The 49,343-nt window shown below is 70.8% G+C and carries 40 protein-coding genes and 1 riboswitch (1 of these 41 running past the window's edge); of the genes, 14 read left to right on the top strand and 26 right to left on the bottom strand.

Features of this window, described 5'->3' with window-relative positions; translation table 11 throughout:
• The first annotated feature begins 119 nt into the window (after positions 1 to 119).
• Entirely contained in the window at positions 120 to 1,526 is a 1,407-nt protein-coding gene (locus AB0F70_RS20860) for a serine hydrolase domain-containing protein (RefSeq protein ID WP_357452637.1), read from the top strand.
• On the opposite strand, the gene AB0F70_RS20855 is transcribed toward AB0F70_RS20860, so the two are convergent.
• The 6 genes from AB0F70_RS20855 to AB0F70_RS20830 form a co-directional block, all read right to left on the bottom strand.
• Positions 1,516 to 2,448, bottom strand: coding sequence for a carbohydrate ABC transporter permease (locus AB0F70_RS20855; protein ID WP_357452634.1), 933 nt, complete (start codon positions 2,446 to 2,448; stop codon positions 1,516 to 1,518). The two genes, AB0F70_RS20860 and AB0F70_RS20855, sit on opposite strands and share 11 nt — an antisense overlap.
• Positions 2,445 to 2,930, bottom strand: a complete 486-nt coding sequence (locus AB0F70_RS20850; protein WP_357452631.1) for a hypothetical protein — start codon at positions 2,928 to 2,930, stop codon at positions 2,445 to 2,447. Before AB0F70_RS20850 ends, AB0F70_RS20855 begins: the two co-directional genes overlap by 4 nt.
• Positions 2,914 to 4,197: a glycoside hydrolase family 28 protein gene (locus tag AB0F70_RS20845; RefSeq protein ID WP_357452628.1), complete on the bottom strand. Its 1,284-nt coding sequence runs from the start codon at positions 4,195 to 4,197 to the stop codon at positions 2,914 to 2,916. The genes AB0F70_RS20850 and AB0F70_RS20845 overlap by 17 nt, the downstream gene beginning before the upstream one ends.
• The gene (locus AB0F70_RS20840) at positions 4,197 to 5,702 is read right to left on the bottom strand and encodes an extracellular solute-binding protein (protein WP_357452625.1); all 1,506 of its coding nucleotides are present in this window, start codon (positions 5,700 to 5,702) and stop codon (positions 4,197 to 4,199) included. Before AB0F70_RS20840 ends, AB0F70_RS20845 begins: the two co-directional genes overlap by 1 nt.
• Before the next feature lie 64 nt (positions 5,703 to 5,766).
• Positions 5,767 to 6,453, bottom strand: coding sequence for a DUF624 domain-containing protein (locus AB0F70_RS20835; protein WP_357452622.1), 687 nt, complete (start codon positions 6,451 to 6,453; stop codon positions 5,767 to 5,769).
• A 43-nt stretch (positions 6,454 to 6,496) separates the two neighbouring features.
• Positions 6,497 to 7,471 carry a sugar ABC transporter permease gene (locus AB0F70_RS20830; RefSeq protein ID WP_357452619.1) on the bottom strand — a complete coding sequence of 325 codons (975 nt, stop codon included), beginning with the start codon at positions 7,469 to 7,471 and terminating at the stop codon, positions 6,497 to 6,499.
• A 263-nt stretch (positions 7,472 to 7,734) separates the two neighbouring features.
• Here AB0F70_RS20830 and AB0F70_RS20825 point away from each other — a divergent pair, with 263 nt between their 5' ends.
• Both AB0F70_RS20825 and AB0F70_RS20820 read left to right on the top strand, forming a co-directional pair.
• Complete coding sequence (locus AB0F70_RS20825; protein ID WP_357452616.1) at positions 7,735 to 9,303, top strand: family 43 glycosylhydrolase; 1,569 nt, start codon at positions 7,735 to 7,737, stop codon at positions 9,301 to 9,303.
• The gene (locus tag AB0F70_RS20820; RefSeq protein ID WP_357452613.1) at positions 9,303 to 11,279 is read left to right on the top strand and encodes a DUF6807 family protein; all 1,977 of its coding nucleotides are present in this window, start codon (positions 9,303 to 9,305) and stop codon (positions 11,277 to 11,279) included. The genes AB0F70_RS20825 and AB0F70_RS20820 overlap by 1 nt, the downstream gene beginning before the upstream one ends.
• 15 nt (positions 11,280 to 11,294) lie before the next feature.
• Here AB0F70_RS20820 and AB0F70_RS20815 read toward each other — a convergent pair whose 3' ends face one another.
• The 3 genes from AB0F70_RS20815 to AB0F70_RS20805 are packed head-to-tail and all read right to left on the bottom strand — an operon-like array spanning position 11,295 to position 13,271.
• A complete protein-coding gene (locus AB0F70_RS20815) occupies positions 11,295 to 11,795 on the bottom strand; it encodes a dihydrofolate reductase (RefSeq protein WP_357452609.1) in 501 nt (166 codons plus the stop codon).
• The gene (locus AB0F70_RS20810) at positions 11,795 to 12,598 is read right to left on the bottom strand and encodes a thymidylate synthase (protein WP_357452606.1); all 804 of its coding nucleotides are present in this window, start codon (positions 12,596 to 12,598) and stop codon (positions 11,795 to 11,797) included. The genes AB0F70_RS20815 and AB0F70_RS20810 overlap by 1 nt, the downstream gene beginning before the upstream one ends.
• Positions 12,599 to 12,647: 49 nt before the next feature.
• On the bottom strand, positions 12,648 to 13,271 hold the full coding sequence (locus AB0F70_RS20805) for a hypothetical protein (protein ID WP_357452603.1): 624 nt from the start codon (positions 13,269 to 13,271) through the stop codon (positions 12,648 to 12,650).
• A gap of 148 nt (positions 13,272 to 13,419) precedes the next feature.
• Here AB0F70_RS20805 and AB0F70_RS20800 point away from each other — a divergent pair, with 148 nt between their 5' ends.
• From AB0F70_RS20800 to AB0F70_RS20785, 4 genes are all read left to right on the top strand, one after another.
• Positions 13,420 to 13,902, top strand: coding sequence for an OsmC family protein (locus tag AB0F70_RS20800; RefSeq protein ID WP_357452599.1), 483 nt, complete (start codon positions 13,420 to 13,422; stop codon positions 13,900 to 13,902).
• Between the two features lies 1 nt (position 13,903).
• A complete protein-coding gene (locus AB0F70_RS20795; protein WP_357452596.1) occupies positions 13,904 to 14,686 on the top strand; it encodes a hypothetical protein in 783 nt (260 codons plus the stop codon).
• 68 nt (positions 14,687 to 14,754) lie between these two features.
• Positions 14,755 to 16,302 carry an ornithine--oxo-acid transaminase gene (rocD, locus tag AB0F70_RS20790; RefSeq protein ID WP_357452593.1) on the top strand — a complete coding sequence of 516 codons (1,548 nt, stop codon included), beginning with the start codon at positions 14,755 to 14,757 and terminating at the stop codon, positions 16,300 to 16,302.
• A gap of 46 nt (positions 16,303 to 16,348) precedes the next feature.
• Positions 16,349 to 17,593 (top strand): aminotransferase class I/II-fold pyridoxal phosphate-dependent enzyme, encoded by a 1,245-nt coding sequence (locus AB0F70_RS20785; protein ID WP_357452647.1) that lies wholly within the window; start codon positions 16,349 to 16,351, stop codon positions 17,591 to 17,593.
• A 66-nt stretch (positions 17,594 to 17,659) separates the two neighbouring features.
• Here the strand turns inward: AB0F70_RS20785 and AB0F70_RS20780 are convergent, their stop codons facing one another.
• The 3 genes from AB0F70_RS20780 to AB0F70_RS20770 form a co-directional block, all read right to left on the bottom strand.
• Entirely contained in the window at positions 17,660 to 18,628 is a 969-nt protein-coding gene (locus tag AB0F70_RS20780; protein WP_357452590.1) for a universal stress protein, read from the bottom strand.
• Positions 18,629 to 18,841: 213 nt separating this feature from the next.
• Positions 18,842 to 19,588, bottom strand: coding sequence for an NlpC/P60 family protein (locus AB0F70_RS20775; RefSeq protein ID WP_357452587.1), 747 nt, complete (start codon positions 19,586 to 19,588; stop codon positions 18,842 to 18,844).
• A gap of 50 nt (positions 19,589 to 19,638) precedes the next feature.
• Positions 19,639 to 19,831: riboswitch (cyclic di-AMP (ydaO/yuaA leader) on the bottom strand.
• Between the two features lie 174 nt (positions 19,832 to 20,005).
• Entirely contained in the window at positions 20,006 to 20,722 is a 717-nt protein-coding gene (locus AB0F70_RS20770) for a metal-dependent transcriptional regulator (protein WP_357452584.1), read from the bottom strand.
• An 83-nt stretch (positions 20,723 to 20,805) separates the two neighbouring features.
• On the opposite strand from AB0F70_RS20770, the gene serC reads away from it, so the two are divergent.
• From serC to AB0F70_RS20745, 5 genes are all read left to right on the top strand, one after another.
• Entirely contained in the window at positions 20,806 to 21,915 is a 1,110-nt protein-coding gene (gene serC, locus AB0F70_RS20765) for a phosphoserine transaminase (RefSeq protein ID WP_357452581.1), read from the top strand.
• Positions 21,916 to 22,033: 118 nt separating this feature from the next.
• On the top strand, positions 22,034 to 22,885 hold the full coding sequence (locus tag AB0F70_RS20760) for an MHYT domain-containing protein (protein ID WP_357452578.1): 852 nt from the start codon (positions 22,034 to 22,036) through the stop codon (positions 22,883 to 22,885).
• Between the two features lie 157 nt (positions 22,886 to 23,042).
• On the top strand, positions 23,043 to 23,486 hold the full coding sequence (locus tag AB0F70_RS20755) for a MarR family transcriptional regulator (protein WP_357452575.1): 444 nt from the start codon (positions 23,043 to 23,045) through the stop codon (positions 23,484 to 23,486).
• Positions 23,483 to 24,787: an MFS transporter gene (locus AB0F70_RS20750; RefSeq protein WP_357452573.1), complete on the top strand. Its 1,305-nt coding sequence runs from the start codon at positions 23,483 to 23,485 to the stop codon at positions 24,785 to 24,787. Before AB0F70_RS20755 ends, AB0F70_RS20750 begins: the two co-directional genes overlap by 4 nt.
• 204 nt (positions 24,788 to 24,991) lie before the next feature.
• Positions 24,992 to 26,011: a hypothetical protein gene (locus tag AB0F70_RS20745; protein WP_357452570.1), complete on the top strand. Its 1,020-nt coding sequence runs from the start codon at positions 24,992 to 24,994 to the stop codon at positions 26,009 to 26,011.
• A gap of 117 nt (positions 26,012 to 26,128) precedes the next feature.
• Here the strand turns inward: AB0F70_RS20745 and AB0F70_RS20740 are convergent, their stop codons facing one another.
• The 8 genes from AB0F70_RS20740 to AB0F70_RS20705 form a co-directional block, all read right to left on the bottom strand.
• Positions 26,129 to 27,592, bottom strand: coding sequence for an NCS2 family permease (locus AB0F70_RS20740; protein WP_357452567.1), 1,464 nt, complete (start codon positions 27,590 to 27,592; stop codon positions 26,129 to 26,131).
• A gap of 32 nt (positions 27,593 to 27,624) precedes the next feature.
• Positions 27,625 to 29,715 (bottom strand): acyltransferase family protein, encoded by a 2,091-nt coding sequence (locus tag AB0F70_RS20735; RefSeq protein WP_357452564.1) that lies wholly within the window; start codon positions 29,713 to 29,715, stop codon positions 27,625 to 27,627.
• A gap of 191 nt (positions 29,716 to 29,906) precedes the next feature.
• Positions 29,907 to 30,440 carry a CAP domain-containing protein gene (locus tag AB0F70_RS20730; protein ID WP_357452561.1) on the bottom strand — a complete coding sequence of 178 codons (534 nt, stop codon included), beginning with the start codon at positions 30,438 to 30,440 and terminating at the stop codon, positions 29,907 to 29,909.
• 87 nt (positions 30,441 to 30,527) lie between these two features.
• Positions 30,528 to 31,355 (bottom strand): CAP domain-containing protein, encoded by an 828-nt coding sequence (locus AB0F70_RS20725; protein WP_357452558.1) that lies wholly within the window; start codon positions 31,353 to 31,355, stop codon positions 30,528 to 30,530.
• Positions 31,356 to 31,429: 74 nt separating this feature from the next.
• Complete coding sequence (locus tag AB0F70_RS20720) at positions 31,430 to 32,209, bottom strand: polysaccharide pyruvyl transferase family protein (RefSeq protein ID WP_357452555.1); 780 nt, start codon at positions 32,207 to 32,209, stop codon at positions 31,430 to 31,432.
• The gene (locus AB0F70_RS20715; protein WP_357452552.1) at positions 32,206 to 33,099 is read right to left on the bottom strand and encodes a glycosyltransferase family A protein; all 894 of its coding nucleotides are present in this window, start codon (positions 33,097 to 33,099) and stop codon (positions 32,206 to 32,208) included. The genes AB0F70_RS20720 and AB0F70_RS20715 overlap by 4 nt, the downstream gene beginning before the upstream one ends.
• Positions 33,099 to 34,151: a polysaccharide pyruvyl transferase family protein gene (locus tag AB0F70_RS20710; RefSeq protein WP_357452550.1), complete on the bottom strand. Its 1,053-nt coding sequence runs from the start codon at positions 34,149 to 34,151 to the stop codon at positions 33,099 to 33,101. The genes AB0F70_RS20715 and AB0F70_RS20710 overlap by 1 nt, the downstream gene beginning before the upstream one ends.
• Before the next feature lie 70 nt (positions 34,152 to 34,221).
• A complete protein-coding gene (locus AB0F70_RS20705; protein WP_357452547.1) occupies positions 34,222 to 36,246 on the bottom strand; it encodes an acyltransferase family protein in 2,025 nt (674 codons plus the stop codon).
• Between the two features lie 180 nt (positions 36,247 to 36,426).
• On the opposite strand from AB0F70_RS20705, the gene AB0F70_RS20700 reads away from it, so the two are divergent.
• The gene (locus tag AB0F70_RS20700; RefSeq protein ID WP_357452544.1) at positions 36,427 to 37,383 is read left to right on the top strand and encodes a sulfotransferase; all 957 of its coding nucleotides are present in this window, start codon (positions 36,427 to 36,429) and stop codon (positions 37,381 to 37,383) included.
• A complete protein-coding gene (locus AB0F70_RS20695; protein ID WP_357452541.1) occupies positions 37,380 to 38,348 on the top strand; it encodes a hypothetical protein in 969 nt (322 codons plus the stop codon). The genes AB0F70_RS20700 and AB0F70_RS20695 overlap by 4 nt, the downstream gene beginning before the upstream one ends.
• 37 nt (positions 38,349 to 38,385) lie before the next feature.
• Here the strand turns inward: AB0F70_RS20695 and AB0F70_RS20690 are convergent, their stop codons facing one another.
• The 6 genes from AB0F70_RS20690 to AB0F70_RS20665 all read right to left on the bottom strand — a co-directional run.
• A complete protein-coding gene (locus AB0F70_RS20690) occupies positions 38,386 to 41,484 on the bottom strand; it encodes a BTAD domain-containing putative transcriptional regulator (protein ID WP_357452538.1) in 3,099 nt (1,032 codons plus the stop codon).
• Positions 41,485 to 41,599: 115 nt separating this feature from the next.
• Positions 41,600 to 43,957, bottom strand: coding sequence for a hypothetical protein (locus tag AB0F70_RS20685; RefSeq protein WP_357452535.1), 2,358 nt, complete (start codon positions 43,955 to 43,957; stop codon positions 41,600 to 41,602).
• Entirely contained in the window at positions 43,954 to 44,601 is a 648-nt protein-coding gene (locus tag AB0F70_RS20680) for an ABC transporter ATP-binding protein (protein ID WP_357452532.1), read from the bottom strand. The genes AB0F70_RS20685 and AB0F70_RS20680 overlap by 4 nt, the downstream gene beginning before the upstream one ends.
• 143 nt (positions 44,602 to 44,744) lie before the next feature.
• Entirely contained in the window at positions 44,745 to 45,086 is a 342-nt protein-coding gene (locus tag AB0F70_RS20675; RefSeq protein WP_357452529.1) for a hypothetical protein, read from the bottom strand.
• Between the two features lie 133 nt (positions 45,087 to 45,219).
• Entirely contained in the window at positions 45,220 to 48,300 is a 3,081-nt protein-coding gene (locus AB0F70_RS20670) for a tetratricopeptide repeat protein (RefSeq protein WP_357452526.1), read from the bottom strand.
• A 173-nt stretch (positions 48,301 to 48,473) separates the two neighbouring features.
• On the bottom strand, positions 48,474 to 49,343 hold the 3' portion of the coding sequence (locus AB0F70_RS20665; protein ID WP_357452523.1) for a hypothetical protein. 276 nt of this gene lie beyond the right edge of the window; only the last 870 of its 1,146 coding nucleotides appear in the window; the start codon falls outside the window, past its right edge; its stop codon occupies positions 48,474 to 48,476.

Below are 49,343 nucleotides of genomic sequence, written 5' to 3'. Positions count from 1 at the left end.
CACGCTCGGGGTCGTCGACTTCTCGATCTTCCCGCACGTCGGCCACCCGATGCTGCCCTACAACACGATGGCCGCCGCCGAGAAGTGGGCGGCCCCGAGATCGCCCAGAGGAGGCACACGTGCCGGACACGTTCACCGACGACCTGATCACCGCGCTCGGCCGCCGGGCGCATGCGCTCGACATCGCCCTGCACACCGTCCAGGTGAGCGTCCGTGGCGAGACCGTCGCGCACGCCGTCAGCGAGCCGACCGGCCTCGAGACGCCCCAGCGGATGTACTCGGTGTCCAAGACGGTCACGGGCCTGGCCGTCGGGCTGCTCGCGGACGAGGGGCTCCTGAGCCTGGATGACCCCATCACGAAGCACTTCCCCGAGATGGGCCCGGTGCATCCGTGGCTCGAGGCCACGACGCTCCGGCACATGCTCGCCATGCGCGGGCCGCACTCGTCCACCACGTACAAGCGGACGGACGACGGCTGGCTGGAGTCCTACTTCCGCGTGCCGCCGACGCACCCGCCGGGCACGGTCTTCACCTACGACACCAGCGCCTCGTACACGCTCGCCGCGCTCGTGGAGCGCCTGTCAGGCACGTCCCTCCCCGGCTACCTGCGGCCACGCCTGTTCGACCCTCTGGGCATCAGCCCTGACCTGCGGTTCCTCACCGGGCCGGAGGGTATCGCCCACGGCGGCTCGGGGCTGATCTGCACCCCGCGCGATCTGCTGCGCCTGGCGCACCTCATGCTCGACGACGGCGTGCACGACGGCGTCCGGCTGCTGCCTACCGACTACCTCCGCGACGCCACGAGCCCGCAGGCGGACACCGCCCTGCAGAACTCCGCCGCCGCGCTGCGTGGCGGCTACGGCTACCAGCTCTGGCTCCCCCGTCCGGGATGGTGGCTCATGTTCGGGCTCGGCGGTCAGCTCGTCTACGGCAACCCCGCCCGGGGGCTCGCGGTGGTGGTCACCGCGGACTTCCAGGCCTGCCCGAGCGGCGACCGGTTCATCGACGACGTGCTCGACCTGCTGATCGATCCGCTGGTCGAGATGCTCGACGCCAGCCATGACCTGAGCAGTGCGGACGGCACCGCCGTCGACCTGCCCTGGCCCGCGCCTCGTCATGTCGCCACGCACACACGGCCCGTCACCCAGCGCTACGCGAACGTCGTCCACGGCCCGGGGCCCGCCGAGCTCGTGCTCTCGCTGGACGACGACGGCGGCCGGCTGACCAGCGTCGCCGGCCCGGCCGGTGCCGGCGGCCCGGCCGGTGCCGGCTGGGACGTCGAGCTGCGGTTCGACCGCCCGGTACGGACCGTCGTCGACGACCAACCCGCCGTCGTCACCGCCGGATGGACCAGCCCCGACACCTTGGACGTGCGCTGCTCGCTGCTCGGCGACAACCTGACGACCTGGCGCACCCGCCTCGCCTGGGCGCCGGACGGCACCCTGGCCGTGCAGTCCCAGGTGTTCGGCGAGACCGCCGACCACGGGTGGAACTTCCACGCCGCCTACCGGGCTGTCAGCCCTTGACCGAGCCGATCAGCGCTCCCTTGACGAAGTACCGCTGGATGAACGGGTAGACCAGGAGCATCGGTAGCGTCGCCACGACGATCACTGCCATCTTCACGGACTGCGCGGGCGGGACGACGTCGACCACCGAGGCGTCGGCGTTCATGCCGCTCGCGACGATGACTATCTGGCGCAGCAGCACCTGGATGGGCCACTTCTCGGAGTCGTTGATGTACAGGATCGCGTTCTGGTAGGTGTTCCAGTAGCCGACGGCGTAGAACAGGCCGATCGTCGCGATCGAGGCGAGCGACAGCGGCAGCACGATGCGCAGGAACACCCCGAGGTCGGAGCAGCCGTCGATGCGGGCCGCCTCCTCGAGGCTGTCCGGGATCGCCTGGAAGAAGCTGCGCATGATCACGAAGTTGAACGCGTTGATGGCCACGGGCAGGATCAGCGCCCACAGCGAGTCGATGAGCCCCAGGTTCTGCACCACTATGAACGTCGGGATCATGCCGCCGCTGAACAGCATCGTGAAGATGACGAGAAAGTTGATCACCCGCCGTCCGCGCAGGTAGGGCTTCGAGAGCGCGTACGCCATGAACGACGTCAGCAGCAGGCTCACGAAGGTCCCCATCGCCGTGACGAACACGGAGACACCGAGCGCCCGGAAGATCGTCGACGTCGACAGGATGTAGCGGTAGGCGTCGAGCGTGAACGTCTCGGGGATGACGACGAAGCTGCGCGTCGCGAGCTCGCCCGGCGTCGCGAACGAGCTGCCGAGGACGTTGAGGAACGGCAGCAGACAGAGCGCGGCGAACCCGCCGAGCACCACGACGTTGACGACGCGGAAGGCCCGCACCGCAGGTGTCGGTCGCCGGAAGCCGGGTGTGCGGTCGGCCAGCCGCTCGAGAGGCACCCGGGGGGCAGCGTCTGTCGGGTTCATCGTGTACTCCCAGGGTCGGGCCGTCGGTCGGGCCGCCGCAGCGCGAACAGCCCCGCGCTGGCGAAGAACAGGAAGGCGACCGGGTAGAGGACGAGCTGGCTGCCCACCAGGCAGACCAGGCCGGCGATCGCGAAGAACCACCCGGTGCTACGGCGCTCCGGCCGGCGCCTGGCCACGAGGATCCCCGTGATCCCGACGAGGAGCACCACCATCAGGGTGCAGCCGAACCAGGCGGCGAGGGTCCGTGCGGCGTCGTAGGGATCGCCCGCGACGCCGCTCGCCGTCAGGTCCAGGCCGATCCGCCGCATCTCGGGGTACAGGGTGGTGGCGAACTCCGCCCGGTCGAGCCGGTTCATCACCACCGTGAACGCGCCGAGGAACACCGTGGACAGGGCCATGCCGGCCACTGCCGACCAGACCTCCACGGTGCGCCGCAGAACAGGCTCCGCCGGAGCCGCGGTCCGGTCAGTCGCCGTCGCCATCGGCCCGCACCTCCTCGCGACGCAGCGTCGGGCTGCCCTCGACGTGGAAGGCGGGGCCGTCGGCGCCGTCGACCCGGACCCGGCTGATGTCCGAGTCCGCGACGTTCCCGAGGTGGAACCCCTGCCGCACCATGAGGTCCACCCCGTCCGCCATCGCGGGCCGGCCCGGGACCGCGTCGGCGGCGAACGAGACCGCTATGTCGTCGAGGGTGAGCTCCGTCAGGGGCTGCTCCGGCAGGCCGTAGATGTGCCCGGCCGCCGCATGCACCCCGCGCGCGGTGATGTGCGCGAGGTGGATGCGGCGAAACACCGGCGTCGAGTCGTCGACCGGGTGCGGGTCCCGGTCGCCGACGCGCGGCTCGTCGCCGTCCGGGCCGCAGAAGTAGTGCGGGTTGACGACGATCGGGCACATGACGTCGGTCATGACGACGTTCGTCACCCGGATGTCCTCGACCGTGCCGCCCCGGCCCCGCCGGGACTTGATCCGGATCCCCCGGTCGGTGCCCTGGAAGACGCAGCCCGTGATGACGACGTTGCGCACGCCCCCGCTCATCTCGCTGCCGATGACTACGCCGCCGTGCCCGTGCACCATCGTGCAGCCCGTGATCGTGATGTTCTCGCACGGCACCCGGTGCGGAGAGCTCTCGGTCCCCGACTTGATGGTGATGCAGTCGTCGCCGACGTCGATGTGGCAGTCGCTGATCCGGACGTTCCGGCAGGACTCCGGGTTGATGCCGTCGGTGTTGGGCGAGTCGGGCGGGTTGGTGATCCGCACGCCCGACACGCTGACGTCCTGGCAGAGCAGCGGGTGCACCGTCCAGGCCGGGGAGTCGCGCAGCGAGACGTCGCGGATGGTCACCCGTTCGCACTCGTGCAGCCCGATGAGAGTCGGACGCGGGTAGGCCAGGGCCTCCCGGTCGTTCCGGAACGTGTCCCACCACCGCTGGCCCTGACCGTCGATCGTGCCGAACCCGGTGATCGCGACGTCGGTCTCGCCGCTGGCGTACAGGCACGGGGAGTGGATCAGGCTGGGCGCCCCCTCCCAGCGCGCCTCGACCGGCGGGTACAGGTCCGGGTCGGGCACGAACTCCAGCCGGGCACCCGCCTCCAGGTGCAGCTCCACATGGCTGCGCAGGCGCAGTGCGCCCGTGCGGTGCACGCCGGACCGGATCACGACGGTGCCGCCACCGGCGTGTGCGGCGGCATCGATCTCGGCCTGCAGCGCGGCGGTCTTTAGGACCACCGACGGGCCGGCGTGCACCGTCATCAGCCGTTCACCTCGTCGTACGCCGCGGTGAACTCCTCGATGATCTGGTCGAGCCCCTGGCCGCGGAGGCTCTCGATCTTCGCCTCGAAGTCGGCCATCTCGATGGCCCCGGTGATGTACTGGTTGTACGAGTCGGTGACCTGCTGCTCGATGGTCGACCAGCGGCTGTCGTACGTCTTGGACGTGAGCGACTGGGCCGGGTTGGTGATGACGTACTCCTCGTTCTCCGCCATGAGCTCGTTGCCCTCGTCCACGTACGGCGTGGTGCTCTTGTACGTGACGACCTTCTCGGACGGGCGCGACGACGCGAAGGGCTGGACCTCCTGCTCCCACGCGGTCTGGTCGGTGACCGTGACGACGCCTTCGCCGTCGACCTCGTAGTGCTCGCCCTCGACGCCGTTGGTCATGAGGCCGAACGCCTCCTCGTCCATCAGCTTGTCGATGAAACCGAGCACCTTCTTCAGCTCCTCCTCCGACTCCACCTCGGACTTGGGGATCCCGAGCCAGCCACCCATGCCACCTCCGGTGTCGGTGAGGATGCGACGCGGCACGTCCTCATAGGTCATGTCGTTGACCAGCGCCCACTCCATCGGCGTCTCGGGGTCCGCGCTCTCGGCGAGGGCAAGGTAGTTCTTCGCCTCGAACAGGCCGGTGACGACGATGCCGCCCTTGCCCTGCGCGATGCCGTCCTGCTGGTTCTGCTTCTGGACGGTGACGAACTCCTGGTTGACGCCGCCGTCCTCGTACACGCCGCGGTACCACTCCATGGCGTCCTTGTAGGCGTCGGTGGTGAAGGTCGGTACGACCTGCCCGTCGTCGGACACCTCGAACTGGCTGCCCGCGCCGAAGTAACCCGACAGGGAGCGGAAGCCGACCTTGAAGCTCTCCTCCCGGTCGTAGAATCCCGTGGTGTCGTCCTTGCCGTTGCCGTCGGGGTCGTCGTGGGCGAAGGCGTGGGCCACCTTCGTGAGGTCCTCGATCGTGTGGGGCACCTCGAGGCCGAGCTTGTCCAGCCAGTCCTGCCGGACGACGACGCCGTAGCGCGCCTTGATCTTCTGGAACGGCACGCCGTAGAGCTCGCCGTCGATCCGGGCGGAGTCGAGCGTCACGGGGTCGATCTGGGACAGGTTCGGGAAGTCCGCGAGGTAGTCCTCGACGTCCCAGAACATGCCGGAGGTGAGCGCCGTCCGCACGGTGGTGCTGTCGGTCTGCGTGAGCGAGACGATGTCGGCCAGCTCACCGGAGGCGAGGGCGGCGTTCATCTTCTCCTCCTTCGAGGCGTCGGGCACCCACTGCACGTCGAACGCGGTGCCCGTGTGCTCCTCGAGCGCCGTCTCGATGACGCCGTCCTTCTCCGGCGTCGTCGGGGTGTGCAGCATCGCCATCCAGGTCACCGGTCCGTCCGCGGCGGCATCGCCGTCGCCGGGTCCGCCGCCGCACGCGGCGAGCGTGAGTGCGAGCACCGTGGCCGACGCGACCGCCGTGCCGTTCCTTCGTGAAGTCATGAGCTGTCCCTTCAGTGATGTGAGGTCGTCACCCGGCCGCGACGTTGCGGGCGGGCGGGTAGAGCTACCGAGCGGCGACGGCTTGCGGTCTCGCCACTTCCGCCACCCCTTCGGTGTCCGTGGCCAGGTTTGTGGCCGGGTCCGTGGCCGGGTCCGTCGTCAGGCCGCGGAACACCGCACGCGTGACGAGGCCGACGGCGTACGCCGGGATGCCCATCCCGAACAGGACGAGCAGCGGGAGCGCGAACTGCCACAGCACCCACCAGGTCGCCCCGACGACCGTCGCGCCGAGGACCGTCCAGTGCAACGAGCCGAAGCCGATCATCAGCGCCCCGCCGAGCTGACGCGGGACGGTGGCCAGGTCCGTCGCCGCCAGGACCGGGTAGACGTAGGACGCGGTGATCGCGAGCACCACCAGCGCGCCGACGTTGAAGACCTGGACGTACCAGCTCTGCGCAAGGAAGACGTTCGTGACGATGACGCCTCCGGCGGCCAGCAGGATCCAGGAGATCACTATCGACCTCCCGGCCCGCTCCCGGGCGTACCGCCAGAAGACGCGGGCAGGCGGCGGCGTCTCGCCGGCACGCAGCCACCGGTCGAGGTACTTCGCCAGCGCGTACGACGCCGGGCCGACGCCGAGCACGCCGAGGCCGAGGAGCGTCGTCGCCATCCAGAGCAGGTTCAGGAACGCGACGCGGTACACGCCGGTCAGGAACGTGTTGATCCGTACGAAGCCTTCGAACGAGAACACCGTGCACCACCCTTCGCTGCTCGGTGCGTGCCGTCGGGGCGCATCAGTAGACGCCCTCTTCGCCGAAGCGCTTGGCGAGCCGGTTGGCCATGATCACGAGCAGCAGGCCCACGAGACCCTTGAAGAGCCCGACGGCGGCCGCGTAGCTGAGCTGCCCGTTCTGGATGCCCGCCGTGTACACGTAGGTGTCGAAGATCTCGCCCACCTCGCGGTTCAGGGAGTTCATCACCAGGAACATGTGCTCGAAGCCGAGCTCCAGGAAGTCGCCGATGGCCAGGATGAACATGACGATGATCGTCGGCCGGATAGCGGGCAGCGTGATGTGCCAGGACTGGCGCAGCCGGCCTGCGCCGTCGAGCTCCGCGGCCTCGTAGAGCTGCGTGTCCACCGCGGTGATCGCGGCGAGGTAGACGATCGTGCCCCAGCCCGCGCCCTTCCAGATCTCCTGCCCGATGTACAGCGGCCGGAGCCAGTCGGGGTCGGTGAGGAACGGGACGGGTTCACCGCCGGCGTCGACGATCAGGTTGTTGATGCTGCCGCCGTCCGTGGACAGCAGCACGTAGAAGATCGAGGCGACGATCACCCACGACAGGAAGTGGGGTAGGTAGATGACCGACTGCACGCTGCGCTTGAAGTACCTGCCCCGCAGCTCGTTGAGCAGCAGCGCCAGGACTATCGGCACCGGGAAGGCGAAGACCAGCAGCATGAGGGAGATCACCAGCGTGTTGCGTAGCAGCATCACGAAGGTGTCCTCGGTGAACAGCCGCACGAAGTGGTCGAGGCCCACCCACGGGCTGCCACCGATGCCGAGGAACGGCATGTAGTCCTGGAACGCGATGACGAGCCCGCCCATCGGGGCGTACTTGAACACCAGGAAGTAGACGATGCCCGGTACCGCCATCAGGTAGAGCGTCCGGTGCCGCAGGAATGCGCCCCGCGGACGGCGACGCTCCCGCGGACGGTCGTTGCTCGGGCTCGCCTGGGGCGGTCTCGGTGCCGCGGTGGTCGCCGCGCTCATCCCCGCGTCCACGCGATCCTCGTCGCTACCACCATTGGTATGCCCCCCTGCTCGCCGTTGAGCCGCGTCCGGCTGTGAATCCATACAGCAACCGGTTTCCGGGACCGTACCCGACGACCCCGGAGGTCCGCAAGGCCCCTTTCCGCCTCAGTTGCCTTCGATCCGGTGCGCGCCTACCGCGGGCGGGAAACCGGTTGCTAGGGTGGGCCCCGCCGCACCGCGAGAAACAGACGAAGATTCGGTTTCTCGCGTTTCACAACGATGTGACGGACGAAAGGCAGGCGATGGTGCTCTACTCGAACCCGGTCCTCGACGCAGACTGGCCCGACCCGGACGCGATCCGGGTCGGCGAAGACTTCTGGATGATCGCGTCGAGCTTCAACCGGGCTCCAGGGCTCCCGGTCCTGCACTCGCGCGACCTCGTGACCTGGGAGCACGTCGCCAACGCGCTGCCGCGCGTCCCTCCCGCCGACCACTACACGCTCCCCCGCCACGGCTCGGGCGTCTGGGCCCCGAGCCTGCGGCACCACGACGGGCGCTTCGTGATCGTGTACCCCGACCCGGACCACGGCATCTACGTACTCACCGCCACCGACCCCCGCGGTCCATGGTCCGAGCCCTGGTGCCTGCTGCCCGGCCGGGGTCTGATCGACCCCTGCCCGCTGTGGGACGACGACGGGCGGGCGTACCTCGTGCACGGCTGGGCCGGCAGCCGCGCCGGGATCAAGAACCGGCTGACGGTGGTCGAGGTCGACCCTGGCCTACGGCAGGCGGTCGGGGTCCCGCGCACCGTCGTCGACGGCGAGGAGCTGCCCGGCTTCCGGACCCTGGAAGGGCCGAAGCTGTACAAGCGGGACGGCTGGTACTGGATCTTCGCCCCGGCCGGCGGCGTGGCGACCGGCTGGCAGACCGTCTTCCGGTCCCGCTCCGTGTGGGGCCCGTACGAGCACCAGGTCGTTCTGGAACAGGACACGACGCCGGTCAACGGTCCGCACCAGGGCGCGTGGGTCGACGCTCCGGACGGGTCCGACTGGTTCCTGCACTTCCAGGACCGCGGCGTCTTCGGCCGCGTGGTGCACCTGCAGCCGATGCGCTGGGTGGACGGGTGGCCGCAGATCGGCGAGCCCCTGGGTGACGGCCGCGGCCGGCCCGTCGCCGCGCATCCCCTGCCGGTGCCCGCACCGGTGCCGACGGCGGGCGAAGGGCAGCGCGAGCCCGTCCGCAGCGACGACTTCACGGCCCCCGGGCCGGCGGTGCGCTGGCACTGGCAGGCGAATCCGCAGCCCGACTGGGCAGTGTCGTCCGGTGACGGCACGCTGCGCCTCCGGGCACAGGTCACGGCTCGCGGCGACCTCCGGGACCATGGCGCGGTCCTGTGCCAGCAGCTCCCCGGCCGGCCGAGCACGTGGACGACACGCGTGACGCTCCAGGGCGACGCGCCGGGCGTCCGGTGCGGGCTGGTGCTGCTCGGCCGCGAGTACGCCTGGTTCGGCCTGGTCCGCACGCCGGTCGGCATCGACGTCGCGCTCCGGCGCAGCGCCGGGGCCGGGGCCGGGGCCGTCGAGGACTCGCTGGCCCAGATCCCGGCGTCCGCGGACTCCGTCGACCTGCGGCTCGCGGTCGACGAAGCGGGCACCGCCTCGTTCTCGTGGTGCACCGCCGGCACGGAGGTCTGGCAGGACCTCCGGCCGACGTGGGCAGCGGTGGCTGGGCACTGGATCGGTGCGGAGGTCGGTCTCTTCGCCGCCGCCCCGCCGGGTACACCCGACGAGGAGCGTGGCGGCGCCCTGTTCGGCCCGGTCCGGGTCACCCTCGCCGGAAAGGACGCCTGATGGCACGGGCCGCGAGGAACGGCGTCACCATCGCGCAGGTGGCCACGGCTGCCGGCGTGTCACGCGCCACCGTCTCGCGCGTCATGAACGGCCGGTCGTCGGTCGCCGCGGACATCGCCGAACGGGTGCGTACTGCGGCCGCCGACCTGCAGTACCACCCCAGCAACCTGGCGCGCGGCCTCTCCCTCGGCCGGACGAACACGGTAGCGCTCGTCGTGCCGGACCTCGGCAACCCGATGTTCCAGCAGATCCTGCGCGGGGCGATCGCCGCGGCCGAGCCGTTCGGCTTCCGGTTCCTGGTCGCCGAGACCGCCGAGCACGCCGAGACCGAGGCCGAGATCGCCCTCGAGGCCCGTCGGCGCTGCGACGCCCTGATCCTCGCAGCGCCGCGCAGCCCGGAGAACGTCCTGCGCGAGCTGCTGCCCCAGGTCGAGCCGGTGGTCCTCATCAACCGGGATGTCCCGGGCCTGGACGTGCCGGCGGTCCGCGTCGACTACGGCGCGGGAGTGCACAGCGTCGTCGACCACCTGGTCTCGCTGGGGCACCTCGACCTCGCCTACGCCGCCGGGCCACGCGCCAGCGCATCGCACGCGTTGCGCGTCCGCGCGCTCGAGGAGGCCCGCGAGCGCCATCACAGCCTCCGGGTCACCACGGTGCCGTGCGGCTCGACCGTCGACGACGGCTACCGGGTCGCCGACGAGGTGCTCCGGTGCGGGGCGACGGGCGTGGTGGCGTTCAACGACCTCGTCGCGTTCGGGCTGCTCGCGCGCCTCAACGAGACGGGGGTCGACGTACCGGGGGACATCTCGATCGCCGGTTTCGACGACATCGAGCTCGCGCACTACGCGACGCCGTCCCTGACGACCGCGGCGGTGCCGCAGGCGGAGCTCGGCCGGCGGGCCTGGGGGCTGCTGCACCAGCTCGTCCTTGACCGCGGCAGTGCGGCGGTGGACAGGCCAGTTCCGCCCAGGAGCAGGCCGGTCATGCCAGGTCTCGTCGTGCGGTCCAGCACGGGGCCGGTGCCTCCTGCGCGGCGGCTCCCGACGACGTCGTCCGACGGGGCGGGCCGGGCGCTGACCGCCGCACCGGGCGGGCGTGCCACATGGTCGGCCACCAGCGACGGCTGGGCCCTCACCGCGGACGACCAGCCGCTGACCCGCTACGCCGACGGCGAGGCGATGCCCGGCGTGCACAGCCCGCGCCCTTATCTGCATCCCCTGCACTCGCTCGAGGGTGTGGCGATGACCCAGACGGCGCCGACCGACCACCGGCACCACTACGGCGTCTCGATGGCGGTGGCGGACGTGAACGGCACCACCTACTGGGGAGGCCGGACGTTCGTCAGGGGCCAGGGTCCGACGCTGCTCTCCAACCACGGCAGACAGCGCACCGTCGCGGCCGAGGTGGTCAACGGCGGAGCGACGCTTGCCGGCGAGGTCAGCTGGACGGACGAGCGCGGCCGGGAACAGCTGGTCGAGCGCCGTCGGCTGACGGGGGTGCTGCTCCCCGAGCTCGGTGCCTGGGCCCTCGGCTGGTCGAGCGGCCTGCGCGCCGCCGACTCGGACGTGGTGATCGCCAGCCCGGCGACGAGCGGCCGCCCGGGCGCCGGCTATGGCGGGCTGTTCTGGCGCCTGCCGTTCGCGGACGAGAGCTTCGTGCTCACGGCGGACGCCGACTCCGAGGCGCGGGCGCACGGCTCCCGTTCGCCGTGGATCGCCGTCGTGCGACGCACTGGTGACGCGTGGACGACGCTCCTTCTCGTGCAGCCCGGTGAGGTGGACCCGTGGTTCGTCCGGGTCACCGACTACGTCGGAGCCGGACCGGCGCTCGCCTGGGACGCGACGCGGCGGATCGAGGCGGGGAAGACTTTCGACGTCGACCTGGTGGCCGCGGTCGCCGACCGGCGGCTCTCCGCTGTCGACGCCGCCGACCTGGCCGAGTTCGCCGTGGCGCGGGTCCACGCGACCGCGAGGTAGAACCCCCGCTGTCAGTCAGATACGGGTGTAGGTCAGGTGCCGGAACCGGAGGCCGGACGCCGACGTCGTCCACTCGGTCGACGCGGTGACCGCCCACTCGGGGCCGATCTCGGGGGCGAACACGTCGCCCTCGACCTCCTTGTTGATCTCGGACACCTCCAGCACGTCGGCGACAGGCAGCACCTCGCTGTAGACCTGTGCGCCGCCCATGATCCAGATCTCGTCCCCGCCAGGCGCGTTCGCCGCGATCTCGAGCGCCTCACCGATGGTCGCGGCCGGCACGGCGTCCGCCACGCTGTCCAGGCCACGCGACGAGACGACGACGTTGGTGCGGCCGGGCAGCGGACGCTTCGGCAGCGACTCCCAGGTGAGCCGCCCCATCACTACCGGATGACCCGCGGTGATGCGCTTGAAGTGGGCGAAGTCCTCCGGCACGCGCCACGGGATGTCCCCGCCGGCGCCGATCACCGGCCGCCCGCCGCCGTCACGTGCCTGGGCCCAGATGAGTCCGATCATCAGACTGCGATCGGTGCCTTGATGGTGGGGTGCGAGACGTAGCCGAGCATCTCGACGTCCTCGAACTCGTAGTCGAAGATCGACTCCCGCGGCGCCAGCCGCAGCGAAGGGTACGGGTAGGGGTCCCGTTCGAGCTGGGTGCGCACCTGCTCCACGTGGTTGTCGTAGATGTGGCAGTCGCCACCGGTCCACACGAACTCGCCGACCTCTAGGCCTGCCTGCGCCGCGACCATCTGCGTGAGCAGCGCGTAGGAGGCGATGTTGAACGGCACACCGAGGAACAGGTCCGCCGACCGCTGGTAGAGCTGGCAGCTGAGCTTGCCGTCCGCGACGTAGAACTGGAACAGGGCGTGGCACGGCGGGAGCGCCATGTCGTCCACCTCTGCGGGGTTCCACGCCGTCACTACGTGCCGCCGCGAGTCCGGGTTGGTGCGGATCTGCTCGACGACCTTCGCGATCTGGTCCACGTGCCCGCCGTCGGGCGTGGGCCAGGAGCGCCACTGGACACCGTAGACGGGGCCGAGCTCGCCCGACTCGTCGGCCCAGTCGTCCCAGATCTTGACCCCGCGCTCCTGCAGCCAGCGCACGTTGGATTCACCGCGGAGGAACCACAGCAGCTCGTACACGACCGACTTCAGATGCACCTTCTTGGTGGTGATCAACGGGAAGCCCTTGGCCAGGTCGTACCGGATCTGCCGCCCGAAGACGCTGCGCGTCCCCGTGCCGGTCCGGTCACCCTTGTGGGTCCCGTTCTCGAGCACGTCGCGCAGCAGGTCCTCGTACGGGGTGTCGATCGCGGTCATGCGGCAAGCCTACGTCGACCGCTCCGGCGGCCCGCGACGCGCATCACCGTCAGTTCTGCTTCGCCCGGAGCTGCTTGAGCTGAGTGCCGCGGCGCCGGTACAGCATGCTCATCGTCACTATCGTCAGCGCGACGAGGCCACCGATGACCGCGCCCCACGCGGTCCCGCCGCGGAACGCCGGTGCGTCGACGTCGAGGATCCGCTCGCCGGCGTGCGCCGCTGCCGACGTGCCGAGGACGATGCCCAGCGTCAGGAGGTTCGGCACCGCGAGCAGGACCGCCAGCGCGAGGAACCCGCTGCGCACCCGCAAGGACCTTCTGGTGAGGACGGCCTGTGCCAGGAGCAGCACCGGCGCCAGCGTGAACACGCCGCCGATCAGGAGGCCCCACCAGGCACCCGCGGTGAACGAGCCGTCCACCGCGTTGCCGATCACCTGGGCCCACCACCGCGGCAGGAACGCGTCGAGGAACAGGTAGATCAGCCATACGGCCACGATCACCGCGACGACGCCGGCGAGCCGCTTCAGGACGTCGCGCCAGTCAGGGCTCCACCGTGCGGCGGCCGACGTCGTCGGCCGTGCCGCTGCGGGGCCGGTCGGCGTCGGGCCCGCCGGCGTCGGGCCGGTCGGCAGCGGGCCGGTCGCCTCGGGGCTGTCGCTCGGGTTCTGCGCCATGAGCACGATCGTCGCAGCGTCGGGTGCACTCTGCGCGGCGAACGGGAACGTCGCGGGCCCCGTTCGCGTTGTGCACTAGTCCGACCGACCGGGACGCGCAGGGCCTCACTCCGTGACCGTGTCGGTGACCAGTGGAAGGATGATCCTCATGACGGAGCAGACCACCACCTCGAGCGCCACGAGCGCCGCCGACGCCGTGACCCCCTCACCCACGGACCCGCTCTGGGTGGAGCGCAACGGCATCCGCACCTACACGGGCTTCTCGGCCCGCGGTGCGCGCGTCGAGATCGGTCCGGCCGAGGCGGGAGCCGTGTTCACGCCGGGTGAGCTGATGAAGGTCGCCCTCGCGGCGTGCGCCGGGATGAGCAGCGACAGGGCGTTCGCGCGCCGGCTCGGTGACGACTACAAGACCACCATCCGGGTCGAGGACCCGAAGGACATGGCAGAGGACCGGTACCCGGTGCTCACGGAGAAGTTCGAGATCGACCTGTCCATGCTCGACGACGAGGACCGCGCGAAGCTCCTCACCATCGCGCAGCGGTCGATCGACAAGGCATGCACGGTGGGCCGCACCCTCAAGGCGGGCGCCCAGATCCCGAACGCGCAGTTCGAGCAGCCGACGGAGGACTGACATGGTCGACGACAAGCAGAAGCTGACGGCACCGGGGTCCGACGACCGGTCCACTCCGGGCGACGCGTTGCTGAAGCCGGACAACGGCGTCGAGGTCACACCAGCGGACTGGGTCCACTACAAGCCGGACAGCCCGCTCGACCACCTGGTCGACAAGGCGGTGACCATCCCGTCCGTGAGTATCCACAAGCATGTGGACAAGGTGCGGGCGCGCAACCCCGACGCCAGCCCGGCTGAGGTCATCAAGCTCCTGGAGAAGGAGTACATGCGGGTGATCCAGACGACGGGCACCGCGGTCGGCGCGGCCGCGGCGATCCCGGCCGTCGGCACCGCGGCGAGCGTGGTCCTGTCCACGAGCGACGTGGCGACGTTCTTCGCCTCGTCGGCCGCGTTCTCCCTCGCGGTGGCGGACGTGCACGGCATCGAGGTCCAGGACATCCCGCGCCGCCGGGCGCTGCTGCTGGCCACGGTGCTCGGTGACCAGGGTGCCCAGGATGTCGAGAACGCCATCGGCGGGTCGGGCGTCGCCTGGGGCAAGGTGCTGCTCACGAGCATGCCGCGCACCACGCTGCACAAGGTGAACAAGGCGCTCACGCACCGGTTCATCCAGAAGCAGATCGCCAAGCAGGGCAGCCTGCTGCTGGGCCGCATCCTGCCGTTCGGCGTGGGCGCGATCGTCGGCTGGGTCGGCGCACGCGCCCTTGGCCACACGGTGATCGCCCAGTCCCGCGTCGCGTTCGGCGCACCTCCGGAGCGCTTCCCCCGGGTCATCGAGCAGAAGTAGCCACGGCTGGGCAGCCCATATACGCATCTGCTCGGCGGGATGACGGGAGCCGCCCTAGGCTGCGGGTCATGGCGGACACGACCCACGGCGCACTCGCCCCGACGTACGACCCACTGCCGATCACTATCGCGCGGGCGCACGGTACGCACGTATGGGACACGGACGGCAACGAGTTCCTCGACTTCCTGTCGGGGTACTCGGCCCTGAACTTCGGGCACCTGCACCAAGGGCTCGTGGCCGCGGCGATGACGCAGCTGCGCCAGGTCACGCTCACGTCCCGTGCGTTCGACCATGACCGGCTGGAGGAGTTCGCCCAGCGGCTCGTCGAGGTGGTGGGGGTACTGACGACCGGCGGCGAGGACAGCCTCGTGGTGCCGATGAACACCGGCGCGGAAGCCGTCGAGACCGCGGTCAAGGCGGTCCGCAAGTGGGGCCATGACGTGCGCGGCGTGCCGGAGGACGAGGCGACGATAATCGTCGCCGCCGGCAACTTCCACGGCCGCACCACCACCCTCGTCGGCCTCTCCGACAACCCGACCGCGCGCGACGGGTTCGGACCCTTCGCCCCGGGTTTCCGACGGGTCCCGTTCGGCGACCTGGACGCCGTGGCCGCCGCCGTCGACGACACCACTGTGGCCGTCCTCATGGAGCCGGTGCAGGGCGAGGCCGGTGTCGTGGTGCCGCCGGACGAGTTCTGGCCCGGCCTGCGGGAGCTCACCGCCCAGCAGGACATCGCCCTGGTGGCCGACGAGGTCCAGTCGGGTCTCGGCCGCACCGGCACCACCCTGGCGTGTGAGCTCTGGGACGTGCAGCCCGACCTGGTCTGCCTGGGCAAGGCGCTGGGCGGCGGGATCATCCCGGTCTCGGCGGTGGTCGGCAAGCCGGAGATCCTCGGCGTCCTGACCCCTGGCACGCACGGTTCGACGTTCGGCGGCAACCCGCTCGCGTGCGCCGTCGGCATCGCGGCGCTCGACCTGCTCTCGACGGGGCAGTACCAGGCCCGCGCGGCGGCGTCGGGCAGGGTGCTCACGGAACGGCTCGAGGCACTCGTCGAACGAGGCCTCCTGGCAGAGGCCCGCACCATCGGGCTGTGGGCGGGCATCGACCTGGACCCCGCGCTCGGTACCGGGCACGAGCTCTGTGAGGCGCTGCTGGAGCGCGGCGTCCTCGCCAAGGACGCGCGTACCGAGACGGTCCGCCTGTCCCCGCCGCTGTCGATAGTCCAGCCAGAGCTGGAGATGGCGCTGGACATCCTCGAGGAGTCCCTGGTCGCGCTCCGCGGCGAGCACTCTGCGGCCGCCGCCAACGAGATGGCGAACGCGGCAGCCGAAGAGGCTGCCGAAGAGGCTGCCGACACGGCGACAGACACAGCACCGGACGCGACAACAGACACTGCAGCGGACACCGCAACAGATGCTGCAGCGGACGAGGCAGCGGACGACACCTCCGACGAGAAGCCGGCCGAGAACACTGCGGGCGAGAACACTGCGGCGGAGACCAAGGCGCCGGCGGACGCGGCCGACGATGCGGACGACGACCCGGCCGACGTCGTCGAAGACGAGGACGCAGCGGAAGGCAAGGACGAACGCTCCGCACTGTCACCGACCGCCGGCTGAGCGTAGGCTCCGGGAGGTGACCACTACGACGTCGTCCCCCACCGTCATGCTCCCGGCGCTCCCCGAGCTCCAGCAGGCCTACGCCGAACTTCAGGCCAAGGGCCTGAAGCTGGATCTCACGCGTGGCAAGCCGTCGGCCGAGCAGCTCGACCTCGCCGAGCCGATGCTGGCCCTGCCCGGCGTCGGCGTGCACGCCGACGACACGGGCACCGATGCCCGCAACTACGGCGGGCTCGACGGCGGGCTCCCGATCCGGCGCATCTTCGCCGAGCTGCTGGACGTGCCGGTCGAGCAGCTCCTCGCCGGCGGTAACGCCTCGCTCACGACCATGCACGACGTCGTCGCGTACGCCGAGCTGTTCGGGTTCCCCGAATCCCCGAAGCCGTGGGCGCGCGAGGAGAAGGTGCGCTGGATCTGCTCGGTGCCGGGCTACGACCGGCACTTCACGATCTGCGAGGCGCTCGGCATCGAGATGATCCCGGTGCCGATGACGCCGGACGGGCCCGACGCCGCGGCCGTGGCCGCGCTCGTCGCCGAGGACCCCACCATCAAGGGCATGTGGGTGGTCCCCACCTACTCGAACCCGGACGGCGCGGTCATCACCGACGACGTCGCCCGCGCGCTGGTCTCGATGCCCGCCGCCGCGCCGGACTTCCGCATCCTGTGGGACAACGCGTACGCGGTGCACCACCTGACCGACGACGAGGTGACCAGCCCGAACGCCATCGCGCTGGCCGCGGAGGCCGGGAACCCGGACCGCGTGATCATGTTCGCCTCGACGTCCAAGGTCACGTTCGCCGGTGCGGGCGTCTCCTTCCTCGCCAGCTCGGCGGCCAACATCGCCTGGTACAAGAAGCACCTGTCGGCGGCCTCCATCGGCCCGGACAAGATCAACCACCTGCGGCACGCGCTGTTCTTCGGCTCGGCCGACGGTGTGCGCGAGCACATGCGCAAGCACCGCGAGATCCTGGCGCCCAAGTTCGAGGCAGTGGCGCAGATCCTGAACGAGCGTCTGGGCGGGTACGGCATCGCGTCGTGGACGGAGCCCAAGGGCGGCTACTTCGTGTCGCTCGACGTTGGTCCAGGTACCGCGTCCCGCGTGGTGCAGCTCGCCAAGGAGGCGGGGATCGCGCTGACGCCGGCGGGCGCCACCCACCCGTACGGCAAGGACCCGGAGAACAAGAACGTGCGCCTCGCGCCGTCGATGCCCCCGCTGGACGAGGTCAGCACGGCGATGGACGGCGTGGCGACCTGCGTCCTCCTGGCCGCCGCCGAGGCCGCGACGAAGTAGGACCCGCTCCAGCGTTGGTCGAGCTTGCCGAGACCTGTCTCGACAAGCTCGGCCAACGGTCGGGCGTCAGTCCGTGCAGTGCTTGTTGACCACGAGCACCGGGCACGCCGCGTGGTGCAGCACCGCCTGGCTCGTGGAGCCCAGCAGCAGCCCCCGGAACCCGCCTCGGCCGCGCGACCCCAGGACCACCAGGTCCGAGGCCGTCGAGAACTCCGTCAGCAGCTCCGCGCCGGTGCCGTCCAGCACGATCCGCCGGATCCGCAGGCCGGGATTCTGCGCCTCGTGCTTGTCGACAAGGACGTCCATGCCGGCTCCGATGTCGGCGAGCACCTGCTCACGGTCGATGTTGGACGGCAGCCACGCGAGCATCCCGCTGTTCCCCACGGGCACGCCGGTGACGGCGGTCAGCTCCGCACCCCACGCGTTCGCCTGCAGGATCGCGTGCTGCAGCGCCCGCTCGGCCTGCGGCGATCCGTCCACGCCGACGACTATGCGGCGCACCTCCCGGATCTCGGCCGCCCCTGGCGCCGTCGTGCTCGTCTCGGCGTCCGCCGCCGGCCCGGAGCCCTGCACGTTCCAGGAGACACCCCTGTTCGCCTCGGCGCGCAGCGGGACCACGACGACGGGGCACCGCGCGTGCGCCGGCAGCGCGGACGACACGGTTCCTAGCAGCCGCTCCGTGAACCCGCCCCGGCCGCGCGTACCGACGACTGCCAGCCCGTAGTCGCCGGACAGCTCCACGAGCACGCCTGCCGCGTCGCCGGTCGCGACCTCGGTAGTGGCGCGCACCCCGGCGTCCGCCACGCGCGCCTCCGCCTCGGCGAGAACCGACTTGGCGCCCTCCTGGATGGTCGTGTCGTCGAGGGCGGCGTACCCGCCGTCGAGCGACGCGGCCGTGAAGGAGGGCAGTGAATAGCTGCACACGATGTGCAGCGCCCAGCCCACGCGGTGCGCGTAGGCGGTGGCCCAGTCCAGCGCGTGCAGGCTCGCGGCCGACCCGTCTACCCCGACCAGTACGACCTCGGATCGCGTCATCGCAAGACCTCTCTTCGCCCAAGCACCATTGCAGTCCAACGCTACCGGCGGCACGCGCGTTATGGGTGACCGGTGGCATAAAGACTGCAGAACGATGCCACAGCAGAGATTCGCGAAGTAGAGCGCCTGTCCGGGTCTCCCTGGCGACACCAGGGAATTTCGGACAGGCGCTCTACTTCGCGAATCTCTGCTGTGCGGTACTACCTGGCTGGATCAGCCCAGGCGGATGAACGTGGGGTTCGACTGCCAGATGGTGCGGAAGTCGACGACGGTGCCCGGCTTGGACGCGTCGATCATCGTGTTGCCACCGGCGTAGATCGAGACGTGCCCGGGGGTCCACATCAGGTCGCCCGGCTGAGCCTCGGACGCCGGCACCTGGGTGCCGTAACCCGCCTGCGACGACGACGAGTGGGGCAGCTCGATACCGAGCTGCCCGAAGACGTACTTCGTGAAGCCGGAGCAGTCCATGCCGCTCGGGCTGGATCCACCGGAGACGTACGGCACGCCGATGTAGCGGCTCGCGATCGAGATCACGGAGTTGCCGATCGCCGACGCGGGGATGTCGACCGAGCTGGAGACGGCGCTGGCGGCTGCCTCGGCGGCCTCAGCAGCCTCGGCGGCGGCAGCCTCAGCGGCCTCTGCCGCCTCGTCCGCGGCGAGCTCTGCCTGGTAGTCCTCGTTCTCGGCGGCAGAGACCACGGAGACCGCGGACTTCTCGACGTTGAGCTCTGCGTCGGGTGCGACCGACACGACTGGTGCGTTGGACAGCGCCTCACGGGCCTGCGTCGCCAGCGCGGTGAGGTCGACCGAGTTCATCTTCGCGTGGCCGGTCTCCACCGGAGCCGCCTGGGCGACCAGAGCGCCACCGAAGGTCGAGACGAGGAGCGCGCCACCAGCGGCTGCGACCGCGGTGCGGCGGCCTACTGCGGCGTTCTGAGCAAGTTCGGTGAACGGAGTCACTGGTCGTCGCGCAGCCCGATGGCGAGCGCGAGTCGTACGTGCAGTCACGTAGTACCTCTCCTTGAACGCCTTCGAGGTCAGCTGTCGGGTTCGGGTGGGAGAAATCACCCGGCCGAGCAATCCCGAAGGAATACCCAGCTTCACCCCGAGGACGCACCCTGGCGCCCATTGGTGGGTCCCCCGCCTCTGTCATGCGGTCGTCTTGGGGCCCCGGCCGGTGACAGAGTTCGGCGTCCGTCCGAGGACCCCCACGAATAACTCCGTGGGAGCGGTCCGAACGTACCGGACCTCACCCTCGATGTCACGTTCCGGCAACGACTGCCAAGGTGTGTCGCGGGAGGGGTGCTGCCTTTCCGACAAATCGGACGACAAAGTGGACGGCAAACTGGACTGCCAAAGGCCCCGCGAGGGGTCCGATCAGACCGTCGCGACGAAGAGGTGGCGGGCCACGTCCTCACCGAGCTCGAGCGCCGTACCCGCGCCGTCCACGGCCACCGTGTAGGTCCCGCCGCTGTGCTGCGCCGTGATGCGGGAGCCGGGCACCAGGCCGGCCTCGGACAGGCGAGTCAGCAGCTCGATATCCGTCTGCAGGGGCTCGGCGATGCGGGTGAGCGACGCCGCGAGCGGCTCGCCCTTGACGCCCTTCTTCGCCGCCGCCTCGAACGCGGAAGGCAGCGAGATCACGCCGGTCAGGAACGGCACGTCGGTGTATTCCTCGCCGAGCTCCGACAGCCCGGGGATCGGGTTCCCGTACGGGTCGTGGTGCGGGTGGTCGAGCAGCCCCACGAGGCGCTTCTCCACCAGGTCGCTCATCACGTGCTCCCAGCGGCAGGCCTCGACGTGCACGTGCTCCCAGTCGAGCTTGATCACGTCGGTCAGCAGCCGCTCCGCGAGGCGGTGCTTGCGCATCACGCGCATCGCCTTGTCGTGGCCAAGCTCCGTGAGCTCGAGGTGCCGGTCGCCCGTCACGATCACGAGGCCGTCGCGCTCCATGCGGGCGACGGTCTGCGACACCGTCGGACCGGAGTGCCCCAGCCGTTCCGCGATGCGCGCGCGCAGGGGCGTGATGCCCTCCTCGTCGAGCTCGTAGATCGTCTTGAGATACATCTCGGTGGTGTCGATCAGATCCGTCACGTCAGCTCCCGTCATGCGCACAGCCGCCCAGTCGCCCTGGACACGTGCGGCCCGGGCGTCGGCCCAGGTTCTAGTCTAGTTCTGTGCCACTGACAATCCCGCCACACCTGCTGCCCACCGACGGCCGATTCGGCTCCGGCCCCTCCAAGGTGCGCCCGGGACAGGTGGATCATCTCGTGGCGAACGCGCACGTGCTCGGCACGTCGCACCGGCGGGCGCCCGTGAAGAACCTGGTGCGCCGCATTCGTGAGGGTGTCACGGAGCTGCTCGGCTCGCCCGACGGCTACGAGGTGGTGCTCGGCAACGGCGGCGCCACCGCGTTCTGGGACGTCGCCACGCTGTGCCTCGTGGAGCGCAAGGTGCAGCACGCGGCGTTCGGCGAGTTCAGCGGCAAGTTCGCCGCTGCTACGTCGCGCGCCCCGTTCCTCGCGCCCTCCCAGGTGATCTCGGCGGAGCCCGGCGCCGTCGCCTACCTCGAGGCCACCGACGACGTCGACGCCTACGCCACCCCGCACAACGAGACCTCCACGGGAGCGATGGCGCCGGTGCTGCGCCCGTCGGGGCCGGACGGCGCCGTCGTGCTCACCGACGCGACGTCCGGGGCCGGGGCCCTGCCCGTCGACCTGAGCCAGACCGATGCCTACTACTTCGCCCCGCAGAAGGCCTTCGCCGCGGACGGCGGCCTGTGGCTCGCCGTCCTGTCCCCCGCGGCCGTCGAGCGGGCCGCACGGGTCGAGGGCTCGGGCCGCTGGGTGCCGGAGTTCCTGTCGCTCACGACCGCCGTCGAGAACTCGCGCCAGGACCAGACGCTCAACACGCCCGCCGTCGCGACGCTGCTGCTCCTGGCCGACCAGGTCGAGTGGCTGATCGACCAGGGCGGGCTCGAGTGGTCGACGAAGCGCTGCGCGACCTCCGCCGAGATCCTCTATTCCTGGGCCGAGTCGCGGGAGTGGGCGACGCCGTTCGTCGCGCGCCCCGAGGAGCGGTCCGCGGTGGTCGGCACCATCGACCTCGCCGAGGAGATCGACGCGGGACGGGTGATCTCCGAGCTGACCGCCAACGGCGTGCAGGACGTGTTCGCGTACCGCAAGCTGGGGCGCAACCAGCTCCGGGTAGGCATGTTCCCCGCGGTCGACCCGGACGACGTCGCGGCGCTCACCGCCTGCGTCGACTACGTGGTCGAAACAGCCTGACCAGCGCGATCACGTCCGCAATATCCCTTGGACGGGGAGTTCAGCCTATTGTCCGAGCCGTGGGGACTCTGTAACGTTTCGGCATCCTAGGGAACCATTCGAGGGGCTGTTCAACACCATGCCAGTGATCGACCACTTCACCTTCGGGATCGTGACGCCGCTGCTGGCGTACGCGATCTCGTGTACCGGCGCAGCGACGGGCCTTGCGTGCACGTCTCGCGCCCGAGCAGCATCGGGCGGCACGCGCGCGGCGTGGCTCGTGTTCGGCGCCATCGCCCTGGGCGGTACCGGCATCTGGGTGATGCACTTCGTCGCCATGCTGGGATTTTCCGCATCCGGTGTGACCATCAGATACAACATTCCCGAGACCCTCCTGAGCGCGGCAATCGCCATCGTCGTCGTCGGTGCGGGCCTCTTCATCACGGAGCTGGGCAAGCGCAAGCTCGCGGCGATGCTCGTCGGTGGTGCCCTCGCGGGCGCCGGCGTCGCAGCCATGCACTACATGGGCATGGAGGCGATGGAGATGTCGGCGGAGGTCGTCTACAACCCGGTCTACGTCGTCGCCTCGATCGTCATCGCCGTCGTCGCGGCCACCGCGGCACTGTGGTGCACCGTGCACATCCGCGGCACGCTCGCCACGATCGTGGCCACACTGGTGATGGGGCTTGCCGTGACCGGCATGCACTACACCGGGATGGCCGGGGTCTCCGTGATCAACCCGATCGACAACGTCCCCGCCGGCGCCTCGACGATGCAGCTGCTCGTGCCGCTCGTCATGGCGGTGAGCGTCGTGACGTTCCTGCTCATCCTCGGCATCGGTCTCTGGCCCACGGAGGACGAGCTGCGCACCCAGGCCGAGTTCGAGAACCGGCTCAAGGCGCACAGCGAGCAGGGCCAGCGGTTCGAGAACGTCCAGCAGGACCTGCAGCCGGGTCCCGCTCAGTTCGCGCAGACGCACCGCGCGCTCTGACCCTCGGCAGCAACATGCTCGGAGCGCCCGGCCCCCTCGTGGGGTCGGGCGCTCCGACGTTCCGGCCCGGCGAGGCCCCGCTCTGCCCGTGCCCGGCGGCGCCCGCTGTGACCGCACCCACGTACCGTTAGCAAGGCTAATGATCTAGACTGGGGCGGTGTCGAGCTCCCGCAGATCCAGCCGAAGCCCGGCCACAGTCGGGGGCGACCTTCGCGTCGCCCTGACCCGCGTCTCCCGCCGCCTGCGTGCAGAGCGCGGTGAGGCCGACCTCCCCGAGGGCCAGTTCGGCATCCTGACGGTGCTGCACAAGCACGGCGAGATGTCCCCCGGTTCCCTCGCCGAGCACGAGCGCGTCCGGCCGCCGTCGATGACCCGAGCCGTCAACACCCTGGCGGAGCTCGGTCTCGTCGAGAAGGTGGAGCACGCGACGGACCGCCGTCAGGTGGTCGTCCGGCTCACCGTCGCGGGTTCGCGTGAGGTCGCAGAGACCCGGCGTCGCCGTGACGCCTGGCTCACCAAACAGCTGTCCACCCTTACCGGAGAGGAGAGAGAGATCCTTGCAGGAGCCAGCGAGCTCCTGATCCGGATCGCCGCTCGATGAGCGCAACTTTCGCCAGCCTGAAGTACCGCAACTATCGCCTTTGGTTCGCCAGCGCTCTCGTCGCCAACATCGGCACCTGGATGCAGCGCGTGGCGCAGGACTGGGTAGTACTGACCGTCCTCACCAACAACTCCGGTGTCGCCGTCGGCATCGTCACCGCACTGCAGTTCATCCCCCACATCTTCCTGTCCGCGTGGGCCGGCCTGATCGCCGACCGCGTGGACCGCCGCAAGCTCCTGATGCTCACGCAGGGGGGCATGGGCGTGCTGGGCCTCGGGCTCGGTGCGCTGGTGCTGTCCGGCGCGGCCGAGCTGTGGCACGTCTACGTGTTCGCGACCCTGCTGGGCATCGTGAGCGCGATCGACGGCCCCGTGCGCCAGACGTTCGTCGCCCAGCTCGTGCCGACCAAGCGGCTCGCGAACGCCGTGGGCCTCAACTCGACGAGCTTCAACGCCGCGCGGCTCATCGGGCCGGGTGTGGCGGGTCTGCTCATCGCCGTCGTCGGCACCGGCTGGGTGTTCGTCATCAACGGCATCGCGTTCGGCGCCGTCATCATCTCGCTCACGCGGATGCGCGACCTGCACGCCCTGCCGGTCGCGTCGCGCGCCAAGGGGCAGATCCGCGAGGGTCTCGCCTATATCCGCGGCCGGAGCGACATCGTCGTGATCATGGTCGTCATGGGCGTGGTCTCCATGTTCGGCCTGAACTTCCAGCTGACGTCGGCCATGATGGCGCGCGTCGAGTTCGGCCGGGGCGCCAGCGAGTACGGCATCCTCGGTTCGGTCCTCGCGATCGGCTCGCTCGCGGGGGCGCTCCTGGCCGCCCGGCGGGAACGGCCGCGTGTGCGGCTCGTGCTGGGCGCCGCGTTCGCGTTCGCGATAGCCATGGGGATCCAGGCGTTCATGCCGACCTACCTCGGCTACCTGCTGATGTGCATCCCGGTCGGCTTCGCGTCCCTGACGATGCTGACCTCGGCCAACGCCGCGATCCAGCTCTCGGTGGCCCCGGAGCTGCGCGGCCGGGTCATGTCGATCTACGTGCTGGTGGTGCTCGGCACCACGCCCCTCGGTTCCCCGGTGGTGGGCTGGGTCGGCGAGACGTTCGGCCCGCGGTACGCCGTGCTGATCGGCGCCGTGGCGACCCTGCTGGTGGCCCTGGCCGCGACTGTGTGGGCGTACCGGACGTGGCACGTGCGCGTGCGCGCCCGGCTCTCCCGCTCGCACCGCATCCCGCGCCCGTACCTCCAGGTGACCTACCCGGATGTAGAGCCGGAACCGACCCGCCAGGCCCTGGCGGCCTAGCCCGGCAGCTCCCGGCCGGGCGCTACCCAGGGATTGGGCCCGAACTCGCGCTAAGTTCGGGCCCAATCCCTGGGTAGAAGCGTGCATTCGATGACCCCGGTGCAGCGCACCGAGATCGACCACAGGGGGCGTCGGCCGGCAGTTGTGCACAGGCCAGCCACGGCGGCACGGCACGCCCGGTCCCGCGCTGCTGAAGTGGGTCCTGTGCCGAAGAACTTCGAGATCCCCCGGGCGGCGGAGCCGCTGCTCCGACGGCAGGCCGGACTCATGTCCACGCTCCAGTGCGAGGAGCACGGCATCGGCCGCGAGACTCGGCGCCGCTTGGTCCGGCACCTTCGCTGGACCAGTCCGGCGCGGACCGTCTACGACACCGACCCCGTGCCGCTCGAGCACCGGGTCAGGGAGGACTTGTTCGATCACGCCGCGAAGTGGCGCACCTGGTTCGCCCTGCTGGTGCACGGCCGGGACACCATAGCGACGGGAGCCTGCGCCCTCGTGCTCCACGGTGTGTCCGGGCTGCCCCGCGGCTTTCCCCTGGAGGTGGCGCGCGAGGACCGTTCGCCGCGGCTCCGCCGGCACGGCGTCGCCGTCGTCGACTACCCGCCCTTTCCCACGGTGTCGATAGATGACCGCCAGGTCGCGCGCATCGACCACGCCGCCGCGCAAGCGATAGTCAAGCTTCCGCGCCAGAACGTCCTCGCCGTGCTCGACGACCTCGCGCGACGTCACCGGTTCGGCCCGGTCGAGCTCGCCGCCCTCCACGACCTGGCCCGACGTCGGCACGGTGCCGCCCGGCTCCACGAGCTGTTCGGCCTGGTCGTCACGCGCTCGGAGTCACCCGCCGAGTCGTTCGCCCGGCTGTCGTGCCACGACAACGGGGTACCGCCGGACGACATCCAGGCCCTGATCGTGATCGACGGCAAGCCCGTGGCACGCGTCGACCTCATCTGGCGGCTGCCCGACGGACGTTGGCTCGTGGTCGAGATCGACGGCGTCGGGCCGCACAGCACGCCGCAGGCGCTGGTCCGTGACGCCCCTCGGCAGAACCAGCTGCTGGCGTCCGGGCAGGTGATCATGTTGCGCTTCAAGCCGGCCGACAACGACAAGCCGGGTGGCGTCGGCGCACAGATCGCCAAGGTGCTGAGGGCCCACGGCTGGACCCCTGGTAGCTACCCGGACGCAGGATCTCGCATCGAGCTCGGGTCACCAGCCACCACCCGGTGACCCGCGTACCGCGAGTTCGCGCACCCAGCGATTGGGCCCGAACTCGCGCTGAGTTCGGGCCCGATCACTGGGTAGAAGCGTGCATTCGATGACCCGCGCGGCGGAACGGGACCGCGGTCAGATACCTACCGCCGCGCGGATCGGGCCCAGCAGGAAGTAGACGACGAACAGCGCCGCCGCGACCCACAGCAGCGGGTGCACGGCACGCACCTTGCCGACGGCGACCTTGAGCAGCACGTACGAGATCACGCCCGCCCCGATGCCCACCGTGATCGAGTACGCGAACGGCATCAGCACCATCGTGAGGAACGCGGGGATCGCGACCTCGAGGTTCTTCCAGTCGATGCCCGTCACCTGGACGACCATGAGGAACCCGACGATCACCAGCGCGGGTGTGGCGGCCTCGTGCGGCACCACGGTGACGAGCGGCGCCAGGAAGGTCGTCAGCAGGAACGCCACACCCGTCGTGACGGCGGCGAGACCCGTGCGGGCGCCGTCGCCCACGCCGGACGCCGACTCGACGTACGCCGTGTTCGACGACACCGAACCCATGCCGCCCGCCGACGCGGCGATCGAGTCGACGATCAGGATCTGCGTGGTGCGCGGCGGGTTGCCCTTCTCGTCGAGCAGCCCGGCCTCGCCGCCGATGGCGACCATGGTGCCCATCGTGTCGAAGAAGTCGGCGATGAGGAGCGTGAACACCAGCAGAATGACGGCGATCGGGCCGATCTTCTCGAACGACCCGAACAGCGAGAACTGCCCGATGAGCGAGAAGTCGGGCAGGGCCACCACCGAGTCGGGCAGCGCCGGGACGTTGAGCGACCAGCCGCCCGGGTTGTCGTCGGCGCGCCTGCCGATCTGCGCCACGGCCTCGATGACCACGGCCAGCACGGTCGACGCGGCGATCGCGATGAGGATGCCGCCACGCACCTTGCGCACCATGAGGACGGCGGCCAGCAGCACACCGAACGCGAACACGAACAGCGGCCAGGCGCCGAGAGAGCCGCCCATGCCGAGCTCCGTCGGCGTCGCCAGCGAGGCGGGGATGCGCACGAAGCCGGCGTCGTAGACGCCGATGAACGTGATGAACAGGCCGATGCCCACGCTGATCGCGATCTTGAGCTCGCGCGGCACGGCCCGGAACACGGCCTCCCGGAAGCCCGTGACCACCAGGATCAGGATGACCAGGCCCTCCAGCACCACGATGCCCATGGCGTCGGCCCAGGTCATGCCCGGCAGGGCCGCTACGGAGAAGGCGACGACGGCGTTCAGGCCGAGCCCCGCCGCGAGCGCCAGCGGGAAGTTCGCGACCACGCCCATGAGGATGGACATGACGCCGGCGACGAGTGCGGTCGCCGCGGCGATCGCGGCAAGGTCGCCGCCCGAGGTGCCGCCGCCCAGGTACTGGCCGGTGCCGTCGGGCACGTTGCCGAGGATGAGCGGGTTCAGCACGACGATGTAGCTCATCGTGAAGAAGGTGACGAGCCCGCCGCGCACCTCCGTCCACACCGTGGACCCGCGTTCGCTGATCTTGAAGAACCGGTCGATGGCGCCCCGCGCCTGGGCCTGGTCGTGAGCCATGGTCCGATGTTGCCCTTCGTTACCCGATTTTGTTACCCGATGCTACTTGCCGACGTGCCGCTGACTGCGGTCCTGAGCATCTGCTCCACGGACCGCACCTGGGTCAGCACGTAGTCGCTGCTGAGATGGTGGTAGTCCCGGTAGACGGGGTGGTCGGTGTCGCCGACGCCGCAGCTGTTCGCGTCGCACGTCTGTGACCAGACGCCGTCCCAGGTGGGAACACCGTACTTCCTCCAGATCCCGGCGCTGATCCGGGGGAGGTCGCCGTTCGAGCTCTCGGCCTCGGCGCGCGACATGCTGCAGTCGCCGAGTCCGGGCAGCGGCCGGGTGAGGCAGTCGAGCGGGTCGACGTCGAGCCGAGGGTTGTCCTTGACCGCCACCACGGCGGGCGTCGCGGCGACAAGGTGGGCGAACAGCTCGTCGTTCGCGCTGGTCCAGGCGGCGAGCGCCTCGTCACCGGTCATCTGGGTGCCGTCGGCGTGCTGCATCCGGTCGGCGTAGATCTGCGCCTGGCTGACGACGACGGCGTCGGGCCGCAGCTCGTTGACGACCCGCAGGGACTCGGACTGGAAGTCGGCGCACGACCCGCGTTCGGCGGGCTGCTCGACGTGGACCCGGGCCGCGGGGCAGCCGTGCCGCCAGCGGACGGCGAGGCGCAGGCCGGCGTCGGTCGCCGCGGCGTCGAAGGCGGGGATCCAGTGCATGGCGTGCGAGTCGCCGAGGAGCAGCACGGTGGTGGTGGCGGAGACGTCGCCGAGCAGGCACACCTCGGCGCCCGACGTCGTCTCGGTGGTCGCGGTGCACCCGTACGGTGCGGGTTCGGCGCCGGCGGCTACGGCGGTGGCGTACGGCTCCTGCTGCAGCACGGCTCCGGCGGCCACCCGGGTGCCGACGGTCAGGGTGCCCACGGCGAGGCCGATGACGAGGGTGACCGCGGCGGTGCGGCGCCACGACCGCATGGCGCCGCTGAACCGGACGGGGTTCTCGACCCAGCGGTACGTGGCGACGGCGGCGCCGAGCGCGGCGAGCGTGGCGAGCACCTTGATCCAGATCGCGTCGTCCTGCACCACTGCGGTGGTGAGCACCACGAACGGCCAGTGCCAGAGGTACCAGGAGTAGGAGACGTCGCCGATCCGCTGCAGCACCGGCAGGCCGAGCACCCGGTCCACCCAGGTGCCGTCAGCGGGGATGCTGCCGGCGGCGAGCACCAGCAGCGCACCGCCTACGGGCAGCAGTGCCACGGTGCCGGGGAACGGGTCGGTCTCGTGCACGAACGCGAACGAGAGCGCCAGCAGCAGGACCCCTGCGGTGCCGAGCAGGGCCCGGAGCAGCCGCGCCCGCATCCGGGAGAGCTCGGCGAGCCGGCCCCAGGGCAGGGTCGCGACGAGCGCGGCGCCGGCGAACTCCCAGGCGCGGGTCGGCAGCACGTAGAACGCCCAGTCGGGGGCGACCTCCGTCATCCAGACGGAGGTCCCGAGCGACAGGACGAACGTTCCGGCGAACAGGAGCTGCAGCATGCGGCGGGCCGGCACGTGGGTGCGGCGGGCCACGGCGACCGCGAGCAGGATGAGCAGCGGCCAGAAGATGTAGAACTGCTCCTCGATGCCGAGGGACCAGGTGTGCAGGTAGGGGCTCGGGGTGACGGCGTCGGAGAAGTAGTCCTGCCCCTGGTACGGGAACAGCAGGTTGGAGACGAACAGCATCGCCGACGCGCCGTGCCACGCGAGGCGGCCCCAGACCAGCGGCGACAGGACCAGGACGCTCGCGAGCAGCGTGACCGTCACGACCAGCGCGAGCGCGGGCACGAGGCGCCGCATGCGGCGGGTCCAGAACTCGACGAGGTCGACGCCCCCGCTCCGGTCCACCTCGCGCAGCAGCAGCGAGCTGATCAGGTAGCCGGAGATCACGTAGAAGATGTCGACGCCCGTGAAGCCGCCGGGGATCGCGATCCCCGCGTGGAAGACGACGACGGCGAGCACGGCGACGGCCCGGAGCCCGTTGATGTCCGTGCGGAACGGGTGGCCGGCGCCCGGGGCGGCAAGAGCCGTGTCGGCGCCCGGCCCGCGCGGCTCCGGAGCCGGTCCGGTGGGTCGCTCGACGGCGGTGGTCGTCGCCTGCGCCATTTTTCTCCTGCGGTCGTTCCGGACGGGTGCGCCGCTCACCATAACTGGCACACCAAGGTCACCCTGACCGGGTATCGAGGAGGATGTGAGGAGAGCTGCGGCTCACCCTCTGCTGCTATCGGTTGAGCCTGCGGTTCCGCTCCAGGCGCGTGCCTCGTTCCTCGGCCCGCACCCTGCGCTGCACCTCCGGCTCAACCGAGGAATACGTGAGAGCACGTCAGCAGGGGTGCCGTGGTCGTGCCGCCGGCCTTGACGCACCCGATCGCGCCGCGCAGCAGGTCCGGGGCCACGAGGTTCTCCCGGTGCGAGGGCGAGTCGAGCCAGGCCTGCACCACGTCCTGCGGCGGGTTCGTGGTGCGGCTGAGGTTCTCCGCCGCGAACGCGCCCGGGCAGCTCTCCTGTACGGGCTCCAACGGCGCATGGACGAGCTTCGGCGCACCGATCAGCTCCCCGGCCCGCTCGACGGCAACGGCGGCGAGGCAGTCGTCGTGCTCCACCGGCGGTACGTCCCGCTGGGCACGCGCCGCGTTCACGCCTTCCTCCAGGGCCGCCGCGTACTGCTCCGGGTCGCTCAGGTCCACGCTGCCGGACGGCGTCCAGGTCGGCGAGGGACCGGGCGATGCCTCGGTACCCCAGGGGTCGCCGGAGGCCCCCGCCGCACAGGCGGTCAGCAGCGCGGCGGTGAGCAGGAACGGGATCCCGAAGCGGGTCAGGGCGCGGAGCACGGGGTCGATTCGACACCGCGCTGCCCGAGCACACAAGCCGAGGCGCCGCGCCGCTCATCCGCCGAGGTCCTGCCGCCACTCCACGGCTCAGCCCAGGAACACGTGAGCGCAGATCATGACGGGCGCGGCGGGGTCCCCGCCGTCGGGCACGCAGGCGATGGCGCCCCTGGTCAGGTCGCCGTTCAGGATGTTGGCGCGGTGCCCCTCCGAGTCCATCCAGCCCTGTGCCGCCTCGGGTGGTGACCACCCGCCCTTGGCCAGGTTCTCCGCGACCGCCGAGGTGGGGCAGGTCTCGAAGATCGGCTCGAGCGGCGCGTGCGCCAGCTCCTTGCCGATCAGCGCCTCTGCCCGCTCGAGCGCGACGTCGTAGGCACAGGCGTCGTGCGCCAGGGCGGCCAGGCCGTTGGCGGTGCGATGGCCGTTGACCGCGTCCTCCAGGGCCGCCGCGTACTGCACGGCGTCGGTCAGGTCCGGCTCGGCGCCGCCCCCGCCGGTCCCGCCCCCGCCGGTCCCGCCCGTTCCGTCGTCGCTCCCGCCGGAACCGCCGCCTCCGGTGCCGCCCGGCCCCGTGTCGTCGTCCGCCCCGGGAGCCGGCGTACGGTCCGCGCCGCGCGACGCCGATCCGCTCGGCGCGGGCTGCACGTCGACCGCCGCGGCCTCCTGGGTGTGCTTCCCCCTGATCGGGCCCACCGAGGAGGGCTGCGGGTCGGGCGCCAGCCGGACGGGCACCGCCTCCGCGACCACCCCGGGAGCGATCCCCGGCGCGGGCATCGGCTCGGCGCCCGGATCGAGGAGCCCGGCGCACGCCGTCAGACAGGCGGCCACCGCCACGCCCAGAACTACGCGGGTGACTGCCCCGCGCAGGGCAGGCCCTGGCCGGGACGCGGACGACGTCGTACAGCGCGCTGGGGACACGAGTTCGGACAATACCGGCGATCGCTACCGTACGGAATGCCCCCAAAGCTACCGAGAGCGCCCAGGAGCCCGGCTCACGCCCACAGGTCGAGCGGGAAGGCGGCCAGCAGGGCGTCGCCGTCCCATACGGGCGGGCGGACGCCGCCCAGCTCCACCGCCTCGTCGACGGACGCCGCGACGCGGAACTCCTCGCGCCCGGTCCCCGCGTAGTAGTCGTGGTACTTGTGCATGGGCTCGGCCGACGGCGGGACCAGCCGGGCGGGGATGCCGAACGACTCGGCGAGCACTATGCCGTGCAGGGACGTCGCGACCACGAGGTCGCACCGGGCGATCTCCCCGGCGATCGTGTGCAGGTCGCCCTGCGGCGCGATCGTCCGGGGGTCGTCGCGGTGCCGCGCCCAGTCGTGCAGGTTGGGCACGAACCCGACGGCCCGCCGCTCGCCGTCGGCATAGCTCTCCCGGGGCCAGAACCGGCTCCAGAGCAGCGCCGGGTCGCCGAAGACGCGGGGCGCCTCTATCCCGGCCTCGCGCAGGAGCCGGTGCGTGATGGGCCCCCGGACGGCGCGCACGTCCAGCCCCAGGCCGGGCGGCAGGTACGCCTCCTTGCCGTTGATCCCGGAGCCCCAGACGACGTCGCCGGGCGCGGCCAGGTGCAGGATCGAGCCGACCGTGAGCAGCCTGCTGGCACTCCCCCGTGCCTGATCGATGCCGCGGTCGGCGAGGATGTGCTCGACGAGCGCGGGGCCGATCAGGTCGCCGAAGTTGTTGACCCGGCGCCGGACGGGGACGAGCCTGCCGAGCTTCCCTGGCACCACCGGCCGCAGGGGGTTCCAGTGGACCACCTCGACGGTCACGCGCGTCCCGCCGCCGTCAGCGCTCGGCGGACCAGCGGTCCGAGCGCCCGGCGGCCCATCGTCAGCGCCGTCTCGGCCGCCGCCCGGGGCCCGACGGCGGACCACAGCGCCGCGGTCGTCCGGCGGGCCGGCGGGAGGCCGAACTGTGCGGCGAACTCCGGGTCGAGCGGCCTGGCCAGGCCGCGCAGCCGCTTGCCGGAGTGGTTCTCCCCCGTGTCCACGTGGTAGATCGCGCCGCGGAACGGCAGGGGTTCGAGCACCCGGTCCTGGTGGCGGGCGTACCACTCGAGCGCGTGCCGGTGCGCGCCCATGACGTGCTCGACCCGGTCACCGAACCCCGCGAGGACCTCCTCCTGCGTGGCGGTCTCGTCGAGGTGTCCGGGCACGCCGTACGCCTCGAACGGGACGACGAAGCTGCTGCCGCACGTCCGGTGGAAGTCGGGCTGACGCCGGTAGACGGACCGGGCGCGCGAGTACACCCAGCCCCTGTCGACCACCCAGCCGGGGTGGCCGCGGTGCTGCGCGGTGAACTCCGCGAGGCCGCGGTGCACGAAGTCGTCGGCGTCGACGATCATCACGTGGCCGGGCGCGTACGGCCGCGCGGCCAGCAGCCCGACGCCGATCTTGCTGCCCTTGTCCCGGACGAACTGCGACCGGCCGGCGTGCGGGCCGTCCGCCGCCTCCGGCGCCGCGAAGTCGACGGGCACGAACCGCACGCGCTCGGCCAGCTCGGGCGCGATCTCCGGCGCGCGGTTGCCGACCACGAACACCAGGTAGTCGTCGCTGGTCTGCGCCGTCAGCGACCCGAGCGTGAGCCGCAGCAGCTCCTCCACCCGGCCGTAGTCCGCGGAGTTGTCCGGGTGGCGCAGCGACGTCACGAACGCGAGCATCAGCTTCCCCAGAGCCGGGCGGCGAGCTCGCGCGCCTCGTCGAGGCCGGACACCTGGTGGGCGGTGCTGAACTTGCCCGTGTAGTCGTCGTAGATCGCGCGCAGCTTGCCGTAGCTGTTGTCCAGCAGGATGTGCTCGATGCCCAGCAGCGTGGCCATGACGTGCGCGTGCAGGCGGTCGACGACGGCGCCGCGGGCGGGCGCGAAGAGCAGCACTCCGCTGTCGATGTTCACCGTGTTGATCGCCGCGAGCGCCGCGGCGACCGGCTTGTTCGCGGCGCCGAGCGCGGGCAGCGGCATCCGGCGGCCCACCCGGGCGCGCTGGTGGCTGAGGGTCGCGACGAGCCGTGCCGCCCTGTGGCGCCAGTCGGCGGCGGCGTCGGGCCGCCAGTCGGTCCGGTCGGCGACCAGGCCGGGCGCCCAGTCCGGCGTGACGTCCTGGAGCCCGGAGGCGTTCTCCTTGTCGGCGCGGGCGAGCACGAGCATGCGCCGCGTGCTGCCCGCGAGCTGGTCGAAGAACGGGGGCTCCCAGCCCAGGGCCATGTCGTGGCAGTACGCCGCGCGGACGCTGGGCAGCTGTTCGGCGGCCCGCGCCTGGGACGGGGTGTCCCGGACCAGGAGCGTGAAGTCGCGGTGGGCTCCGATGATCCGGTCGGCCTCGGCCGCGCGGCGCTCGGACCGGAACCAGACCGACTGGGGCAGCTGGACGATCTTGTGGCCGGGAAAGTCCTGCACTATGCGTTCCCGGTGCTCCTGGTGCCCGAGCCACAGGTCGCCGAAGTTGCCGCCGCCGTGGATCAGGATCGTGCCGGTGGGCATTGCCGCGCGGACGTCCGCCGCGAGGTAGCCGCGCAGGTCGCTCACGTGCCGGATCTCGATGCCCAGACGCCTCAGGTACGCCAGCTCACCGGCCCAGATGAGCGAGTCGCCGACGTTGCGCTGGTTGGGCGCGTCGAGGAGCGCTACCGGGCCCGGGCCGATGGTGTCGGCCAGCACGGTGGCGGTCACGTCCCGCAGCCCTGCGAGGTACGCGCCGTCTTCCGGACGCATCATCCAGTGCCCCCCTGGCTCGCGGTCGAGACCATCATGGGGGCAGCGATCCGATACCGCAGGTCGGAGCAGGTCACCCCCGCAGCGCGGCCTGGATCCGCTCCACCGCGTACGGTCCGAGGGTCCTGGCCCAGGTCCCGGTGATGTGCCCGCCGGTGTCGCGGTAGACCACCACGTTGCCGATCACCGACGGGCACTCGCCCGCCGCGCAGTACAGGTCGGTCAGGTCCACCACGTGCGCGCCCGGTACGTCGCGGGCCGCAGCGGCCAGCAGGTCGGGTGCGGCGAGCGCACGACCGGCCGGTGTGCCGCAGCCGTCGTCCACGGCGAAGGTCACCGCCGCCACGCAGCGCGCCGAGCCGGCGGAGGCGTCGGGGTTGTCCTCCAGGACGATCACCTGGGTACCGCTCCGGGCGACGGGCGCCATGGCGGCGACGTAGTCCTCGCGCGCCACCTCGCCGTGGGCTCGGGAGGACGTCGTCACGACGACGTCGTACCCGCCTCGCTCGAGCGCCTCCTGGATCTTCGGCAGGCCGGGGCACAACGGGTCGCGCTCCACGAGGCGCCACCGGCAGCCGTTGCCGACATAGGTGTCGACCCGCCAGTCGGCGGCGTCGAGCTGGGGCCGCAGCATCGGCACGAGCTGCGCGGCGTGGCTGTCGCCGACCACGGCGACCCGGGTCGCCGTCGGCCGGTCGCTGCCGAACGTGCAGGTCTTCATTTGCTCGCCCTGGTACGAGTAGCAGCCGAAGGCCCCGCCGGTGTCGTACGAGGCGCCGGCCGGGTCGGGCGCGACGGCGGTCCCCGTGTTCAGGGCGCAGTCGTGCCGCGGGTCGAGCGCTGCCGCCCCCGCGCAGTCGGACGGGTCGGCGACGGTGCTGCCGGCCAGGACGACGCCGGGCACGGCGAGCCGGGGTGGGGCGGCCGCCCTGGCCGCCGCGTTACCCCCTGCCCCGAGCAGCACGACGACGACGCACGCCGTCGCGTACCGGTACCACCCCGCCCGCGGCGCGAGCCGCGCGCGCACGCCACGGCGCCGGAACCACGCGGCACGACGGGCGGGTGCCTCGAGCCAGCGGTACGACGCCGCCGACAGCGCGAACGTGAGCCCGAGCGCGAGCACGAGGTAGGCCGCCGAACCCTGGGGCACGAAGGCGAGCAGCAGGACCGCCACCGGAAAGTGCCACAGGTACAGGCCGTAGGAGATCTCGCCGAGGTACTGGCCCGCGCGGTGCGTGAGCGGCCAGAGCGCCACCGGACCACCCACACCCGCCGCGATCACGAGCGCCGTGGACAGCACGGGCAGCAGCGCCCAGGGCACGGGAAAGCCCTCGCCCTCGGGCGTCACCAGGATCGCCGCGGCGATCCCGGCCAGCCCCAGCCAGGCGAGCGCCGAACGCACGTGCCCCGAGCTGATGCTCAGCCGCGTCGACAGGACGGCGACGAGCGCGCCGGCGCCCAGCTCCCAGGCCCGCGACGACGTCGTGAAGTACGCCCAGGTGGGCTGCGCCGTCGTCTCCGCCAGGCCCCAGGCCAGGGAGAGCAGGCAGAGCACGACGACCGCCACCCCCGCGACCGCGCGTGCGTGCCCGCGTCGCCAGCCCGGGCGCCGCGCGCCGACGACGAGCAGCCCCAGCAGGAGCCAGGGCCAGACCAGGTAGAACTGCTCCTCGACCCCCAGCGACCAGTAGTGCTGGAGCGGGGACGGCGGCAGCGACTCCTGGAAGTAGTCGACGCCCTCGCGTGCGAAGTGCCAGTTGCCGACGAAGAGGAACGAGAAGAGCGCGTCACCCACGACGCTCCGGAACCGTTCGGCGCCCAGCAGGGCGAATGATGCACAAACCGTGACGAGCAGGACGAAGGCTGCCGCAGGGAGGATCCGCTTGGCCCGGCGTACGTAGAAGGCGGAGAACGAGATGGTGCCGGTGCGCTCGTACTCCCGCAGCAGGAGCCCCGTGATGAGAAACCCGGAGATCACGAAGAACACGTCGACGCCCACGAACCCGCCCCGCGGCCAGCCGATCACGTGGTCGGCGATGACCGCGAGGACCGCTACCGCCCGGAGCCCCTGGACGTCCGCGCGAAAACCCACTGCCATTTCTTTTTCCCCCGTGATATGCCCGTGTGGCGGTGCGGCACCATCCTGGGGTGACAGCCGCCGTCCTGCAGTTCGGAATGACGCGGCGACCGGACGATTCGGGTCGCACGTGGCACATTCGTCGCATATTTTTGCGGGGCACCAGCGATCCCATTCCAGCCGACCAGCTTAGGTTTCCCGATGTCCGGTATGCGCACGAGCAGCACGCCCTGGTACGACCGTCGCATCACCTTTGTCGGTGGCCTTCATCGCAGCGGAACCGCCCTTCTCGCCCGAATAATCAGTGCGAGCCCAGACGCTTCCGGACTGACCGGAACGGGCGCCGTGATGGACGAGGGTCAGCATATACAGGACACATTTGTCGGCGGTCTGGGTAATACGTCCGAATGGTCGTTTCACCCGCAGGCACACCTCACCGAAGAGGACGCACGCCGCGTGCCCGACGCCGGGGCGCGACTCTGGGCGAGCTGGTCGCCCTACTGGGACCTCGACGCCGCGGTACTCGTCGAGAAGTCGCCGCCCAACCTGACGAAGATGCGCTACTTCCAGGAGATCTTCCCGAGGTCCCGCTTCATCGTCGTGACGCGGCACCCCATCGTGCAGGCGCTGGCCGTGCGCAAGTGGGCCACGAGCACCCGTGGACGGTTCACCTACGGCTTCCCCAGGCTCGTCGAGCACTGGGTGCACGCGCACGACGTGTTCGCGGAGGATGCGCTGCACATCCAGAACCTGCTCGTGGTGCGGTACGAGCACCTGATGCGCGAACCGGCGCGCGAGCTCGGCCGGGTGGCCAAGTTCCTGGGCATCGACGTCGATACCGCCGCGATCGGCGCCGCCGACGCCGGACGCAGCAACCGCTACGCCGAGCTGTGGCGGACCGGCGGGCGGGCGGAGCTGGCCGGACGCGTCCGGAGCCATGTCGGGAACCTCGGGTCGCGGCGCGGGACGCCCCGCGCCGACCTGCTCCGCGACGTCACCGACGCCGCGCTCCTCCCCCGCTACCGCAACGTCGTCAACGAGCACCTCGGGGACCGGATCCGCGCGCACGGATACGACCTGAACGCGCTGGACGAGGCGGCCGGGTGGGCCCCCGTGGTGCGTGGCACGCCGGTGATCCTGGCGGCTGACCGCCGGTGAGCGCCCCTGTCCGTGTCGTCTACGTCACCGGCTCCGGTCGCAGCGGCACGAGCCTGCTCACCGGGGTGCTGCGCGAGTTCGGGCTGCACGTGCCGGGGCCGGAGGTCGCGTCGGACACCTCCGACCCGCACGGCTTCTCCGAGCCGCAGTGGGTGGTGGACTTCCACAACGGCATGCTGCGGGCGGCGGGCGTCCAGACGTCGGACGCGCGGCCCATCGCGTGGCACCTCGTCGACCGGGCGAGCGTCGAAGGGGACGCGCGCGGCCAGATCAAGGAATGGCTCACCGCCCAGGTCCGGCAGCACGGGAACCTCGTCATCAAGGATCCGAGGCTGCTCTGGTTCTTCGAGCTCTGGCAGGAGGCCGCCGTGTCGGCGGGAGCCGCGACGTCGTGCATCACGATGCTGCGCCCGCCCGCGGAGGTGGCGGGCAGCAGGGCCGCCTTCTACAAGGGTGGAGGGCTGGTCGACAGGGTGTCGGGGTGGATCAACCTGATGCTCGGGACCGAGCTCACCACCCGGGCCACTCCCCGGGCCTTCGTGCGCTACGGCAACCTGGTCCGCGACTGGAAGGCGCCGGTGTTCGACGCCGCAGCAGCTCTCGAACTGCCGATGGTCGACCCGGGCGACGCGGCGGCCGTGGCCCGGGCGGACGCGTTCATCGACCCTACGCTGCACCACGCCGCCGCCACCTGGCAGGACGTGCCAGTCCCCGCGCCGCTGCGCGCGCTGGCCGACGACACGTGGGCCGCACTCGACTCCCTCCCCGGGCACGACGACGCCGGGACCCGCGCCGAGTTCGACCGGCTCCGCGCGCTCTACCCGTACGTCCACCGCAAGATCGCCGCGTCGCCCGCGCGGCGGATCGCCCGCATGATGCCGGCAGACGTGGTGCCGCCCGGCGTGCGGCAGAGCGTCGCGGGGATGCTCTGGGGTGCGTCGAACACCGCGGGCCGACGCCACTGAGGTAGTCCTCCGGCGAGGTGGTCACCTGATGACGTGGTCAGGCCGTCGGCACCTCCGCCAGCGTGGCGCGTATCTCCTCGGCCTCGGGCATGCCCAGGTCGGTGTAGATCGCACGGGCTTGCTCGTAGTGGGTCCGGGCCAGGTGCGGGTCCCCCAGGGCACGGTGTGCGTGGCCGATGCCTGCGTGCGCGCGGGCCTCCTGGTGCCGCGCGCCGTCAGCGCCCGCGAGTGCGAGCGCCTCGGTATGCCGCGCCACAGCGCCCGCCGCGTCGCCGGTGAACAGAGCGACCTCACCGAGCCCGTTGGTCGACCATGCCTGGGATGTTCGCTCACCGCTCAGTACGAAGTGCGCCAGTGCCTGCTCGAAGCACTCACGAGCCCGGTCGGGCTCGCCCAGCCGGAGATGGAGGGAGCCGAGCGTGTCGAGGGAGTTGGCGCGGCTGCGATCGCTGCCCATCTCCTCCGCGATCGCGATGGACCGCCGCAGCAGGTCGGCTGCCTCTGGGAGGCGCTCCCGGCGCATCTCGACGCCGGCGATGTTGCCGAGCGTGACGGCCTCGCTGAACCGGGAGCCGAGCTTCTGGAAGATGGCGAGGGCCTGGTGCTGCACCTCGACGGACTCGGCGAGATGACCCAGTCGCGCCTCGCTCACTCCGAGATTGTTCAGCACCATTGCCTGACCGTGCGGGTCCTCGGTCCGTCGGAACACCGCCAGCGACGCACGGTGATAGCTGCGCGCGTCCCTGTAGTGGCCACGAATGTTCTCGGTGGAACCGAGGCTGGTCAGCGTGAGCGCCTCGCCGTCGAGGTCCCCCACCTGCCGGAACTTCTCCAGCGCCCGCCGCGCGTGATCGATCGACGCCTCGTACGCGCTGAGTCGTGCGTAGCCCGCGGCAAGCTGGCGGAGCGCCTGGGCCTGCCCGACGAGGTCTCCGGTGCGTTCGGCGGCACGCAGGGCATGGCAGTTGATCGTCAGCGCGTCCGCGAAGTGGGCCTGGCCCGCGTACCCGTTCACGGTCTGGGCGAATCCGTGGAGGTAGTCGGACGCCCCCACGTCGGCGGCGTGCTCCGCGATGGCCAGTACGCACAGCCACTCCGTCTCCAGCCAGCCGCGCGCCGCGCCCGGTCCCACCAGGTCCCGGATCTCGACTCCCACCTTGCCGGCCACCCGCCGGTGGTCCCCTTCGTTCGGGTAGAGGACGTCCACTGCCGCGGTCGCCGCAGCCTGGTAGTAGGCGAACAGCCGCTGCTCCGCCTCAGCCCGTTCGCCGGCGGTGTCCTCGGTGGCAGCCAGGCGAGCGGCGTAGGCGCGCAGGAGGTCGTGCATGGCGTAGCGGTCCGAGCCGGTCCGGTGCAGCAGGTGGGCGCTGACGAGCGTCTCCAGGACCCGGCGGGCCGCACTCGCAGCCAGGCCTGTCAGAGCGGCCGCCACGTACTGGTCCAGGTCGGGCCCGGGGTGCAGGCCCAGCCGCCGGAAGGTCCGCGCCGCCTGCTCGGGCAGGTGCTGGATCGACCACGAGAAGACCGCCTGGACGGCTGCGTACGGGTCGCCGCCTGGGTCGAGCAGCTCGAGCCGCTCCTGCCGGTCGGCCAGCTCAGCCGCGACGTCGGCCAGCGGCCGGTCCGGCTGGGAGGTCGCCAGCACCGCCGCGACACGGAGCGCCAGGGGAAGTCGAGCACACTGCTCAGCGAGCAGCTCAGCGGCAACCGGATCGGCGTCGACCCGCTCGCCGATCAGCCGCCGCAGCAGGTCGGCGGCGTCGGCGGCAGGGAGCAGGTCCAGGTCGATCCGCTGGGCGCCGTGCACCGCGACCAGGCCGCCCAGGCTGTCCCGGCTGGTGACCACGACCGTCGAGGCTCCGCTCCCGGGCAGCAGCGGCCGCACCTGGGCCACGCTGCCCGCGTTGTCCAGCACGATCAGCATCTGGCGTTCGGCGAGCTCACTGCGGTACCGGGCGGCCCGCTCGTCGTCGTCCAGGGGGATGTCCCGCTCCGGGACGCCGAGCGCCGCCAGGAACCGGGCAAGGGCATCGGTCGGTCGCATCGGCTGCTCCGGGTCGTACCCACGCAGGTTCACGTAGAGCTGCCCGTCGGGAAAGTCGTGGGCGGCCCGGTGCGCCCAGTGCACCGCGAGCGCGGTCTTGCCGACGCCCGCGGTCCCCCGGATGGCGGTGATCACCACGGTCCGCCCCGCGCGGCCGTCGTCCGCGCCGGGCAGAAGCAGCTCGTCCAGGCGCCGAAGGTCGTCGGAGCGGCCGGTGAACCCCGTGACGTCGAGGGGTAGCTGCGCGGGGCGGGGCGGCCTGCCTGCCGTGGCGTCGGACGCCGGGCGCGACGGCGCGGCGGACGACGGGCCGGGCGCCGGCGCGCTCCGGTCCGTATCCGATGTGCCATCCGGCGCAGCCGGTTCCGCGTCGTGCCGGAGGATGCGCTGGTGCAGCTCGCGCAGCTCAGGACCGGGATCGCTGCCGAGCTCGTCAGCCAGGCGCTCCTGGAGCAGCCGGTAGTGGGCGAGCGCGTCGGACTGCCGGCCGCACCGGTACAGGGCGAGCATCAGCTGCCCGGCGAGACGTTCGTCGAGCGGATGTTTCTCCGCAGCGGCGGCCACGCCGGGCAGAACGCCCGCGTGCTCTCCGGACCGCAGCAAGAGGTCGTTGTGGTCGAGGACGGCCGCCAGCCGCTCCGCCTCGAGCCTGACCGCCGTCGACCGCAGCCAGTCGCTGTCCAGGTCGGCGAACGGCCTGCCCTGCCACAGACCCATCGCTTCCTGCCAGAGAGCGCCGGCGCGGTCGTCGTCGGCCTGCCTGGCCTGTGCGACGAGCGCACGGAAGCGCTGCAGATCCACCGTGGAATCGTCCGCCTCCAGGACGTAGCCGCCGGAGCGGCGCTCCAGGAGCGGCCCGTCGTGGTCGTCGAGCACGCTCCGGAGCCGCGACACGTAGCTGTGCAGGGTCTGCCGGGCGCTGCGTGGCGGCGTCGTGCCCCACACCCGGTCGACGAGCTGATCCAGCGAGACGTGCGTGCCCGGCTCGACCAGCAGTGCCGCCAGGACGGCCCGTTGCCGGGCCGGGCCGAGCGGAACCTCACCGCCCTCGCCCCGGGCCGAGACGTGACCGAGCAGTTGAAACCAGATCATGTCCGCCCATACCTCCGCGTCGAGCCGCCAGAGGCAAGAGAGTAGGCGGTGCGCCGGGTGATACATGGGCTTGGTTCGGTCTGCGGAACGTTGGGCGGTGGATCCTAGAGGCGGCTCAGCTCGGCACTCGGTAGAAGGCGAGCGCCAAGAGACCGCTCGTCACGATTCCCGCGATCCCCGGCAGGTACCAGAGTTCCCCGAAGGAGATGTCCAGCGCGCGGCCGCCGACCGAGACCGTCAGGAAGACGAGCGCCAGTGCGAGGACCGCTGAGAGGACCGGCACCAGCGACCAGCACAGTGCCAGCACCGCCCTGCGGGCGGGCGAGAAGCCCACGTCGACCAGGGTTCTGCGGGTGAGCCGCTGCGCAAGGATGGCGAGCCCACCCCCGAGAAGGAGCACGGCTCCGACAGCGACGGCCCCGACAGCGCTCACGACGTCGGCCTGCGTGCGCATCCGGTCGTACTCCGATCGGCTCGTCCCGTCGGCCAGCTCCGCGCCCGGCGCGAGGCGAAGGACCCCGGCGCGGAGCGCGTACTGGTCCTCCGCGGCGAGGCGGTGGAAGTCCGCCAGTACGACCTCGCTCATGCCGCTGGGCTCCAGCCCGAACTCCTTGGCAACGGCGCCATCACGAGGGACCACAAGTCCGGGCAGGTTGCCCCCCAGACCTGCGCTCGGCTGCGCATCGGTCGCGGCCGTGCGGCCTATCGATCCGCTGTCACGCGAGAACCAGATGAGTCCGACTGTGCCTTCTGCCACCAATCCGCCTTCCGCTTGCGGATCAGACCCTCTCGGCCCGAGGAGCACCGTGTTGATAGGCGCTGCAACCGGCGAATCAAGACACTGGTCGGGAATCTCGATGATCGTTGATGCATGCGAGTCGACCACGCATCGAAGCGTGTCCGACGAGGAGACACGGAGATTCCCTTCCGTGGAGTCCGGGATCTCGAAGGCCTCGACTTCATGCCCGCCGAGGTCCCCGTACAGCGCACGCAGGGCAGAGATCGCCGAATCAGGCATGGAGCTGATCACGAAGGATCCGGCGGGCACGGGTAGGGGCGACATGGATTCGCTCACGTTCGCGCCACGGGTCGTCTGAGCCGACCAGATGCCGGCGGCAAGGATGACGGTCGCCGCGACTGCCGCAGTCACCCAAGTCGAGCGTGCAAAACCGGAGAACAGCACCCGGGTAGCGCCCGGAAACGCGAGTCCGAGCAGCGCACCGAACAAGATCGGCGCAGAGAGCATCGTGACTGCGGCGCCGACCGGCGCGAGCCGCGCCATGGGACTGTCCACCGCCTCAAAGCTCGAACGCAGAGCTATCAACCACAGGATCGCGCCGACGACGGCGACCAACCCGACGATCGGAACGAGCCACCGCCGTCGCGCTTCTCCGACAGACCGAGGGCGCCAGGGCCGCAGCCTGGGCAGGTACCGAGCGACGGTCACACTCAAGGCTCCCGCCAGGATGACCGTTCCGACAAGAAGAGTGACTTCCGGCCACGGAACGATGACGTGGTCCCAGCTCTGCTCGAGCCATGCGGAGACCTCCGACTTGGCCAGCCGGATTCCCGCCATCACGGCACAGGAACCCGCGATCACGCCGACCAGAACCGACCCGAAGCTTGTCCACAAGATGCGTCGCCACGCGCTATGCGGCGCGAGCCCGGTGGCGACCAGCGCCCCGGCGTCTGACATCCAGGTGCGTGCCAGCCCAGCAACAAGGGAAAGGACAAGAAGACCGCCGAGAATCCCCGCACCCGGCGGCACGTAGGCCAGCATGCTGAGGAGCTCCGGGGAGTTGTCCTCTGCGGCGAGCAGGAGCCATTCGACGGGCTGATAGGTTGCGGCGCCTCGGTCGAGCGCCGGTCGCAGCTCCGGATTGGCATAGAAGTCCAGGTTGCTCAGCCAGCGAGTCGGGCTGAACGACGATGCATCGTCCACGACCCTGATGATCGTGCTGTCTGCGACGTGGGCCGGGTCACCGACGTACCCCACGACCAGCCCGGTCGTCTCCCCGTCGCCCACCCGGACTGACACGGTCTCTCCGATGGCCGCGCCGAGCGCCGCGGCTACGGCCTCGGACATCGACAACTCGCCCGGCGCGTCCGGGTGCTCTCCCCTGCTCAGCACTCCGAGCTGCAGACGGGCGTCCGTCGTCGTCCTCACGGCTACCGGAGCGGATGCCTCTCCGGTAGCGACCTCGCCCACATCATCCTGAACAGAGCCGACGGCGGGCAGGCCGCTCAGGTTGTCGATTACCTCCGCGTCGCTCGTCTGGAGGACGTACGTGCGCTGGCCGAGCTCCGCACGGAGTGATTCAGCAGCGGCCGCCGCTGCGCTGGCGCGAACGGCAGCCGGGCCGACGACCGCCGTCGCGAGCAGAACACCCAGCAGTGTGAGGACCAGCACCTGCGCCACGCGATGCCGTGCGTAGGCGACGACCAACCGGGCACCCGAGACCCGCCCGCTCATGCGGCTACCAGGAGACGACCCGCTCCTAGGCCGATTCGCTGATCCATCCGCTCGGCCACGCTCATGTCGTGGGTGGCGACGATCACCGTCAGGTCGCCGCTCTGCCCCAGTTCTAGGAGCACATCGGTGATCCGTGCGGTGTTCTCGGCGTCCAGGGCGCCCGTCGGCTCGTCGGCCACGAGCACCGGGCTTCCCACGGCGAGTGCTCGGGCAACGGCCACCCGCTGTTGCTCGCCACTCGACATCGAACCCGGGAACCTGTGACTCGTCGACGAGGGCAGCCCGACCCGTGCCAGCGCCGCCTCGGCCTGGTCCGCGGAGCTTTTGGCGCCCCGAGACTCGACGGCCAGGCTCAGGTTCTGCGCGACCGTCAGGAACGGCACCAGCCGGTGGTCCTGGTAGATCACCGACACGCGTGGGTCACCGGCCGAGAACCACGACGCCCGACCGACGGGCTCGCCGTCGATCGCCACGGTTCCCGCCTTCGGACTCTGCACGCCGGCGATCAGCCGGAGCAGGGTGCTCTTCCCACTGCCGCTCGGCCCCGTGACCGCCGTCGTTCCGGCAAGAAATGTGTGTGACACGTCGTCGAGTGGCTTTACCTTGTCGCCGTATTCGACGGATACACGGGTGAGCGAGATCATCGGACTCCAATACGTTTCGTCAGTGGAAGCACCCGCGGCTGCCGGATCCCTCGTGAACCGTTCCGTCGACGTCCTTTGCGAGAGAACAGGACGACCCCGTGGAGGGCCTTCGCGACAAGGCCCTCCACGGCTGGTACCCGAGGTCAGACGTCCGCGACGTTGTACTCGGCGCTGCAGCCCCAGAAGCATTCGACCCAACCTGTGCGGTAGGTCTTGTTCTCGGTCGTGAAGTAGTCGCTGAACCTGTCCGTCTGGTTGTTCCGGTTCAGCTGAGCTTCCACCTTGCGGTCGGCGCTGATCTCCGTGCAGGAAGCTGAGGCACGGTACTCATCGGGCGCGTTGTTGATTACGGTCGTGCCCTTCCAGGCCGTGCAGGTGGTGGCCGACGCCGGCGCAGCCGCCATCGCGGCGCCAGCCGTGAGCACCATGAGACCGGCGAACATCGCCGATCCGAGCTTCTGTGCGATTGCCTTGTTCTTGAGCACTGAGAGTCCTTTCCATCGTTCCTGAGCGGACATTGGTGGTGCGACGCCATCAGCGCCGATACACAACGTAGGCAGGCACGATTGCAAGAAACTTGTGCGCGGCTTGCAGAACCATTGATTCCTGACGGGCTGGCTATGCGGCCGGCACTTTGTCCATCAGCTCGAGCATGTCCGCGCTGTTGGGCATGCCGAGCTCGGTATAGATGGCGTGGGCGTGCTCGTAGTGAGTTCGAGCCAGGTCGAGATCGCCAAGACCTCGGTGCGCGTGGCCGATGCCGGCCTGGGCGCGGGCCTGCTGGTGCCGTGAACCGCCCTCGGTCGCGACGGCGAGCGCCTCGGTGTGGTAGCTCAGGGCGGCGGCCGGGTCTCCGGTGACCTGGGCGACCTCGCCGAGGCCGTTGAGGGAGCATGCCAGATCGTTCCGCTCGCCGATATCCTTGTAGTGCGCGACGGCCTGCCGGAAACACTCACCGGCCGGCCCTGGCTCGCCGAGGCGAAGGTGCAGCATTCCGAGCGTGTCAAGGGTGTGGGCCCTGTTCATCCGGCTGCCGAGCTCCTCGATGATCGCCAGGGACTGCTGCGCATGGTTGATGGCGAGCGAGTATCGCTCCAGCTCCAGCTCCGCGTTGGCGAGGTTGTTCAGGACTACGGCCTCGCAGTTGCGAGCACCAAGTTCCCGCACGATGGCGAGCGCTTGATGCTCGATCTCGGCGGCCTCGGCGTAGTCGCCTATCCGTTCCTCGACTATGCCGAGGTTGATCAGCGCGACCGCCTCGCCGAGGTGATCGCCGCCCTGTCGAGAGAGAGCAACGGCCTGGTGGTGATCATCGAGCGCATCGTCGTAGTTGCCGAGCCGACAACTGATGATGCCACGCCCGCTCAGTGCGAGGGCTTCACCCCCTGCGTCTCCGAGCTGGCGGAACAGAGCCAGCGCCCGCTGCAGATGGTCGGTAGCGGTCCCGTACTTGGTCACCCTGGTGTAGCCGACGCTGACCTGGCGGAGCGCGTGCGCCTGACCGGCTAGATCACCCGCGCGTTCAGCGGTCCGCAGGGCGTGTCCGTTGATGGTGAGAAGGTCGGTGAGGTGGGTGTCGCCCAGGTAGCGGTGCAAGATCCGGGTGAGGCCGACCACGTAGCCGGACAAGTCGTGCTCGGCGGCGTGCTCCGCCGTCGCGATCACGCAGAACCGTTCGGTCTCCAACCAGGCCCGAGCGACGTCCGGCCTGGTCAGATCAGGGGTCCGGACGCCGAGTGTGTTGGCATCAGGTCGGAACGACGCCTCCGCCGGGTACAGGGTGTCCGTTGCGGAGACCGCCGCCGCCTCGTAGTAGGCGAGCAGCCGTTGCGCTGCCGACCCCCGATCCCCGTCGGTGTCCTCGGTGACCGTCAGGTGGGTGGCGTAGGCGCGCAGAAGGTCGTGCATGCCATAGCGGCCGACGCCGACCCGATGCAGCAGGTGCGCGCTGACGAGCGACTCCAGCACCCGGCGAGCTGCATTCGGCGCCAGGCCGGTCAGGGCCGCAGCCACGTACTGGTCCAGGTCAGGGCCGGGATGCAGGCCCAGCCTGCGGAACGTGCGTGCCACCTGCTCGGGCAGGTGCTGGATCGACCAGGACAGCACGGCGTGGACCGCCGCGTACGGATCGCCGCCAGGATCGAGCAGCTCGAGCCGCTCCTGCCGGTCGGCGAGGTCGGCCACGGTCTCGGCCAGTGGCCTGTCCGGCCGGGACGTCGCCAGCACCGCGGCGACCCGCAGCGCCAGCGGAAGCCGCGCGCACTGCTCGGCAAGCGTCGCTGCCGCGTCCGGCTCCGCCTCGACCCGTGACCCGATCATCCGGTGCAGCAGGTCCACCGCCTCGACCGTGGGGAACAGATCGAGATCGACCTGATGAGCACCGTGCACCGCGACCAGGCCGGCCAGGCTGTCCCTGCTGGTCACCACTACCGTCGACGAACCGCTCCCGGGCAGCAGCGGCCGCACCTGGGCCACGTCGCCTGCGTTGTCCAGGACGATCAGCATCCGGCGCCCGGCCAGCTCGGTCCGGTACCGGGCAGCACGCTCGTCACCGTCCAGCGGGATGTCGCGCTCGGGTACGCCGAGCGTCACCAGGAATCGGGCGAGCGCATCCGTCGGCCGCATCGGCTGGTCCGGGTCGTACCCGCGCAGGTTCACGTAGAGCTGCCCGTCGGGGAAACGGTCGGCGACCCGGTGCGCCCAGTGCACCGCGAGCGCCGTCTTGCCCACCCCGGCGGTCCCGCGAATCGCGGCGATCTCTACCCTCCGAATAGCCCGGTTGTTCGCGACGTCGGGCAGCAGGAGTTTGTCGAGACGCCGCAGACCATCGGCTCGCCCGGTGAAGCCGGCCACGTCGAGGGGTAGCTGCGCCGGTCGGTGCGACGGCTCGGCCGAGGCAGTGGAGGCCGCTGTCGAGGTACGGCGTGCCGCGCTGCCCGTGCGCGAGCCGCTCGGGGCGACCGGGGTAGACGCCGATGGAGTCAGCGGCGTCGCGAGCTCCGGATCGTGCCGCAGGATCCGCTGATGCAGGTCACAGAGCGCCGACCCGGGATCGCTGCCGAGCTCGTCGGCCAGCCGCTCCTGGACGAGCCGGAAGTGCGCAAGCGCGTCGGACTGCCGGCCGCACCGGTACAAGGCAAGCATCAGTTGCCCGGCCAGTCGTTCGTCGAGCGGATGGGTCTCGGCCGCGGCTGCGACGTCGGGCAGGATCCGCGCGTGCTCTCCCCGCCGCAGCAGCAGGTCGTGGTGATCGAGCCGGGCCGCCTGGAGTTCGGCCTCGAGCGTCACGCAGAGGGAGCGCAGCCATTCGCTGTCCAGGTCGAAGAACGGCTGACCCTGCCAGAGGGCCATGGCGTCCTGCCACAGAGACTCGGCGGTGTCGTCGGCGGCGCACCGGGCCTGCGTGATCAGGGCGCGGAAGTGGTGGAGATCCACTGCGGCCGCATCGACCTCGAGCACGTAGCCGCCCGACCGACGAGTCGGCACCGGGCCGCCTGCGGCGCCGAGCACGGACCGCAGCCGCGAGATGTAGCTGTGCAGGGTCTGCCGCGCACTGCGCGGCGCCGTCGTGCCCCAGACCCGCTCAACAAGCTGGTCGGACGAGAGAGGTACGCCCGGCTCGACCAGCAGCGCTGCCAGCACGGCCCGTTGGCGTGCCGTGCCGAGCGGGATCGGTCCGTGCTCGCTCCGGGCGGACACGTGACCTAGAAGCTGGAATCGCACCATCGTCTCCCTGCCTCGGCGTAGGGCACCTGGAGGCAGAGATTAGTCGGCGGTGAATGAGACGTAACGGCAATTGCGGCGTCGTGCACAGGCTTGCGGTGGCCCGAGCGCGGGTGGTAGCACCATCACCACTGCCTACGCGAGCCGCCTCATCGCGCGGCGGCGGGGGCCTCGGCGTCGGCGTCACCAGGAACCCGCACGGAAGCTTGAGGCGTCGGAGCCTCCGCCCCGCCGAACGCCCGCGGCCGCCACAGGATGACCGCCAGCATCAGCGGCAGCATCGGCGTCAGGTGCCGCACGTACGACCCGTAGTCGGGCTCGAACACGCTCTGCACGACGGTCAGGCTCAGCACCAGCGCCACCAGCCGCGCCCAGCGCGGGTCGGTCCACGACTCGGCCGACGACAGGTGCACCGCCCGGGCGAACATGAACCACAGCACCAGCAGGAAGACGGCGACCACCAGGTAGTACGGCGAGAGTCGCAGGAACAGCGGTAGCGGCACCGCGAACGTGACGAGCACTATCGCCGAGTTGAGGAGGCTCCCGACGGGACCCTCCAGGTCGAAGAACGGCTCGATGAGGGTGCGCGTGTCCACGTCGCCGATCCGGACCTCGTTGACCTTCGTCCGGTAGAAGTCGAGCTCGACCCCCAGATAGTTCTGGAACACGACGGAGAGGACGACGAGCGCGGCCAGCGCGGTGCCGATCATCCTGCGCACCGAGAACCCCCGCGCCATGACCACCCGGAACCCGATGTAGCCGCCGATGACGAGATACCAGTAGTCGCGGAACTCGTGGGCGTAGTACGCCATGGCACCGACGAGGACGAGCTCCGGCCAGGGTCCGCGGCGTCGCCACAGCGCGATCAGCGCGATCGGGAGCACGAACACGTCCTTGGAGTACGTACCCACGTAGACGACGGCGAGAACTATCGCGCCCGCGATCAGCGCGAGCGACATGAGGCCCGCGTTCCCGATCCGCCCGCGCAGGGAGAGGAGCAGCACGGCCACGAAGAGCAC

This window comes from Promicromonospora sp. NPDC023805, assembly GCF_040639635.1.
Classification (GTDB): domain Bacteria; phylum Actinomycetota; class Actinomycetes; order Actinomycetales; family Cellulomonadaceae; genus Promicromonospora.
The sequence above is the reverse complement of the archived record's forward strand: the minus strand, read 5'-3'. Positions and strand labels throughout refer to the sequence as shown.

Excerpts from the sequence above, each read along its gene's own strand:
- AB0F70_RS20855 (WP_357452634.1), bottom strand. The coding sequence starts at position 2,448 with ATGAACCCGACAGACGCTGCCCCCCGGGTGCCTCTCGAGCGGCTGGCC.
- AB0F70_RS20850 (WP_357452631.1), bottom strand. The coding sequence starts at position 2,930 with ATGGCGACGGCGACTGACCGGACCGCGGCTCCGGCGGAGCCTGTTCTG.
- AB0F70_RS20845 (WP_357452628.1), bottom strand. The coding sequence starts at position 4,197 with ATGACGGTGCACGCCGGCCCGTCGGTGGTCCTAAAGACCGCCGCGCTG.
- AB0F70_RS20840 (WP_357452625.1), bottom strand. The coding sequence starts at position 5,702 with ATGACTTCACGAAGGAACGGCACGGCGGTCGCGTCGGCCACGGTGCTC.
- AB0F70_RS20830 (WP_357452619.1), bottom strand. The coding sequence starts at position 7,471 with ATGAGCGCGGCGACCACCGCGGCACCGAGACCGCCCCAGGCGAGCCCG.
- AB0F70_RS20820 (WP_357452613.1), top strand. The coding sequence starts at position 9,303 with ATGGCACGGGCCGCGAGGAACGGCGTCACCATCGCGCAGGTGGCCACG.
- AB0F70_RS20815 (WP_357452609.1), bottom strand. The coding sequence starts at position 11,795 with ATGATCGGACTCATCTGGGCCCAGGCACGTGACGGCGGCGGGCGGCCG.
- AB0F70_RS20810 (WP_357452606.1), bottom strand. The coding sequence starts at position 12,598 with ATGACCGCGATCGACACCCCGTACGAGGACCTGCTGCGCGACGTGCTC.
- AB0F70_RS20805 (WP_357452603.1), bottom strand. The coding sequence starts at position 13,271 with ATGGCGCAGAACCCGAGCGACAGCCCCGAGGCGACCGGCCCGCTGCCG.
- AB0F70_RS20800 (WP_357452599.1), top strand. The coding sequence starts at position 13,420 with ATGACGGAGCAGACCACCACCTCGAGCGCCACGAGCGCCGCCGACGCC.
- AB0F70_RS20795 (WP_357452596.1), top strand. The coding sequence starts at position 13,904 with ATGGTCGACGACAAGCAGAAGCTGACGGCACCGGGGTCCGACGACCGG.
- rocD (WP_357452593.1), top strand. The coding sequence starts at position 14,755 with ATGGCGGACACGACCCACGGCGCACTCGCCCCGACGTACGACCCACTG.
- AB0F70_RS20785 (WP_357452647.1), top strand. The coding sequence starts at position 16,349 with ATGCTCCCGGCGCTCCCCGAGCTCCAGCAGGCCTACGCCGAACTTCAG.
- AB0F70_RS20780 (WP_357452590.1), bottom strand. The coding sequence starts at position 18,628 with ATGACGCGATCCGAGGTCGTACTGGTCGGGGTAGACGGGTCGGCCGCG.
- AB0F70_RS20760 (WP_357452578.1), top strand. The coding sequence starts at position 22,034 with ATGCCAGTGATCGACCACTTCACCTTCGGGATCGTGACGCCGCTGCTG.
- AB0F70_RS20750 (WP_357452573.1), top strand. The coding sequence starts at position 23,483 with ATGAGCGCAACTTTCGCCAGCCTGAAGTACCGCAACTATCGCCTTTGG.
- AB0F70_RS20740 (WP_357452567.1), bottom strand. The coding sequence starts at position 27,592 with ATGGCTCACGACCAGGCCCAGGCGCGGGGCGCCATCGACCGGTTCTTC.
- AB0F70_RS20735 (WP_357452564.1), bottom strand. The coding sequence starts at position 29,715 with ATGGCGCAGGCGACGACCACCGCCGTCGAGCGACCCACCGGACCGGCT.
- AB0F70_RS20715 (WP_357452552.1), bottom strand. The coding sequence starts at position 33,099 with ATGCTCGCGTTCGTGACGTCGCTGCGCCACCCGGACAACTCCGCGGAC.
- AB0F70_RS20710 (WP_357452550.1), bottom strand. The coding sequence starts at position 34,151 with ATGATGCGTCCGGAAGACGGCGCGTACCTCGCAGGGCTGCGGGACGTG.
- AB0F70_RS20705 (WP_357452547.1), bottom strand. The coding sequence starts at position 36,246 with ATGGCAGTGGGTTTTCGCGCGGACGTCCAGGGGCTCCGGGCGGTAGCG.
- AB0F70_RS20700 (WP_357452544.1), top strand. The coding sequence starts at position 36,427 with ATGTCCGGTATGCGCACGAGCAGCACGCCCTGGTACGACCGTCGCATC.
- AB0F70_RS20690 (WP_357452538.1), bottom strand. The coding sequence starts at position 41,484 with ATGATCTGGTTTCAACTGCTCGGTCACGTCTCGGCCCGGGGCGAGGGC.
- AB0F70_RS20685 (WP_357452535.1), bottom strand. The coding sequence starts at position 43,957 with ATGAGCGGGCGGGTCTCGGGTGCCCGGTTGGTCGTCGCCTACGCACGG.
- AB0F70_RS20680 (WP_357452532.1), bottom strand. The coding sequence starts at position 44,601 with ATGATCTCGCTCACCCGTGTATCCGTCGAATACGGCGACAAGGTAAAG.